This window comes from Ktedonospora formicarum, from assembly GCF_016587355.1.
Classification (GTDB): Bacteria; Chloroflexota; Ktedonobacteria; order Ktedonobacterales; family Ktedonobacteraceae; genus Ktedonobacter; species Ktedonobacter formicarum.
This window is the reverse complement of sequence record NZ_BNJF01000001.1, coordinates 1,035,744-1,093,414: the sequence shown is the minus strand read 5'-3', so window position 1 is coordinate 1,093,414 and position 57,671 is coordinate 1,035,744. Positions and strand designations below refer to the sequence as shown.

Annotated in this window: 47 protein-coding genes and 1 pseudogene (2 of these 48 cut by a window edge); 18 read left to right on the top strand and 30 right to left on the bottom strand. The window is 50.7% G+C overall.

The genetic code is table 11. From position 1 onward, the window contains the following. Positions 1–291 carry the 3' portion of an ABC transporter ATP-binding protein gene (locus tag K3T82_RS04750; RefSeq protein ID WP_220192334.1) on the top strand. The gene continues 417 nt to the left of window position 1, outside the view, so the window shows 291 of its 708 coding nt (coding positions 418–708); its start codon lies beyond the left edge, outside the window; the stop codon is at positions 289–291. A gap of 69 nt (positions 292–360) precedes the next feature. Here K3T82_RS04750 and K3T82_RS04745 read toward each other — a convergent pair whose 3' ends face one another. Then, positions 361–531 (bottom strand): hypothetical protein, encoded by a 171-nt coding sequence (locus K3T82_RS04745; RefSeq protein WP_220192333.1) that lies wholly within the window; start codon positions 529–531, stop codon positions 361–363. Positions 532–601: 70 nt separating this feature from the next. After that, positions 602–1,933 carry a hypothetical protein gene (locus tag K3T82_RS04740; protein ID WP_220192332.1) on the bottom strand — a complete coding sequence of 444 codons (1,332 nt, stop codon included), beginning with the start codon at positions 1,931–1,933 and terminating at the stop codon, positions 602–604. 181 nt (positions 1,934–2,114) lie between these two features. On the opposite strand from K3T82_RS04740, the gene K3T82_RS04735 reads away from it, so the two are divergent. Together K3T82_RS04735 and K3T82_RS04730 are read left to right on the top strand one after the other, a co-directional pair. Next, the gene (locus K3T82_RS04735; protein WP_220192331.1) at positions 2,115–3,782 is read left to right on the top strand and encodes an ATP-binding protein; all 1,668 of its coding nucleotides are present in this window, start codon (positions 2,115–2,117) and stop codon (positions 3,780–3,782) included. A 4-nt stretch (positions 3,783–3,786) separates the two neighbouring features. Then, complete coding sequence (locus tag K3T82_RS04730; protein WP_220192330.1) at positions 3,787–4,491, top strand: response regulator transcription factor; 705 nt, start codon at positions 3,787–3,789, stop codon at positions 4,489–4,491. A gap of 61 nt (positions 4,492–4,552) precedes the next feature. On the opposite strand, the gene K3T82_RS04725 is transcribed toward K3T82_RS04730, so the two are convergent. After that, positions 4,553–6,589, bottom strand: coding sequence for an APC family permease (locus K3T82_RS04725; RefSeq protein WP_220192329.1), 2,037 nt, complete (start codon positions 6,587–6,589; stop codon positions 4,553–4,555). Between the two features lie 580 nt (positions 6,590–7,169). On the opposite strand from K3T82_RS04725, the gene K3T82_RS04720 reads away from it, so the two are divergent. From K3T82_RS04720 to K3T82_RS47515, 7 genes and pseudogenes are all read left to right on the top strand, one after another. Then, positions 7,170–7,601: a response regulator gene (locus tag K3T82_RS04720; protein ID WP_220192328.1), complete on the top strand. Its 432-nt coding sequence runs from the start codon at positions 7,170–7,172 to the stop codon at positions 7,599–7,601. A 195-nt stretch (positions 7,602–7,796) separates the two neighbouring features. Continuing rightward, positions 7,797–7,892 carry a potassium-transporting ATPase subunit F gene (locus K3T82_RS04715; RefSeq protein ID WP_220192327.1) on the top strand — a complete coding sequence of 32 codons (96 nt, stop codon included), beginning with the start codon at positions 7,797–7,799 and terminating at the stop codon, positions 7,890–7,892. Positions 7,893–7,920: 28 nt separating this feature from the next. Continuing rightward, a complete protein-coding gene (gene kdpA, locus K3T82_RS04710; protein WP_220192326.1) occupies positions 7,921–9,654 on the top strand; it encodes a potassium-transporting ATPase subunit KdpA in 1,734 nt (577 codons plus the stop codon). Between the two features lie 6 nt (positions 9,655–9,660). After that, positions 9,661–11,799, top strand: coding sequence for a potassium-transporting ATPase subunit KdpB (gene kdpB, locus K3T82_RS04705; RefSeq protein WP_220195062.1), 2,139 nt, complete (start codon positions 9,661–9,663; stop codon positions 11,797–11,799). A gap of 35 nt (positions 11,800–11,834) precedes the next feature. Beyond that, complete coding sequence (gene kdpC, locus K3T82_RS04700) at positions 11,835–12,419, top strand: potassium-transporting ATPase subunit KdpC (RefSeq protein ID WP_420799290.1); 585 nt, start codon at positions 11,835–11,837, stop codon at positions 12,417–12,419. A 20-nt stretch (positions 12,420–12,439) separates the two neighbouring features. Beyond that, positions 12,440–13,149, top strand: a pseudogene (locus K3T82_RS47520) (histidine kinase); the annotation flags it as partial. 84 nt (positions 13,150–13,233) lie between these two features. Continuing rightward, positions 13,234–13,728, top strand: a complete 495-nt coding sequence (locus K3T82_RS47515; protein ID WP_236031010.1) for a universal stress protein — start codon at positions 13,234–13,236, stop codon at positions 13,726–13,728. 68 nt (positions 13,729–13,796) lie between these two features. Here the strand turns inward: K3T82_RS47515 and K3T82_RS04690 are convergent, their stop codons facing one another. Further along, a complete protein-coding gene (locus K3T82_RS04690) occupies positions 13,797–14,582 on the bottom strand; it encodes a superoxide dismutase (RefSeq protein ID WP_420799253.1) in 786 nt (261 codons plus the stop codon). 288 nt (positions 14,583–14,870) lie between these two features. On the opposite strand from K3T82_RS04690, the gene K3T82_RS04685 reads away from it, so the two are divergent. Further along, complete coding sequence (locus K3T82_RS04685) at positions 14,871–15,260, top strand: group III truncated hemoglobin (protein WP_220192324.1); 390 nt, start codon at positions 14,871–14,873, stop codon at positions 15,258–15,260. A gap of 106 nt (positions 15,261–15,366) precedes the next feature. Here the strand turns inward: K3T82_RS04685 and K3T82_RS04680 are convergent, their stop codons facing one another. The 8 genes from K3T82_RS04680 to lepB all read right to left on the bottom strand — a co-directional run bounded on the left by K3T82_RS04680 (position 15,367) and on the right by lepB (position 22,904). Next, positions 15,367–16,377 carry an aldo/keto reductase gene (locus K3T82_RS04680; RefSeq protein ID WP_236031008.1) on the bottom strand — a complete coding sequence of 337 codons (1,011 nt, stop codon included), beginning with the start codon at positions 16,375–16,377 and terminating at the stop codon, positions 15,367–15,369. 216 nt (positions 16,378–16,593) lie between these two features. Then, positions 16,594–17,085, bottom strand: coding sequence for a hypothetical protein (locus tag K3T82_RS04675; RefSeq protein ID WP_220192323.1), 492 nt, complete (start codon positions 17,083–17,085; stop codon positions 16,594–16,596). Further along, positions 17,067–17,819, bottom strand: coding sequence for a glycoside hydrolase 5 family protein (locus K3T82_RS04670; protein ID WP_220192322.1), 753 nt, complete (start codon positions 17,817–17,819; stop codon positions 17,067–17,069). Before K3T82_RS04670 ends, K3T82_RS04675 begins: the two co-directional genes overlap by 19 nt. A gap of 177 nt (positions 17,820–17,996) precedes the next feature. After that, on the bottom strand, positions 17,997–19,742 hold the full coding sequence (locus K3T82_RS04665) for a DHA2 family efflux MFS transporter permease subunit (RefSeq protein WP_220192321.1): 1,746 nt from the start codon (positions 19,740–19,742) through the stop codon (positions 17,997–17,999). A 100-nt stretch (positions 19,743–19,842) separates the two neighbouring features. Next, the gene (locus tag K3T82_RS04660) at positions 19,843–20,430 is read right to left on the bottom strand and encodes a PadR family transcriptional regulator (protein ID WP_220192320.1); all 588 of its coding nucleotides are present in this window, start codon (positions 20,428–20,430) and stop codon (positions 19,843–19,845) included. Between the two features lie 234 nt (positions 20,431–20,664). Next, the gene (locus tag K3T82_RS04655) at positions 20,665–21,147 is read right to left on the bottom strand and encodes a heme-degrading domain-containing protein (RefSeq protein ID WP_220192319.1); all 483 of its coding nucleotides are present in this window, start codon (positions 21,145–21,147) and stop codon (positions 20,665–20,667) included. A gap of 21 nt (positions 21,148–21,168) precedes the next feature. Further along, entirely contained in the window at positions 21,169–22,272 is a 1,104-nt protein-coding gene (locus K3T82_RS04650; protein WP_220192318.1) for a Gfo/Idh/MocA family oxidoreductase, read from the bottom strand. A gap of 110 nt (positions 22,273–22,382) precedes the next feature. After that, positions 22,383–22,904, bottom strand: a complete 522-nt coding sequence (gene lepB, locus K3T82_RS04645; protein ID WP_220192317.1) for a signal peptidase I — start codon at positions 22,902–22,904, stop codon at positions 22,383–22,385. 338 nt (positions 22,905–23,242) lie between these two features. On the opposite strand from lepB, the gene K3T82_RS04640 reads away from it, so the two are divergent. Then, complete coding sequence (locus tag K3T82_RS04640) at positions 23,243–23,938, top strand: dienelactone hydrolase family protein (protein ID WP_236031006.1); 696 nt, start codon at positions 23,243–23,245, stop codon at positions 23,936–23,938. Positions 23,939–23,981: 43 nt separating this feature from the next. After that, positions 23,982–24,866: an N-acetyl-1-D-myo-inositol-2-amino-2-deoxy-alpha-D-glucopyranoside deacetylase gene (gene mshB, locus K3T82_RS04635; RefSeq protein WP_220192316.1), complete on the top strand. Its 885-nt coding sequence runs from the start codon at positions 23,982–23,984 to the stop codon at positions 24,864–24,866. 60 nt (positions 24,867–24,926) lie between these two features. On the opposite strand, the gene K3T82_RS04630 is transcribed toward mshB, so the two are convergent. Further along, positions 24,927–25,448 (bottom strand): pentapeptide repeat-containing protein, encoded by a 522-nt coding sequence (locus K3T82_RS04630; protein WP_220192315.1) that lies wholly within the window; start codon positions 25,446–25,448, stop codon positions 24,927–24,929. Positions 25,449–25,461: 13 nt separating this feature from the next. Next, on the bottom strand, positions 25,462–25,881 hold the full coding sequence (locus tag K3T82_RS04625; protein WP_220192314.1) for a hypothetical protein: 420 nt from the start codon (positions 25,879–25,881) through the stop codon (positions 25,462–25,464). 682 nt (positions 25,882–26,563) lie between these two features. On the opposite strand from K3T82_RS04625, the gene K3T82_RS04620 reads away from it, so the two are divergent. After that, positions 26,564–28,306, top strand: a complete 1,743-nt coding sequence (locus K3T82_RS04620) for a peptide ABC transporter substrate-binding protein (protein WP_220192313.1) — start codon at positions 26,564–26,566, stop codon at positions 28,304–28,306. 234 nt (positions 28,307–28,540) lie between these two features. After that, the gene (locus tag K3T82_RS04615; RefSeq protein WP_220192312.1) at positions 28,541–29,020 is read left to right on the top strand and encodes an MGMT family protein; all 480 of its coding nucleotides are present in this window, start codon (positions 28,541–28,543) and stop codon (positions 29,018–29,020) included. A gap of 94 nt (positions 29,021–29,114) precedes the next feature. Here K3T82_RS04615 and K3T82_RS04610 read toward each other — a convergent pair whose 3' ends face one another. Next, positions 29,115–29,768 carry a nitroreductase family protein gene (locus tag K3T82_RS04610; RefSeq protein WP_220192311.1) on the bottom strand — a complete coding sequence of 218 codons (654 nt, stop codon included), beginning with the start codon at positions 29,766–29,768 and terminating at the stop codon, positions 29,115–29,117. Between the two features lie 383 nt (positions 29,769–30,151). Here K3T82_RS04610 and K3T82_RS04605 point away from each other — a divergent pair, with 383 nt between their 5' ends. Further along, a complete protein-coding gene (locus tag K3T82_RS04605) occupies positions 30,152–31,027 on the top strand; it encodes a 3-keto-alpha-glucoside-1,2-lyase-like domain-containing protein (RefSeq protein WP_220192310.1) in 876 nt (291 codons plus the stop codon). A 100-nt stretch (positions 31,028–31,127) separates the two neighbouring features. Here the strand turns inward: K3T82_RS04605 and K3T82_RS04600 are convergent, their stop codons facing one another. The 4 genes from K3T82_RS04600 to K3T82_RS04585 form a co-directional block, all read right to left on the bottom strand. Beyond that, positions 31,128–32,381 (bottom strand): NAD(P)/FAD-dependent oxidoreductase, encoded by a 1,254-nt coding sequence (locus K3T82_RS04600; RefSeq protein WP_220192309.1) that lies wholly within the window; start codon positions 32,379–32,381, stop codon positions 31,128–31,130. Positions 32,382–32,409: 28 nt separating this feature from the next. After that, a complete protein-coding gene (locus K3T82_RS04595; protein WP_220192308.1) occupies positions 32,410–33,009 on the bottom strand; it encodes a GNAT family N-acetyltransferase in 600 nt (199 codons plus the stop codon). Positions 33,010–33,127: 118 nt separating this feature from the next. Continuing rightward, positions 33,128–34,420 (bottom strand): cytosine deaminase, encoded by a 1,293-nt coding sequence (locus K3T82_RS04590; RefSeq protein WP_220192307.1) that lies wholly within the window; start codon positions 34,418–34,420, stop codon positions 33,128–33,130. A 193-nt stretch (positions 34,421–34,613) separates the two neighbouring features. After that, positions 34,614–36,002: a purine-cytosine permease family protein gene (locus K3T82_RS04585; RefSeq protein WP_220192306.1), complete on the bottom strand. Its 1,389-nt coding sequence runs from the start codon at positions 36,000–36,002 to the stop codon at positions 34,614–34,616. 394 nt (positions 36,003–36,396) lie between these two features. On the opposite strand from K3T82_RS04585, the gene K3T82_RS04580 reads away from it, so the two are divergent. Then, positions 36,397–37,887, top strand: coding sequence for a hypothetical protein (locus tag K3T82_RS04580; protein ID WP_220192305.1), 1,491 nt, complete (start codon positions 36,397–36,399; stop codon positions 37,885–37,887). A gap of 325 nt (positions 37,888–38,212) precedes the next feature. Here the strand turns inward: K3T82_RS04580 and K3T82_RS04575 are convergent, their stop codons facing one another. From K3T82_RS04575 to K3T82_RS04525, 11 genes are all read right to left on the bottom strand, one after another. Beyond that, a complete protein-coding gene (locus K3T82_RS04575) occupies positions 38,213–38,749 on the bottom strand; it encodes a response regulator transcription factor (protein WP_220192304.1) in 537 nt (178 codons plus the stop codon). Positions 38,750–39,222: 473 nt separating this feature from the next. Further along, a complete protein-coding gene (locus K3T82_RS04570) occupies positions 39,223–40,677 on the bottom strand; it encodes a hypothetical protein (protein WP_220192303.1) in 1,455 nt (484 codons plus the stop codon). A gap of 8 nt (positions 40,678–40,685) precedes the next feature. Beyond that, a complete protein-coding gene (locus tag K3T82_RS04565; RefSeq protein WP_220192302.1) occupies positions 40,686–43,382 on the bottom strand; it encodes a VirB4 family type IV secretion system protein in 2,697 nt (898 codons plus the stop codon). Positions 43,383–43,400: 18 nt separating this feature from the next. Further along, the gene (locus tag K3T82_RS04560; protein ID WP_220192301.1) at positions 43,401–43,793 is read right to left on the bottom strand and encodes a PrgI family mobile element protein; all 393 of its coding nucleotides are present in this window, start codon (positions 43,791–43,793) and stop codon (positions 43,401–43,403) included. A 24-nt stretch (positions 43,794–43,817) separates the two neighbouring features. Next, a complete protein-coding gene (locus K3T82_RS04555) occupies positions 43,818–43,964 on the bottom strand; it encodes a hypothetical protein (RefSeq protein WP_220192300.1) in 147 nt (48 codons plus the stop codon). Positions 43,965–44,355: 391 nt separating this feature from the next. Continuing rightward, entirely contained in the window at positions 44,356–45,672 is a 1,317-nt protein-coding gene (locus K3T82_RS04550) for a CHAP domain-containing protein (RefSeq protein ID WP_220192299.1), read from the bottom strand. A gap of 21 nt (positions 45,673–45,693) precedes the next feature. Then, a complete protein-coding gene (locus tag K3T82_RS04545) occupies positions 45,694–47,625 on the bottom strand; it encodes a hypothetical protein (RefSeq protein WP_220192298.1) in 1,932 nt (643 codons plus the stop codon). A gap of 14 nt (positions 47,626–47,639) precedes the next feature. Next, entirely contained in the window at positions 47,640–49,598 is a 1,959-nt protein-coding gene (locus tag K3T82_RS04540; protein ID WP_220192297.1) for a hypothetical protein, read from the bottom strand. 14 nt (positions 49,599–49,612) lie between these two features. After that, a complete protein-coding gene (locus K3T82_RS04535; protein ID WP_220192296.1) occupies positions 49,613–51,535 on the bottom strand; it encodes a hypothetical protein in 1,923 nt (640 codons plus the stop codon). A gap of 15 nt (positions 51,536–51,550) precedes the next feature. Next, the gene (locus K3T82_RS04530; protein WP_220192295.1) at positions 51,551–53,593 is read right to left on the bottom strand and encodes a hypothetical protein; all 2,043 of its coding nucleotides are present in this window, start codon (positions 53,591–53,593) and stop codon (positions 51,551–51,553) included. Positions 53,594–53,660: 67 nt separating this feature from the next. Continuing rightward, a complete protein-coding gene (locus K3T82_RS04525) occupies positions 53,661–55,187 on the bottom strand; it encodes a hypothetical protein (RefSeq protein ID WP_220192294.1) in 1,527 nt (508 codons plus the stop codon). Positions 55,188–55,531: 344 nt separating this feature from the next. Here K3T82_RS04525 and K3T82_RS04520 point away from each other — a divergent pair, with 344 nt between their 5' ends. Then, positions 55,532–57,671, top strand: partial view of an ATP-binding protein gene (locus K3T82_RS04520; RefSeq protein ID WP_220192293.1) — the 5' portion only. 1,217 nt of this gene lie beyond the right edge of the window; 2,140 of the gene's 3,357 nt are visible here — the first part of the coding sequence; its start codon is at positions 55,532–55,534; its stop codon lies beyond the right edge, outside the window.

Here is a 57,671-nt window from a genome sequence, read left to right as displayed (position 1 = left end):
CAACAAATGCTGGCGATGGCGCGCGCTTTGATGTCGCATCCTCGTATGATTTGCATGGATGAGCCATCGATGGGGCTCTCACCTATTATGGTCGAGACGGTCTTCAATACCGTTGTCCGTATTCGTAAAGAAGGTGTGACGGTCTTCCTGGTGGAGCAGAATGCCTCAATGGCATTGAAGCTTGCCGACCGTGGTTATGTGTTGCAGACTGGCAAGATCGTGTTGAGTGATACTGCCAGCAACCTGCTAACAAACGACCTGGTACGTCAGGCGTATCTGGGCGGTGCCTAGAACGCGAGGCGGGTGAAGTGGAAATGCCGGGGGCATCAGCTCCCGGCATTCTTTTTATGCTTCTGGAGATTAGTGGCGCGCGTCGAGCTTGCGATTCAGTTCTTCGATGCGTGCTTGAATCTCTTCCAGGGTGCGTACACCAAGCTCTTCCATCTCTTCGCGTAAGCTTTCGAGGTGTTCGAGTAGCTCCATATCATCATATTCTTCTTCGATGCTGTGATCGTGCGATTGCTTCGTCATGGTCTCTCCTTTGAAATTCTTATAGTCCGAATGGCGGGTTTGAGAAACTGTTCGGGAACCTTTCCTCTTTTTAGAATAGGAACGAGGTGTTAGGGTCCTGGTAGGTCCAACCTGGCTGGCTTATCTTTCCGCAATCAATCAGAGTTGGCGTACTTTGAGATGTGCCATCCGTGTTGAGCGCCACTGTGTATAGTCCTTCGCCCGACGTTAGCGCTTTTCCTTGCCAGTAGAGGCGTTGCTGGGTCAGGAAGATCACGTGGGTGCTATCCGGAGACCAGGGGCTATTGGCTAGAGGTTGTAGAAGCGCTTTGCTATCGGCGGGTAAAGAGAATGCCAAGTGCTGTTGCGGTGAGCCAGATGTCTTGCTAAGTAAGATGCTAACCCGCTGGTGCGCTATATCGACAAGCTTCAAGTTTTGAGTTCCATTGAGGAGCAACAGATGCCCATCAGGAGACCAGGAAGGGGCACTATCAATATCTGCTTGAAAAGTGAAAGTCTGCCCTGTCTTAAGTGTGTAAATCGCGAAGCTTTCGTTGGTAGTGTATAAAATAGCATTGCCATCAGGGCTCCAGGCGAACTGAGTGCAGGCACAGGTCAACAGAGGTTTCTCACTGCCCTGTAGTGTACGCTGGATAAGCTGCACCTGTTGCGTCTTCTGAGATGTGAGCTCTACCGCGTAGAGAAGGGTTGCATCCTGGTGTCCAGGCTGCCAGAGTACACGTTCCAGCGCGGCAGGCAAGGGGTGACCTGTGAGTGGTTGATGTGAGAGAAAGCGTTGATTGGTGCCAGTAATGCTTGCTGTGAAGAGTCCCTCAGGCGAGTTCCCCGCGACGATGTCATTTGTATAGCCAAAAGAAGGTAGCGAGTAGCTGGCGGGGAAGGTTTTCGCGGCGATGCCGCCGGGCTGGTCGTTTTGCGTTATCCACCATGAGGCATCACCGGGCTGGGGAGCTGCTGGTAGCGCTGTCTGGCGTATAAGCAGGCGATTCCCAGTAGCATTCCAGATGGGATTACTATTGCGTGCGTTAGGGTTTGAGAAGGCAACCTCAATGGGAGTCCCTCCATCGACTCCTATCGTGCTGACGGCACTGGGAATATCCCCAATTAATCCGCTTGGTAGCTGCCCTGAGATGCGGTGGGCATCAGCCGAACGCGCAAAATCTGAGTCCATCGTGCGAAATGCCACGATCTGATGATTTGGTGACCAGGTATATCCTACGACTGGGATAGCTTGCTTCACGATAGCGAGCTTGTTTGCGCCATCGGGATCAGCAGTCCAGAGTTGTCCATCTTTTATATAGCCAAGGATCTTTGTCCCATCATGTCCTGCCTGACAGGCGGTAAGAAGTAAGCTGGCTATGAGTAGTAGGAGTACCAGTAACGCCAGGCGTTGTCGTTTCATGCTTGCAGTATATGCGTCTGCTCGCAGATGGTCAAGAGTCGATCTAAAAGTGGTCTAGAAAGGGTTCCGTGCGGGATCTTTTCTAGACCACTTTTGTAAGAGTTCCTCTCTTTTTCTCAAAGTGTGATATGCTCTTGATTGGTAGCTTATCGCACTAATATGCTTGATGCAGATTGTAACTATGAAAGTAGTAGAACAACTTCTGTTCCTAAAAGCAAATAAAGGACAGAAGGCCCAACTTTATATTCTTGATTTATGTATCGGGACACTTTGTGCCTTGATCGCGACCGCTCTCATCTTCCTGTTGAGGCTCTATCCAGCGATTCCAAACGTCTCGTTCATTTACCTGCTGCTTGTGCTCATTCTGGCGAGCACCAGAGGATTGTACGCCGCGATAGTTGCGTCGTTAGCAGCCTTTCTCTCCTTCGACTATTTTCTTGTGCCCCCACTCTACACGTTTACCGTGGGCAAGTCGGAGGAGTGGTTAGCGTTGCTCATTTTTCTCATTACCGCGGTTTTCACAGGGCAACTGGCGGCTGCCTTGAGACAGCGAGCAGAGCAGGCGACACTACGTGAGAGCGAGACACGCGCTTTGTACGAACTGGTACGTACGACGACAAATGAGGATGGAATCGAACGCCAGCTCCAGATTGTTGCTCAATCAGTTGTGCGAGAGTTCGCTTCAGGGGGGGTACTGGATTGTACGTTACTCTTGCCAGATGAGAGAGGGCAACTGAGGGTGCTGGCTGATGGTAAGCAGACAGAAGGAGGGCCCATCCAGCTCTCACCTGATGAGCAGGCTACGGCGGCAACTGCCATGCGTGAGGGGAAGGTCATTGATTTGTATAGTGATGTGTTAGCCACAGCACGCAATTTGTCTCGCTATTGGTATCGCCGTGGGATGGGTGCCGTGCGCAGTGGGCATGAGTATGTTCGTATGCTACCCTTGATGGTAGGACAGCGTTGCGTTGGCGTTGTGCGCCTGGCGATGGAGGAGGACCCACAGCAATTTATACTTGGTATGCGCGGTGAGCGCCTTACGCAAAGGGCTGCCTACTTCTGGACTTTTATGGATCAGGCCGCGTCGGTTATTGAACGGGCACGCTTGCGGAGTGAGAGCATGGAGGTAGAGCTCTTGCGTCGCACTGACGCTTTGCGTTCTGCTCTCCTCTCTTCAGTCTCACACGATTTGCGTACCCCTCTCGCCTCTATCAAAGCCGCTGCCAGTAGCTTGCTGCAAGAAGATGTTGTGTGGAGCGAGGAGGAGCGAATGGGGTTCGCTCAGGCCATCGAGCGGCAAGCTGACCGCCTGAATCGCCTGGTAGGGAATATACTGGATATGTCGCGTATTGAAGGGGGAGCACTTAAGCCAGAGAAGGAATGGTATCCCCTTGATGAGCTTATTCATGATGTTATTAGCCATATGCAGACTATTTTGCAGGGGCGTGAGGTGCGTACTTCGCTTCCAGAGCATCTACCACCAGTCCAACTAGATTACCTCCAAATGGATCAGGTTATTACAAATCTGTTGGAGAATGCGGTCCGTTATACCCCGGCGGGCTCACCGTTAGAAGTAAGTGTTGAGGTTGTGGAGCATAATGTCCTGGTCAGTATTGGTGACTATGGCCCAGGTATCCCGGTGGATGATCTGGAACGTATCTTTGACAAATTTTACCGTGTATTAGGGACCAGGCGAACCAGTAGCAGTACCATGGGTACAGGTCTGGGACTGGCAGTCTGTCGCGGACTTGTAGAGGCACATGGTGGGCACATCTGGGCCGAGAATCGGCAGGGGGGAGGCGCGCTCTTTCGCTTTACCTTGCCAGTAACAGCCATGGGAGAGGAATGATACTATGCATAAAAGCGGGGCACGCATTCTGGTAGTAGATGATGAAATCGAAATTGTACGTGCGTTGCAGCGAAGCCTGACGGCCCATGACTTTGAAGTATACACGGCTTCTAATGGAGAAGAGGCGCTTGATGGGGTTGCCCGCCATCGCCCAGATCTAGTTCTGCTAGACCTTGGCTTACCGGGGATGAGTGGCCTCGAGGTGTGCAAGAAAATTCGTGAGCAGTCCAATCTGCCGATAATCGTTCTCTCGGTCAAAGATACCGAGCGTGATAAGGTGCAGGCGCTCGACCTGGGCGCTGACGACTACGTCTCCAAACCCTTCGGTATGAACGAAGTGTTAGCGCGGGTACGGGTCTCACTGCGGCACACAGCCCAGGTAAAGGTCGGAACCGAACCGGTTTTTCAGGCAGGCCCATTGCGTGTTGATTTTTCGCAGCGCCTCGTTCAGGTGGATGGGCGTGACATCAAGCTCACACCGACCGAATATGATTTGCTCAAGGCTCTGATAAGCAACTCTGGTAAGATCATGACGCGCCAGATGTTGCTTGCGCAGGTATGGGGAACAGGATATGGAGCGGAGGCGCATTATCTTCATGTATATATTGGACAGTTGCGTCGTAAAATCGAGCCTGACCCGGCCCAACCACGCTTCATTCTCACTATATCTGGTGTTGGTTATCGCTTTAACAGCGAAGAGCCTGAATAACAGAAAAGGAGTAGTCCGAGCACCGTTCGGACTACTCCTTTTCTCAAAGAAAAGAAAGGGCTTACCAGCGCTTGAGAAGGTGTGCCACCTTGCCTTCAGGTGTGACCTCGTAGCGAATGCGATCCGGATTGATATCCTTGAGTCGCTCATTATTATCCGCCGCGACAATGGTGTCGTGTGGATGGAGCATCTGCCAGACGCGAGTTGCCACTTCTGGTCCACCCTGTATATAGATATATTTACGGGTGGGAAGCTTGGCTTTGAGTGCCGCACTTTCCGCTTTTCCAAAGCTGCTTCGTGCCTGCTCGTCCTCAAGGTAGGGATCAACGATTTCCATCATCCGTGGTACCTGAGTTCTAGGTTTGTGGTCGCTTAGATAGAGGAAGACGACCGGGCGATGCTGATCATTGTTATTAATTGCCGAATGGATGACTGCTTCATTCTCTTCATCGCCGGGCTTGAGAACCGCCAGGATTGAATTAGGCATCCGCTCTTCCACACGCGTCACCACAACTGGCACCACGACGCGGCCTGTAACCTTACTTGATCGTGTATGGTAGATATAAGCAATCGCCATACCCACAATTGTGATACTTCCACCAAAGAGCGTGGCGTCGCGTTTAAAGATCAGGTTTGTAACCCAGGCAATCGTAACGAGAAGGGTCGTAAGGATGCCCAGAACATAATCGATCTTAAACCACCAGCCACGGGTCTCCTTCTGCACTTCTTGCAACTGCTTTGCGGTCCCGTTGCTGGTGGGGGCTTGTATATTGTTTACAGGCTCCACATGTGAGAGCTGCAAGTCATGGGTCGAGGTAATGTCTGCTGCGCCTATCTGGTTGCTACCATTGCTCTGTGTAGCGCTTACAGCCAGATTAGCTTGGCGTTTACGGGCGGCGATGGCCTTGCGCCAGTCGCGTGTGCGTACGACATCGAGCCCCAGACAGGTCAGCGTAAACGCACCTAGCAGTCCAAAGGCGTACATATCTCCAAGCAGATTGATATTGCCGTTGACTGCGATCAGGATGGCAACCGGAATGAAAGTTGCGAGTGCGATAGAGAAGTGAGGTGTGCCGCGTAGCTTGTTGCGGCTAAGAATTACCTCGGGCAAGAAACCCATGCGCGAGAGAGCCATAAAGACGTGGTACGCGCCAATGATTGCTGTATTACTTGCGAAGACCAGGAGGGCACTGGCGCTGATAGCGACCTCAATTTGTAGAGCCAGATTACCCCAGTTGCCTGCCAATAGTGAAATGATCTGTCCTGAGGTCGCGTCATTAGCGACATATTGTGGTAATAGCAGCGTTGAGAAGAGTGTGAGCAGGGGGCTGGTCAAGCCAATTGTAATGACGACCAGGAAGAGAGCCTGTCCCGCGACCTTCTTATGTGGGCGCTTCATTACAGGCGAGAGCTGGGAGATGCTTTCCAAACCAGAGAAGGCCAGAAAGGCGTTTGCGAAGCCAGTCAATAGTGCAAGCCCTGTCAAGCTCTGATTAGCGAACATCTTCGGAAAGAGCTCAAGAAACTGCCCAAAAGAAATATGGGAGAAGACTGTAACCAGGATCGCGATATCGCTTACAAAGGCGATGATCGCCCCAACCAGACTTACTTTTGCGCTTTCGCTAATGCCTACCCAGTTGAGCATGCCCAGGAGTATGACGACCGCGACGGTGACCCACAGGATATAGGGCGTAAGCGAGGGAATGACGACATTGAGATATTGGATACCTGACAGACTACTGATTGAAGCGGTAAGGAAGTAGTCGACCAGGATGAACATGCCCCCCAGCGCCCCAAACCAGGGATTTAGTGCCTGTGCGCCTACGGTAACGACACCACCACCCTGGGGATAGCGATGGGTGACCTCTGCGTATTTGAGGGTGAGCAATACGAAGACGGTCATCGTCAGGAAGACAAAGAAGCCTGCCAATCCTTGAACAGATTTATAGAGAATACCAGGCGTGTAGTAGACCGAGGTGCCGATGTCCGCGAAGACCACTGCCCAACAGAGCAGTGGGCCGAGCATGTTTTTTGTGTTGTGCTCATCACCCTCATGGGCTACATGAGATGTTGCTGAAGCCACAGATTCCTGTGCCATGTCAAACTGTCATCCTTATTAAAGAGAATGATATAGGGAGTTGCCTCCCGATGTGAAACCAATCAGACGAATGAAAGGCTTGTTGCTTGAAAGCATTCGTCTATGTAAGGCTCTCACGCATCTATACAGTGTAACATATTATGCTGGCGCGTTACAAAAGTTCTCACCACGCTCAACAAGCCATTCAGTACGGCTGATTGATTGTTTTTCTCCTAAGAATTTTAGGACCACTGCAACTTGCATGACGCTGTAAGTTTTTCCTCTGTGTAGTATAGACGCTGAATAGAGATCGCAATCCAATACTCATAAAAGTGTAGAGATTTCCTCTCTTTTGGAGCTACGAATAGCTGCAGCGAGTTTGTCCACTCATCCAAATCTTTAGCAAATCTTGAGATCGCTCTATTTTCTCTTGACTCTCTTTTGAGTAAATACGGGCTAGTATATAAGCAGAAAACGCTGAGGTGCTAGGAAACCGACAGAGGTAAAAACTCTGCCATGTCCCCTTCCTGTTTTGAAGATCGCATTTGATCACTAGGAAGAACGCTCGGTGAGGGAAATGCAAGCCAAAAGGGATATTGAGATGCCGCAAGCACACATTTTACTAGTGGAGGACGATGCTGTTCTGCGAGGGTTGATCGCGCGCAATCTGAAAATTCGCGATCATCTGGTACAGTGTGCCTGTTCTGCCGAAGAAGCATTAGATCGCTTGCGTGAGGGAGCATTCGATCTCATCTTGCTTGATATTAATCTCCCCGAGCAAACTGGATGGGATGTGTTGAGAGTAGCTCGTCAGGAACATCTGATCGAGCCTCTCGAAGATGAAGCTGATAAGCAGGTGAAAAAGCTACCAGTTGTTATTCTGTCCGCTGTGCGGATAAGTCCTCGACGCCTGGCGGAATTTCAGCCATTGGCATATCTTCCCAAGCCGTTTCCAATGGATGCACTCGTGCGATTGGCTGCCAACGCGGCTCAAAGGCATGTCGATGGTTCACTTCTGGGGCGTCGTCAGTAAGAAGTAAGGTCTTATAAGAAAACCACCCGTTAACGTGGCTAGCGTCAGCGCGTCTGGGTTTTCCGAGAAGGAGTAAGCGAGGAACACAATGCCTGATATTGTGATTGACCTGATAGTTGTTGTGGCAACAGTGGCCTTTTTTCTGCTGTGCATCGGCTTTACCGCCGCTTGTGATCGCTTATAAGGGAGGTCGCAATGAATTCACCTGTTGAGTATATTCTGGTTGGAATTGTATCGCTAGCGCTGATTGTCTATCTTGGAATAGCTCTGCTCGCGCCTGAGAAGTTTTAATGTTTGTCTATATTGAGGTGTAATATCTATGCCTGTGACGATGAATGCGATCTTGCAGGTGCTTGTCTATGTTGTCCTTTTGTTGCTGATTACGAAGCCAATGGGACTTTACATGATGAAGGTCTTCGCTGGCGAGCGTACATGGCTCTCGCCTGTGTTAGTGCCTGTCGAGCGCCTTTTTTACAAACTCTGCGGTGTTCGCGCTGATGAAGAGCAAAAGTGGACTGGCTATACTATCTCGATGCTGCTCTTCAGTGCTGCCGGGCTGCTACTCCTGTACTTACAGCAAAGGACGCAGCAGTGGCTGCCACTCAACCCTCAAGGGATGACGGCGGTTGCTCCAAATTTGGCCTTTAATACTGCTGCTAGCTTTACGAGTAACACAAACTGGCAGGCCTACGGTGGTGAGACCACAATGAGCTATCTGACGCAGATGGCTGGCCTGGCCTTTCATAACTTTGCTTCGGCCGCAACAGGTATTGTGCTAGCCGTGGCTTTTGTTCGAGCCCTGACGCGCCGAAGTATGCAACATCTAGGTAATTTCTGGGTTGATTTGACGCGCTGTGTACTCTATGTCTTGCTGCCTATCAGCATTGTCGGAGCCCTGGTTCTGGTTTCGCAGGGTGTGGTCCAGAACTTTAATAGCTACACAGAGATAACGACGCTGGAAGGCGTCAAACAGGTGATAGCCCAGGGACCTGTTGCCTCCCAAGAGTTTATCAAAGAGTTTGGGACTAACGGTGGCGGGTTCTTTAACGCTAACTCTGCTCATCCCTTTGAGAACCCTAATGTGCTGACCAACATGATTGAGATGCTGGCTATCTTTGCTATTCCTGCTGGTCTGGTCTACATGTTTGGACGTATGGCTGGCAACACAAAGCAAGGGTGGTCAATCTGGGGCGCGATGGCAGCCCTCTTCCTGTTAGGCGTGGCCGTAGCCCTGCCAATGGAGCAGATAGGCAATCCACAGTTGACTAGTGCTGGCGCGGACCAGACCATTACCAACTACCAGGTTGGTGGAAATATGGAGGGCAAAGAGGTTCGCTTCGGAATTACACAATCATCTCTCTTTGCAGTCATTACGACGGATGCCTCCTGTGGCGCAGTCAATGGTTTCCTGGATAGCTTTACGCCGCTAGGCGGCATGATCCCACTAGGGAATATCGCACTGGGCGAGATTGTCTTTGGTGGTGTCGGTTCAGGTCTGTACGGTATGCTCATCTTCGCCATTCTAGCCGTCTTCATTGCGGGTCTTATGGTTGGTCGTACCCCTGAATACCTGGGTAAGAAAATTGAGCAAAAAGAGATGAAGATGGCTGCACTGGCGATCCTGATTCTCCCTGCTACGATTCTGGGCTTTGCGGCTATTGCCAGCGTACTACCAGTCGGTACGGCCTCAATTCTGAACCCTGGTCCACATGGACTTTCGGAGATACTGTATGCCTATACCTCTGGTACTGGTAACAACGGCTCTGCCTTTGGTGGTCTCTCGGTCAATACTGGCTTCTATAACTGGACCATTGGTTTTGCGATGCTTATTGGACGCTTCCTCTTTGTGGTGCCGGTGATGGCTTTGGCTGGCTCGCTGGTCAAGAAGAAGGTGGTTCCTGTGAATGCCGGAACATTTCCAACGACTGGACCGTTATTCGCAAGCTTGCTGGTAGGTGTGATCTTGATTGTAGGCGCTCTGACCTACTTCCCCGCCTATGCGTTGGGACCAATCGTTGAGCATCTTCAGATGCTGGCAGGCAAGGTGTTTTAATCCATGATGAATATTGATACAGATACCAAAGAGCACACAGAGGCACTTGAAACGAAGCAGTGGAAGGCACGGCGCAAAAGCTCGAACTCCATCTTCAATGGTCCGATCCTCAGCCGCGCGCTGATCGACTCATTGAAGAAGCTGGATCCGCGCTGGCAGCTCAAGAACCCGGTGATGTTCGTTGTCGAAGTCGGTAGCGTTATCACAACCATAGAATGGCTTCGCCTGCTTATCCAGGGACCCGTCAGTGAGATGTGGTTTACCCTGGGGGTGACGATCTGGCTCTGGTTTACAGTTATCTTTGCCAACTTCGCTGAAGCCGTGGCGGAGGGACGTGGTAAGGCTCAGGCCGATGCCCTACGTCGTACACGAACCAGTACTCTGGCTAAGCGGCTCAAGACGGGTAAGCGAGAGGCTGGCTTTGTCGAGGTGCAGGCCCCTGACCTGCGTAAGGGTGACCTGGTGCTGGTCGAGGCGGGCGATATCATCCCTGGCGATGGCGATGTTGTCGAGGGGGTGGCCTCGGTTGACGAGTCGGCGATTACTGGCGAGTCTGCGCCGGTCATTCGCGAGAGTGGTGGTGACCGCAGCGCAGTCACTGGCGGAACGCGCGTCCTCTCCGACTGGATTGTGGTACGCATCAGCGCCAACCCTGGCGAATCTTTCCTGGATCGTATGATTGCCCTCGTTGAGGGAGCTTCGCGCCAGAAGACACCTAACGAAATTGCGCTGAATATTCTGCTGGCTAGCCTGACCATCATCTTTATGCTGGCTGTAGTGACACTGGAACCCTTCGCCATCTATTCTGGTAGCCCGGTCGCGATTACAACGCTGATCGCCTTGCTGGTCTGTCTGATTCCAACCACGATTGGCGGTCTGCTCTCGGCGATTGGTATTGCTGGCATGGACCGTATGGTTCAGCGCAATGTGCTCGCCATGAGCGGGCGCGCGGTCGAGGCCGCGGGTGATGTTGATGTACTCTTGCTGGACAAGACGGGCACAATTACTCTGGGTAACCGCATGGCGAGTCGTTTCGTGCCCCTTGCTGGGATCAATGAGCGCGAACTGGCTGAAGCGGCCTTGCTCTCAAGCCTGGCGGACGAGACGCCCGAGGGTCGCTCAATCGTCAAGCTTGCGGAAGAGCGTTATGCCCTGGGTGAGATGAATAGCGTTGGTGCAACTTTTATTCCTTTCTCTGCCCAGACGCGTATGAGTGGTGTCGACCTGCCCTTGCCGGGCGGACGGATGCGCTCGGTTCGCAAGGGCGCGGGTGATGCTCTGAATCGTTATGCCGCTGAGAATGGTGGCGCTATCAGCGATGAGTTGACCAAGCTTGTTGAGGATATCGCGCGTGCTGGTAGCACTCCTCTAGTGGTTGCCGATAATGGCGGCCTCAATGGAAGCGCGCGCCTGCTAGGTGTCATCGAGTTGAAGGATATTGTCAAGGGCGGAATGCGTGAGCGCTTTGAGCAAATGCGCAAGATGGGTATTCGCACCGTGATGATCACGGGTGATAATCCTCTGACCGCTGCCGCCATCGCCAAAGAGGCAGGCGTCGATGATTTCCTGGCTCAGGCAACACCTGAAACCAAGATGAAGTTGATTCGCGATCAGCAGGCCGGAGGTCGCCTGGTTGCAATGACTGGTGATGGTACGAATGATGCTCCCGCTCTGGCTCAGGCCGATGTGGGTGTGGCTATGAACACGGGCACTCAGGCAGCCAAAGAAGCTGCGAACATGGTTGACCTGGATTCGAACCCAACCAAGCTGATCGAGGTTGTTGAGGTTGGCAAGCAGTTGCTGATGACGCGTGGTGCGCTGACTACTTTTAGTATCGCGAACGACGTTGCGAAGTACTTCGCTATCATTCCGGCTATGTTCTCGGTGGCATTTCCAGTGCTTAATACGCTCAATATTATGCAATTGGCAACACCACATAGCGCGATTCTTTCGGCGGTTATCTTCAATGCGATTATCATTGTACTGCTGATCCCGCTGGCTCTGCGTGGTGTGAAGTATCAGCCACTAGGCGCAGGTCCACTGTTAAGACGTAACCTGCTCATCTACGGTCTTGGCGGCTTGATCGCACCGTTCATTGGTATCAAAATTATTGATGTCATCTTAGTGTTGTTGCATCTCGCGTAGTTGCGTGTGAAGGAATACTGGACATGGCTCTCGCAATGAAGAATTACGTTCGCCCGGCAGTTGTAATTACACTACTGTTGACAATCGTGACCGGGCTTCTCTACCCTGGTCTGGTAACTGGCCTGGCGCAGTTAATCTTCCCCTATCAGGCCAATGGTAGTTTGCATACGATGAATGGACAGGTCATTGGTTCAGATCTGATTGGTCAATACTGGACCTCGCCCAATTACTTTCATGGACGCCCTTCTGCTACTCTGTCTTCGACGGATAGCACCAAGAGCGAGCCATACAACGCCGCAAATTCGTCGGCCTCCAACCTGGGGCCAACGAATAAGAACCTGACAGACGCAGTAAATGAGCGTGTAAAGGAGCTTCAAAAGGAGAATCCTGGGGTACCGGTGCCTGTGGATCTGGTAACAGCTTCGGGATCTGGCCTTGATCCTGATATCTCGGTCGCGGCTGCCCTCTTTCAGGTTCCACGCATCGCCAGGGAGCGTGGTATGAGCCAGGATCAGGTACGCCAGCTCGTGATGGCGCACGTGCAGGGACGCTTCCTTGGCTTCCTGGGCGAGGAACACATCAATGTGCTGGACCTCAATCTGGCTCTTGATGGTAAGTAGCAGGTTAGTAAGGGGCTGTGATGAGTCTATCAACGGCTGACAACTCACATCGAGAGGATGAGCGCCCTGATCCAGAGGCCATCCTACAACGCTACAAACTACGCGATAGTGACGTAGGGGTACCTACCCCTGCGTCACTAGACGATGCCAGTGACCCACAGATGAGCCGTGGTCGTCTGCGGGTCTACCTGGGAGCGTCAGCTGGTGTAGGCAAGACCTATGCCATGCTCAACGAGGGGTGTAGACGCAAGGAGCGCGGTACCGATGTCGTCATTGGGTTTGTCGAAACGCATGGACGAGCGCAAACCAAGTCTCAGATAGGCGAACTGGAAATCATACCGCGTCAGCGTATACCATATCGAGGTGTGGTGCTGGAGGAAATGGACATAGACGCGGTTCTGGCCCGTCATCCACAGGTCGCGCTTGTTGATGAACTCGCGCATACCAATGCCGCTGGATCTCGGCACCGCAAACGCTACAAGGATGTGCGAGAGCTTCTGGACGCGGGAATCGATGTGATCACAACGTTGAATGTTCAGCATCTAGAGAGTTTGAACGATCTGGTTGCGAGCATCACGGGGATACGGGTACGCGAGACGCTACCAGACTCGGTGCTGGATCAGGCTGATGAGGTGGAACTTGTCGATATCGCGCCTCGCGCCCTGCGCCAACGTATGCAGCATGGCAACATCTATCCCCCGAGCGCATAGAGCCTGCGCTCAAGAATTTTTTTCGCGAGGGGAATTTAACTGCCCTACGTGAGATTGCCTTACGCTTAACAGCGAACAAGACCGAATCCCAACTCCAGGAGTATATGACGGCCCATGCCATTAACGAGACATGGACCACCAGCGAGTGTGTTCTGGTGGGATTTGATCATCGGGCTCAGAGCCGCTCAATTATTCGCGATGCCTGGCGATTGGCGCATGGTTTACATGCCAACTTGATCGCGGTCTCGATTGAGTTAGAAGGCTATGCTGCTGTGCGCCGCCGTCTGCTAGGTTTCCTTAAGTATGGGGTTGGTATGAAGGCTCATTTCCTGGATGCACAGCGCCGTCTGGAAGAGCATGCGCTCCTGGCTGAAGATCTGGGAGCCGAGGTGGTGCGCCTCAAGAGCACAGATATTGCCTCGGCTCTCGTTCAGGTTGCGCACGAAAAGCACGCAACGCAACTGGTGATTGGACAGCCAACACATACGCGTTTAGAGGAGTTCTTGTCGGGTTCAGTTGTAAATCGTTTGCTCCGCCTGCGCGCAAACGCTGATATCCATGTTGTTCCTCTCTCGCGTGAACAGGAGCGTGAAGATTGATCGTTCAGGGGAACAGGTGAGAGAGTGTTATAACTGCCGAAATCACTCCCTCATCTGTAAAAGCCCCTTTATTGAGCTTTCTTAGCCTGCTCATAGCGCTTCCCGATCTCGTCCCAGTTTAGCGTGTTCCACCACGCGTTGAGATAATCGGGGCGACGGTTCTGGTAGGTGAGATAGTAGGCGTGCTCCCAGACATCGTTTCCCATGACCGGGTAGAGCCCAGTTAGAATCGGACTATCCTGGTTGGGGGTTGAGGTTATTTGTAGCTTGCCATTCTTGTCGCTTGCTAGCCAGACCCACCCTGATCCAAAGACTTTGCTACCAGTTGTGTTGAACTTCTCTTTGAAATTGGCGGTTGATCCAAATGTGCTATTAATCGCCTGAGCCAGTTCGCCTTTTGGCTCCCCGCCTCCCTTTGGCTTCATGATTTGCCAGAACATGCTATGGTTGGCATGTCCGCCACCGTTGTTGCGTACCGTTGTGCGTATGTTTTCGGGCAATTCATCGAGACGGCGCAACACTTCATTGATTGGCTGAGAGGCCAATGAGTTTCCCTTTAGGGCCTCATTCAGGTTCTTGACGTAAGTGGCGTGATGCTTATCATGGTGTAAGTGCATTGTCTGCGCGCTGATATAGGGTTCTAGCGCATTATAAGCATAACCTAATGGCGGGAGTTGAAAGCCTTCCCCCACATCAATCTGCTCTGAGTCGGTGGGTTCGTCGCGCTCGCTCGATCCGGTCGCCGTGGAGTTGCTACATGATGATAGCACGGCACCTCCGGCAACGACGGTTGCCTGGGTCATGAAATCGCGGCGACTGAACGCCTGAAACTTTTCAAAAATAGGAATCCTCACTTCTATTTCTCCTCCTAAAATACATGTATTGTTCCCTCCCCCTATATGAATAGTATAATCATCCATCCGCGTGTAGTGCGCCAAACGATGATAGGGGAGTTGTCAAACTGCTCGATGAGTTACCTTATCCCCCCTCTTATCCTATCCTAGTCACTCGTGGATGACGATAGTTGTGCGAGCTTTGAGTACAACGTATATCTGCAACCAGAGAGAGCCTGAACGTGATACACTGATCTACAAGTAACTCCGTGTATTCGCATCTGTAAATGGAAATAGAGATAAGCTCATATGGAACAGAAGAGAGATATTGAGGGCCGGGAGGATGTTGAATTCCTGGTCAGCACTTTTTATCATAAAGCCACGCGTGATGAACTCATCGGTCATTTCTTTACTGAGGTGGCGGCGATCAATCTGGAAGAGCACCTCCCAGTCATGTATGATTTCTGGGAGAACATCCTCTTTCAAACCGGGAGATATCACGGCGGCATGATGTATAAGCATATCTTGCTGAACGCAAAAGAGCACATGCTACCGCACCACTTTGAGCGCTGGTTTGCTCTTTTCACACAGACCGTCGATGACCACTTCGTCGGCCCAAGGGCTGACGAGGCGAAACGACGCGCGCAGATGGTCATTCAGACGATGCCTCTGAAACTAGGTGGGACTCTCTTCCCCTGACATGGCCTCGCCAGGGATAGGATTTAAGGGAAACAAGCGGCGGTTTGGCTCGTTTAAGCCAAACCGCCGCTTGTTTCCCTTGATAACCGCGTTGGGTAGAATCTACTCAGGCGAAGAGTGGTGCAATCTCATCAATGGCCTTGAGTTCGTCGTCGCTGAATGCCAGATTCTGTAGTGATGCTACATTCTCTTCGATCTGCTTGACGTTTGAAGCTCCAATCAGGACACTGGTGACGGCGGGATGGCGCAGGTTCCAGGCCAGAGCCATCTGAGAGAGCGTCTGACCGCGCTCCTGCGCGATCTTGTTCAGGCGCTGAATCTGCTCAAGCTTTTTGGAGCTGATGACATCGGCGTTGCTCTCTTTGCCCCACCATTCAGCGGCGCGTGAGCCCTTTGGAATGTCGACACCCAGGTATTTGGTGCTGAGCATGCCCTGATCCAGGGGACTGTAAGTAATGACACCACTGCCCGCGCGCTGGGTATGGTCGAACAGATCATACTCAGGCTTTCGTCCGAGCAGATTGTAGCGCGGTTGGTGGATGGTAATGGGACTCAGACCCAGGCGTTTCGTGATCTCAACGGCTTCCTCAAATTGCGCGCCTGAGAAGTTGCTTACACCGACGTAGAGGGCCTTACCCTGTTTGACAATCAGGTCCAGAGCCGCCATTGTCTCTTCAAGAGGGGTCTCAGGATCGGGGCGGTGCGCGTAGAAGATATCGACATATTCCAGCCCCAAGCGTTTGAGCGATTGATCCAGGCTGGCGACAAGGTACTTCTTAGAGAGACCATCTCCATAGGGACCCGGCCACATGTAAAAGCCAGCCTTCGTTGAGATAATGAGCTCATCGCGTGGCATATCGCGCACGATTTTGCCGACGATTTTCTCAGCATTGCCTGGAGGGCGTCCGTAGTTATTGGCAATATCGAAATGCGTGATACCTAGATCGAATGCGCGATATAAGCAGGCGCGGGCGACATCTTCTCCACGATAGCCGCCAAAGGTTTCCCAGGCTCCAAGAGAAATAGCTGGCAGGCGCAGCCCAGAGCGTCCACTGCGTCTGTATTGCATCTGTTCGTAGCGGTCCTGAGCAAAGGTCGTTGCTTGTGTCTCTGACATAGAGGATCTTCTTCCTAGTACTACAATAGCCACACATTCCGCTGCGGTGGCACCGGGGGCTACATTTTTTCCCTATTATTAGTATGTCACAGAATTTCGATCTATCGAAATGTAGATGAATTTGGGATTGTTTTTGTGAATGCAATCCATACTTTTCTATGCTATCTCGTTGTTATCGTGATAATAACGAGATAGGGGCATCGTACAATGTGTTGGTTAGATTTTTCCGCTCTTCTCACGGAAGAGGAGCGCGAAACTCTCCCGCGAGTCCTGATACCACGCATCGGCGTCGAGCGTCAGAGGCGCGATATCGCGTTTAGGGAGGTCTCCAGTGGCGACTCGTTCAGCGAAGGCGCGCATAGCTTCGCCCGAGGGCTTCACGGTGCCATCGTAGCGTGTCAGGCCAAAGAATCGCTCATGGACGCAGGTATCAAAGGGTGGTTTATTCCAGAGTGAGGGATGGTAGTCACAGAACATCCAGCCGAAAGCGCCAAGCGCTCCACAACGTGCCAACTTCTCCAGAACTTCGCGATAATATCGTCCTCCCGCCTCATCATCAGCAAAGTATTGGTTTTGGAGCGTGCCATCGTTGCGGTAGAGTGTCTGAAACTCAGAGATATCACCCTTTTCCGAACTGGCATAACCAAATTCCTCAAATAGTACGCGCTTTCCACCCAGCGCCTCAGTCGCTAGTGCGAGTAGCGGCACCACATCGCTGTTGAGGGGGCATTGCTGGCAGTCAAATCGTAGTAGATGCTGTAGCCATGCATGGAAAGGAAATCGTTGGAGGGTGCAAGCTGATCTGGCCTAAAGCCGCTATAGCCACAAATTGTTGGCGCATGCATGCCAGCGCTGATAGGTTTACGCGAATACTTGCGTACCTCTGTCGCGACAAAGGCGTTCCACTTCGCGCCGTCAGCGTAGGTTTTGGGGGTATAGAAGAGATCTGGTTCGTTAGAGAAATTCCAGGAATAGATTGCTGGATGGTCACCGTAGCGTCCGCACACTTTCGCGATCAAGAGGCGTTCAGCCGCTAACATCAAGGGATCGGTATAGGGATCGCGGCCCTCGCGTAGGGTAACTTCCCCATCCGCGATACAGCGCATTGGCAAGGCGCGCCCCATGTCCCTATCGAGCAGAGCCCATTTGGGCCACCAGTTAACGCCCGACATATGTCCAGTGAAGAAGGTAGGCATGACTTGAATGCCTACCTCTTGCGCGACTTCCAATACTGTCCCCAGGTTGCGAAGTGTCTGATCATCGATGTGGTTCGCGGCAGGTTGGAAATCCTCCCAGAAGAGAAAGATTCGCGCAACCTGGAGTTTCAGCGCCGCTATTTGGGCGAACTCTTCTTCAACCTCACTGCGGTCGAAATCTTTCCACCAGTACATCGCCTTCTTGCGAGGCCAGTAATTGACACCCAACAGAAACGATTCAGCCATAAAAAAACCTTCCATTAGTATGCGTTATTCATGTGGTATGGGCTGGAGTTGCTCATGAAAGCGTGGGCGAGGAACCGGCATCGGTGGTGGTTCCGGCTCACTTTATTATATGACGCACAAGCTAGATCAACCAGGGAAGGCTGCTGAGAAGATCTAGGCTCGGCAAGGGATGGCCCCCTAGTGAGGAGAGGCCACAACGACTGGTTGCTCACCCGCGTTCTGCGAGGCTGGCTTGCGTTTCTCGATAGCTGTGAGGAGCGAGACAATAGTGCCAATGGCTCCAATGATGGCTGCAATCAGCCAGGTGGTACGGAAGGTATCGATGGCCCCCGTTTTGAATTGGTGTGAGATGCGCTCATTGAGGGACTTAAGCTCTGGTTTAAGCGCCTGTCCAGCCGGACCTGGAATCTGATCAGCCAGTTTGGTGAGATCGAACGAGTTCTGGTTTGAGGCAGTTGAGGCTTCTCCAGTGCTTGCATCGGTACTATTGGCACTCTTCTCTAGCCCGGTGACAATGCCATCGCGCAACTGGGCGGGTAATTTATTATCCTGACGTACGATCTGGATCGACTCCTGCCTGGCCTGATCGATATTGACTGTGATCTGGTTGGTAAAGACTGCAATCAGGATGGCGATACCGAGCGCGAAGCCTATCTGACGGAAGGTATTGAAAATGCCGCTTCCAACGCCTAGCTTTGCGCGTGGTACGTCTGTCAAGGCGAAACTGGGGAAATTCTGGAAGCAGAGCCCGATGCCAACACCCAGGAAGGCCAGACGCCATGCCATATCGAGATACGAAGTGTCAACATTCGTGAAGTAGATCAAGATAAAGCCAATCGTGAGCATGCCCAGGCCAATCGCGCCCATCACACGTTGATTGAGAAAGCGGCTAAAGGCTCCCGAAATCGCCGAGATGACAAAAGATGTGAGCGGGATGGGGAGTATAGCATAAGCCGCGCTCAGCTGATCATAGCCCTGAGCGTTGATGTAGTAGAGCACTGTCATAAGGAATGCGCCCTGGGCCGCGATCCCAAAAAGGAACATCGAAATGTTTGAGGTTGTAAAGCTACGAATCTTAAACAGGCTAAAATCGACAATAGGGTCATGCTGCTTTGTTTCCACAACAATAAACAGAATGAAGCAGATGACCATTGCGCCGAAGAGACCCAGGATGGTTGGTGAGGTCCACCCCCAGGCATTCCCTTGCATGATTGCCAGCACCAGGCTGAACATGGAGAGGCTCAAAGTAAGGAGCCCCCATATGTCGATACCTTTGCTCGCTTGAGGCTGACGTGTCTCAGGTACGAAGAGCGCGACCAGAATCAGCCCAATAATACAGAATGGGATATTCACAAAAAAGATAGCTCGCCAATCAAAGTTCTCGACCAAGAAGCCTCCCAGCACTGGTCCAATGGCAGTCGCGATGCCCGAAGATGCTCCCCATAGGCCGATGGCGCCCCCCCGCTTCTGAGGCGGAAAGACTGAGATGATAATAGCCAGGCTGATGGGATTTAAGGCCGCGGCTCCTATGGCCTGGAATGCGCGCGCAGCAATAAGAATCTCAATAGAGGGAGCGACCGCGCAAAGAAGTGAGCCTAGACTGAAAATAACCATTCCACTCATAAAAGCCAGTTTGCGTCCAAACTGGTCCGCGAATCGTCCCACACTGACCAGTAGGACCGCGAAAACCAGGCTATAAGCGTTGAGCACCCAGGTGGCGGTTGTCAGGTCCGTATTGAGTTTGGTAACGATATCTGAGAGCGCTATGTTGACGATAGTAACGTCGAGAAGGGACATAAAAAAACCGAACATAAGCGCGATCAGGACGAGCCAGGGATTGGCGATCTTGCCATTGTGCAATGTAAATGTAGGATGCTCGCCAGCCTGAGAGGGCTGGCTGGCAGGGTTCTGTGCCGATGACATGTATTTACTCCTTACATGTTGTAATTGTCTAGATAGGTATCCAAGCCCGATAAAATTGCCCTGTGTCGATATGGTATGCGCCGCTTGTGACGGAGAAAATTTAGTTCTCCGCTCCTTTCTCCATTGCATCTGTATCCGCCAGTTCCCGATCTTTGAGGTGTTGGGCCCAGGAATATTCTAGTTGCCATTGAGTAATGACGTGCTCAACAGTTTCGAAGACATCTCGTTGGTACACTGGTGTCCATTTTGCCCCATAGCTGTGGTGGTTTTGGGTCATATCCTCCATTTCGTTTTGCAGGTGCAGAATATGTGTCTGACAATAATTCAAGAAATGTTCTATCAGATAGAGACGTTCTGCCTGTGTAATATAGGAGAAGAAGCTCGCTTTTTGGAGAAAAATTCTCTGGTATTCTCCTGGGTTGGAACTGATATCCATCATCAGTGAGCGAAAGCGTTTTCGCCCTGATTCTGTGATGCAATAAGCACGAAAAGGGCGGTTACTTTGTTCCGCCTGTACTGACGCATCTATTGCTATCAATTCATTTTGCTCCAATTTTGTGAGTAGTGGATACAGACGCCCATTGCTGAACCTGGCATAAGGACCAATCATGTCATTAATGATTTTAGCGATGAGGTAGCCATGAGCAGGGGCGGCATAAAGATGCCCAAGTATCAGGAGTTCGTACATAGTTCACCCTCCCTTTCATTAAGATGTCTCTGTAACAGGTCTTCAAGATAGGTCTATGTGACATATTGTATATAAAGCACAGGAAAGTGTCAATGATCAACTTGAATGCGGAGTGCATGCATAAGATGGTTGATACCTGAAAGAAAACAAAGGACCACACACTACACTTGTGTGTGGTCCTTTATGGGAGTATCCTGGTGGTTCTAGATTTTTACCTTTGCGCGAAGATAGCAATTAGTCTTCGCGTTTGAGGAATGTCCGTATGGTGGTTGTTACCAGTTCGTGATCCTCGGCTTGTGGGAGCCCGGAGACGGTAATGGTACCAACTACCCCTACCCCTCGGATGAACAGGGGGAAAGCTCCCCCATGAGCGGCATATTCACTTTCTGCGAGCAGATATTTCTCTTCCATACGTTTGTTCTGGCTTCTGAGATAGATTCCCATATAGAAGGAGCTATGACCGAAGCGATTGACAACCCGATTCTTGCGCAGAATCCATTCATTGTTGTCGTTAGCGGTGCCTTCCATTGCGAAGTGGAAAAGTTGCTGCCCATTGCGCGTAATATCGATAGCGACACTCTTGCCTTTTTCTTTTGCGGCTTTATGCAGAGCTAAACCCAACTCCAGGGCGGTTTCGTTGCTAAAGCTGATGAATTGTAGCTCATTCTCTTGCTGCAACAATTCATGTAGCAGTGTTTCGTAGTTTGATCCTACCATTGTCTCTACCTCGCTAGATGTCTAGTGTATTGGGAAATCTATAAGGCGTCGCTCTTGCGAGCTCTTGTGAGCCGCTTCGATAACACGTAGTACTTCAATTACTTCATATGGATCGACTGGCGGGGTTCTACCATTGCGTAAAGCATCTCGAAGTTGGGCGTAGAACTGTGGATAGTTACCAGCTTCGGTCTCTATCTGCCCATCGAAGTTGATGCCCCCTATCGATGTCGCGAGCCTTCCCCAGCGCTCGCGAGGTTCCGCGCCCCAGATTGTTTGATTTTCAGGTGTCTTGCCATCTTTTAGCGCATCTTCCTGGGGGTCGAGGCCCCATTTCTCATAGGTGCCGCGTAGACCACGTACGAGAAAGCGAGGGCCGGATATGCGCGCGACCTGGCTGACCCATAGATGGGCCTGTATGCCAGTTGGAAAATGCAGCGCGACAAAGCTATCATCATCTGTCTGCGCGTGCTCACGTCGTTTAGATATCTCGGCGTAGATACGTTCTGGCTTGCCAAAGAGTAAGAGAACCTGATCAATAAGATGACTTCCCAGATCAAAGAGCTGACCGGGGGCATCCTCTGGATTTGCAGATTCTTTCCAGCTACCAATTCTGGGTTGTGGGCGATAGCGCTCGAAGCGTGATTCAAAGCGTGTGATTGGACCCAGCACCTCGGCATGTAATAGTTTGCGGATTGTAAGGAAGTCGCTATCCCAACGCCGATTTTGAAAGACCGTGAGCAGCTTTCCAGTTTCTCGGCTGGTTGCGATTAAGCGTTCAGCGTCTGTGACTGTGGCTGCCAGCGGCTTATCAATGACGACGTTGAGTCCTGCATGCAAGGCTGCCAACCCTAGAGGTACATGAGCCCTGTTTGCGGTCGCAACAACCACAAGATCGTATTCGTGAGCATCATGCCATAGCTCCTGGGGTTGTGAGTAGATGATAGCCTGAGGATAGCGAGCCCTCACTTGCTGCTGTCGCTCGGGATTACTGGTAACGACAGCAGCGAGGCGTAAACCAGGTGTCGTTGTGATTAATGGCGCGTGAAAGACGGAGCCTGCCAGCCCAAAGCCGATAAGGGCAACCCGTATTGGCTCAGCTGTATGGGCAGAAGTAGACGAAGACATATATACCCCCTTCTCTAAAGCATAATAGAATCTGCTCTCTCTATTATTGCCACCCGGTATGAACCTTGTAAAGGAAGTTGTATATGTTTGTTCGGTTGCTTGAAGCGTGATTAGAGCCCGCGTATCTTCCCTAAAGGCCAGTAGATAAACGCTGCTTTCCCAACGATATAATCGCGTGGCACGAAGCCCCAGTAACGGGAATCATTGCTCTGTGGTCGATTATCGCCTAATACAAAATATTGCCCTGACGGTACCTTCCAGCTTTTGGCAAAGGGATTGGCGGACATTGTGACGTAGGCGCTTTCGTTCAAGAGTTTGTCATTGACCCAGACATTTTTATTGTCAATGCGGACAGTGTCACCTGGCAGGCCAATAATGCGTTCAATATAGTCCGTGTGTGTATCTTGGGGATAGTGAAAGACAATGACATCCCCTCTCTCTGGCGCTTTATTGAAGGTATAAGCTATTTTGTTGACCAGGACATATTCGCTCTGGTGCAGGCTTGGCTCCATATTGCGATCACTGACAGAATAGCTTTGTGTCACAAAGCGAATGAGCAGGAATATCAGCAGGGTAAGTACTGCAATTTCAACGATCTCGCGTGCAAGGTGAGACTTTGGTCGTTTTCCCATAGATCCTTCTAGTTGATCCTCTCTTAATGCATCGTTATTGATGTAGAGGTGGTATGTTGATAACGATGTGCTTCGAAAAATTATAGCCCTTTTTCCTCTCATCTGTGGATTTTCAATGCTCTATATAGCCCCTTTGCGCTATCAAGACCAGTGATCTCAATACCAGGACAATGAATCGTTGGGGACGCCACCACTCTCAGATATGTTTCATATCGAGATTATGGTCGACAATCCCCACTTCTGTGTCGCACAATATCTTTAGTGATATTCCAATGTGGGTGGAGCGACAAGCTGCCTTTATGCGTAAATAGATTTGCATGGCTTTTTCATGGAGGAAAATGATGGTACAAGGGTTAACGATTGCGTTTCCCTCTGGTGAGCGGGAGGTGCTGGGATACCTGGCACGCCCTGAGGGGGATGGGCCATTTCCGAGTGTAATCATCATTCATGAGATCTATGGGCTGACTGACAACATCAAAAATATCGCGCACCGTTTTGCTGAAGAGGGATATGCTGCCCTGGCTGTTGACCTCTTCTCGGGACGCAATAGAACTGTCTGTATGTTTCGTTTTATGGGTCAGATGATCTTCAAATCGCAGAACAACGAAAGTTTGCATGACCTTCAGTCCTCGCTAACTTTCTTAGAGACACGCCCGGAGGTTGATAAGGAGCGTATAGGGGCAATTGGCTTCTGTATGGGCGGTGGATTTGCTATCGCCTGGGCCTGTAATGACGAGCGGTTGAAGGTTGTTGCCCCTTTCTATGGTATGAATCCACGTCCACTAGAGTCCGTGAAGCGTAGCTGTCCAGTTGTTGGTTCTTACCCTGAGAATGACTTTACTGCCTCTCAGGGGCGTAAGCTAGAGCAGAAGCTAAAGGAATATACCATATCTCACGATATCAAGATATATCCAGAAGCAAAGCATTCATTCTTTAATGAGCAAGGGCAGGCATACCAGGCAGAGGCATCTCAGGATGCCTGGCAACGGGTTCTGACCTTTTTCTCTACTCACATTGGTGAAGAAACGGCATAAATGTTAACCCATGTAGTAATTTGACAAAGGATATAAAGTATTTATGACACAGACACCACAAACACCCCTTACCTTTATGGCTGTTCATGCCCATCCCGACGATGAAGTTTTTGGAACAGGTGGCATTCTGGCCCTGCTTGCGTCTCGCGGTGTGCACACGGTTCTTGTGACCTCTACCATGGGTGAGGAAGGGGAGATCGTTGATCCTACATTAGATGAAGCAGCCAAGCAAGCCATGTTCCCGCGCCTGGCAGAAGTGCGGCGCCAGGAACTTCAGGGGGCGGTGGAGGCCCTCAACATTCAGGAATTACGCTTGCTGGGGTATCGCGATTCAGGTATGGCAGGGACTCCCTCCAACAATCACCCAGAGTCTTTCCATCGAGCGGTCTTTGACGAGGCCCTACGTCGCCTTGTAGCCCTGATACGTGAACTTAAGCCTCAGGTGCTTGTTACCTATGATGCCTTTGGCAGCTATGGGCATCCTGACCACCTACAAGCGCATCGCCTGACTGTTGCGGCCTTTGACGCGGCGGCAGACCCACGTTGTTATCCGGACATTCCTGGAGCTTGGCAGCCTCTCAAACTCTATTACACTGCGGCATCGCGTTCAAGAATGCAGCAGATGGTGAAGCAGATGCGGGAACAGGGGATAGCCGGTCCCTGGGATAACCCTAACATGAATATGGATCATATGGGAACCCCGGATGAACTCCTCTCGACGTGCGTAGATGTGCGCCCTCATATCGAGCAGAAGTTACAGGCTTTACGTGCTCACCGGACGCAGATCGCGCCTGATCACTTCTTTTTGACATTGCCACCTGAGCAGCGTGAACAGGCTCTGGGTTATGAGTATTTCACGCTGGCACGCGATTTTACAAATCGCCGCTCGGGCCTCTACGAGCAAGATGTGTTCGCAGGCATTCTATAGAAGTCTTATAGCCATGGCCCTTCATGGGAGAGCAAGAACTCTCCCATGAAGGGCCAGATACTATCTACCTACATCTGGATTGATAGCGGCGTGGTGGTAGAAGTAGGCATTGAGCAGGTGCGCACCCTCCCAGTGTGCTTTGCTTAATTCCACATCATTAAGGAGAGCATCACGAAAAACCGTCCCGCGAAAGACAGCGTTTTCCAGGTCCGCTCCAGCGAGCATCGCTCCGCGCAGATCAGCATCACATACATTGGCGCTGTTTAAGATAGCGTTACGTAGGTCGGCATCACTCAAAATGGCTGTGTTAAGGCTTGCGCGATGAAAATCTACGCAGTTGAGTCGAGCGTGCTGAAAATTGACACCCTGGCAGTCTGCTTCAATGAAGAGTGCCTCCTCAAGATTCGCCTCGCTCAGGTCCGCGTCACGCATGTAGACACCGCTAAAGTCAACATGTGGTAAAGACCATCCACTTAAGTTTGCGCCAGCTAGATTAGGTCGTATTTCATGATGTAATTGACGCCAGAGATTCCAGGCGTCAACGCCCTGGTTGAGCATTTCGAGGTGATTTGGATGTGCCATAGACATTCTCTCTTTAGATGGACGTCCCTAGCGGAATATTGGGATTATAGGAATCAACGTGAACATTCAAAATAGTTGTAGGCACACAGCAGGGATGATGCATGAGAGCATTATAGGCACCCTGGCGCAGAAGGATATCTCGCGCTTCGTGTGCTCGCTCTGGTGGCCTGACAACCACGGCAATACGATTCCGCTTCACGATTTCCTTCATATAGTACGAAACTACCTCTTCGCTTTCGTGGGATCCATGGAGGGCCTCTAGAAGCTCCTGTGAAGAAATGGCGTTGATGGTGAGTTCGCTACCAATGTATACTTTGACGCTACAACAGGTACAATCGTGAAATTGTGCCATACATAGTTGCTCCACAGCCGTTGTGGCCCTATGTAGATCAGTAAAAATACCGATGATGATGGGAACGCATGTGTGTTCCATAGGTGCCTCCCCTGCCTGTGGGCGGTTTGCATATCGTTAGTCAGTCGTGCTTTACTGTTGGCAATATACGAAAGGGACGCGCTACATTGAACACACGTCTGCCCTTACAGTATATGGAAAAATATCATAGAGCCTGTCAGGCCGGTAATTCAGCAGATGAAAAAAATGCATAAAAGATGTGATAAGAAGATGTGAATATATAGGAATCTCACCCTACAATCGATTTTACACCCAATGTCCAAAAGAATGCTCTCCACTCCTGATTTTTCCCCTTTTGACATATTGATGACATCTAGTTCCTCTTGCTTTAACTGTGCATCATAAGCCGAATAATAGAGATAGAAAGAAACTGTTTAGAATAGCTTACCATTGTATGTGGCTCGTAAAGGGATGAGATAGGGAGAATGTTGTATCACTCCAATATGTCAGCAGATCGTAGAAATCATTGTCGCATTTATGTATTGTAGTGCCGAACTGATCTATTTTATAATCGCAATAATTCATATACATAGTCACAGTCGAATACTTTATCCCCATAAATAGGTGAATACAACCGAAATTGCCCACTCACTCAAGACGAATGCATGGCTTGTTTTAAGGAGTGCATTCGTCTTGTTATATCGACGAAGCACCGGGACACCCGTCATTGGGGAGGTACCGTATCCTCAGAGGAGAAAGCCACATGCACGCAAACCTGTCACGTGTACGCCATTGCGTCCCCCTTATTTTATGTGCGCTTGCCCTTTTACTGACAGCCTGTGGAGGAAATCAGGGATCGACCAGTACCACCAAGGCTAGTGAGGACAAGCAAGTATTTCAACACGCCATTAGCGGAATAAGCGATGTAGCTACGCTTGATCCTGCACTGGCTACTGATGGTTCTTCCACCTCGGCGATTAATATGCTTTTCACTGGTCTGGTACAGTTGAATGATAAGCTTGAAGTCTATGGTCAATTAGCTCAATCGTGGGAGCAATCCGGCGATGGTCTGACCTGGACCTTTAAGCTTAAGCCAAATCAGACCTTTAGCGATGGCACCCCTCTGACCTCGCAGGATGTGATCTGGAGTATTGACCGTGCTTTCGATCCCGCGATCAAATCTTCAAGCGTCTCTTTTTACTTGAGCCTTATCAAGGATGGTGATAAGCGGAGCAGCGGTAAAGTTGCGACCCTAATCAATGATAGCCTCTTTGCTCCTGATGCCTCAACGGTCAAGATTGTAATTACCAAGAAGGCTCCCTATTTCCTTCAGGCTCTGACATATCCAAGCTCCTGGGTTGTTGAGAAGAAGTTGATCGAGAAGTATGGCAACCAGAAGTTCCTGGATCATCTGGGTGAAGGTGGTGGTGCCGGACCCTGGATTGTTCAGAGTTATACGCATGGGAAAGAGATTGTTTTTGCCCCGAATCCACATTATAACGGCGCCAAGCCTCAGCTCAAAAAGGTTATCTTTAGTTTTTACAAGGATGCTCCTACAACCTTTAAGGCTTACCAGGTAGGGCAGACTGATGACTCTCCAGTACCAACGGCTAATATGAATCAGGCCAAAGGTTTTGAGCAACAGCAGCTACATATTAATCCAGCTTTGACTATCTCTTACTATACAATGAACTATCTGGTCAAGCCGTTTGACAATATCAAGGTGCGGCAAGCGTTCGCTTTGGCCCTTAATAAGGATCAGATCGCGCATAATGTGCGCAAGGATACGGTGGTTGCGACCAACCATATCATCCCGAAAGGGCAACCGGGCTATTATGAGAATCTTACCGGACCCGCTGGTATCACCAGCACACAAGGTGATCAGGCCAAGGCTAAGCAGCTCTTTGCTGAAGGCTTGAAGGAAGAAGGGATGACCCTTGCCTCCCTGCCAAAAATTTCCTTTACCGTCGCCACTAGCGGTTCACCTGATACGAAGAATGAGTACCAGGTGGTGCAACAAATGTGGAAGAACGTGTTGGGTGTAGATGTGCTGATTAATGATCTGGACTCCAACCAGCGTAATCAGCTTGTTGGTACTGTGCAGGGCAATCCCAACGGCCTGATAATGTGGGCCAGTGGTTGGGGCGCTGACTATCCAGATCCACAGGACTGGCTGGATATGTTCGTGGACAACACGAACGGAGGCAACCAGTTTAACTACGCTCACAACTCGTCTAGCAATGTGAAGGATCAGCAGCAGACGCAGGCGTTGATTGAGCAGGCTGATACGACTTCTGATGGGGCAGCGCGTATGCAGCTCTACAATCAGGCAGAGCAGCGCCTGGTCAACGATGTGGCCTGGATTCCGATGAGTCAGACCAACACGTTGCTTGCACGTAAGCCGTGTGTCGTAGGGATTGTAGATAATGCTCAAGGCATTACGCCGCCTGAGGATTGGGGCAATATCTATATCTCAACCAATTCTTTGTGCGCGAAGACCGCGTAAGTCGTTCATGATACTTCAGGTGTTTCCTATCTGAGCATCTCTCGCTCCAAAAGGCTCAAAAGAATGTTGCATGCAACATTCTTTTGAGCCTTTTCTCTTAATTAGGAGGCGGTCTTATCTGGTGGAGCTCTTAGAAGCAATCTTTATTTGAGCGTTTTTACTGCTAGCGCTTGCGTTCTTGCGAGCATGTAGAGTAAGATGCGCATATTGTTAACTATACTTGAGGAGGTGAATATGCAACAGGAATCATCCTCTACACCAAAGCCAGTCGCTATTATCAAAGCACAGGTCTTTGCTCTGGTGAATGCCTGCCCCGCAGGTCGTGTCACGACGTATGGCTGGATTGGCAAGGCTCTTGGATATCCTCGAGGCGCGCGTATGATTGGTTGGATCATGAATGATGCGCATGGAGATGTTCCTGCTCAACGGGTGGTGAACAGTAAAGGTGAGCTAAGCGGAAGCTGGGCTTTTGGGCAGAAGGGGCGTATGCGCCAGCTATTGGAGGCTGAAGGCGTAGAGCTGTTATCCGAAGAGCGTGTAGATATCAAGCGGTATGGCTGGGACCCCTCTCGCGATCTAGATCCAAATGAATTGCGGCATATCATTGAGACTACCAGTCCAGATATGAGCGGGTCGAGTAAGCGCTTGCTGTTCTTACTACAGAACGATCCGGCCTCGCCTCTGCGAGAAGAGTTGCGTGGGACAGAAGAGTGACCATTGTTGTTCAGATGCTTCAGCATCACCAGGCAAGTTGGTTCCATCTCAGTTTGAGATGGAACCAACTTGTTGTTACGCTTTTTTCTAGATATTACCATTGCTCCAGATGGAGGATAGTATCCAACGGTTCTCTCGGGGCGGGCTTGAAATCGGTCCCTAGCGTATAGGCAACTGGAACAAGGGCCGCCTGTGTATATTTCTCGTAGGGAATGCCTAGCACCTGAGCGGCTTCTTCCTCATACACAAGATGAAGCGTCGTCCAGGCAGCACCTAATCCACGCGCGCGGGCTGCCAGCATAAAGCTCCAGGTCGCTGGAAGGATCGAACCCCAGGCGCTCGCCTGTAATTCAACAGGTTTGCCTTCGAAACGCCCTCTAAAGCAGGGAATGAGAAATACAGGGACCTCATGCATGTGCTCTGCCAGATAGTCCGCTGAATTGCCGACGCGCTCTTGTGTGTGCTCGCGTGCTGGATTATTGGCGAAGAGCTTGTTTGCCGCGCCTTTATTCTGGCGATAGGCATTGTAGCTGGTGCGATAGAGATCTGCTAGCTTCTGTCGCTTCTCGGGATCTGTCACAACGACAAAATGCCATTGTTGCAGATTGCTCCCTGTGGGCGCTTGAATCGCGATTTCCAGGCACTCACGGATGACTTCGAGTTCGACTGGGCGAGAGAGATCTAGTCGTTTGCGGACGGAACGTGTAGTGGTTAGCAATTGATCAAGCGAGAGGTCGAGTTGTGGCATACTATGCATCCTTTCAGATGAAGATGGTTCTTCTCTAGCTATGGAACATGATACAATACCATGGCAATTGCTTGCTTGTACTAAAAGGTGAACTGTTGGGTGATCGTGTGCTATCCTTAAAGTGCGAAAGCCTAAGCGTAAGAGCTTCGTTTCAGACCAAATTAAGAAACAAAACGCCTTGCGATTCGTCTATATATATGCTATCCCCAATATAGAGTTGTGATAATCTTCTACGAACCCCAACTCTCACTGAGGGATTTCCATTGGGACATTGCTAGCATTAACATACTCAGGTCTTCGTAAAAGGAAGATGTGGTGCCAGGGCATGGGACTGCTATACTCCTCCCTTACCAGAAAGCAAAGGGTGGATATGAGCGAGATTGATGGAAAAGGAGAAGAGCGGCAATCTGCGCAAGCATGCCGTACAAAGTAAGAGAAACATGATTGGCGAAGATACGCAGCAAATAGATACACCGCCTCAGGGGAAACGTCACAGGCTTATTTTTAGCATTATAGGAGTGTGCCTGCTGCTGTTACTCGTGGGGGGAAGTATCTATTTCTTTCCGCCAGGAAGGGCGAGCAACGAAATCCCCGATAAAAAGACGACTCCATCACCTTCTCAGGCGCAATTGACTGCGACCGCGACTGCATTAAGTGGGCCTCAGCCATTGTTTGAAGATGATTTCAGCGATGCGAAAACCTATAAAGGTTGGTTTACAGGTTCTACTGATGACTATAAACGCAGTATTGGTCCTCAGGGATTAAGCTTGACTGCACTCAATCATAAGTTCCTTATCGAAAGCTTGCCCCCTAGCAGCACGTTTGATGATTTTCTAATGACCACTGAGTTTACTTTTCAGCAGGGCGATGCGAATGATAGCCTGGGCATCTATCTGCGTGGCGATGGCAATCTCGATCATGACTACCGTATCGATATTCATGGTGACAACACCTATAGCGTGAGTAAGGAGTCGTGGGACGATCAGAGCCGTAGCCAGCAAATTACTTATTTCATACAACGCAAGCAGAGTTCCGCACTACATCCCATGGGGCAGAAAAACATCGTGGATATTTTGATGCAGGGCACTACCTTGATGTTAACCATCAATGGAATTCAGGTTGAGACGTTTGATGATAGTGACTATAGCAAGGGGCAGATTGCTTTCTTTGTCAGCAATGGAGTGACTTCCTCACAGAGCAGCGCTCTTTTTAATAAGATTGTCGTGAATCCAGTTGAATCTCTCAAAAACGCACCCTGACCTTTCCACCCCGATGAAGATCTTACAGTGCGAATGCGCTCCGAAAGGGGCTAGTGATGTTGGTAGGCAATCTACCAGCATTACTAGCCCCTTTATCCATTCATACCTGAAGAGTGGCTCGTGTCAGGCTGAGAGGGGCGAGGGTGGGATCAGCCCGTCCTCGCTCAATTGTTGCCGCGAGTAGTTGTCCAACGCGCATTCCAAAGGGCATGCCGTGCCCATTAAACCCTCCTGCTGCCCATACGCCCGGCATATTGGGAACCTCATCAACAATGGGAATATAGTCGCGGGTGAACGCCATAATTCCGCCCCAACGATGTTTGATGCGCAGGTGAGATAGATCGGGGAAGAGTGTGGGTATGACCCCTTCAAGCGCTTGTTGTACCTCCATTGAGGTTATCTGTTCGCGAATGTTAACGTCACGGTCTGGCGCGGCGGCGCGACATCCTCCAATGACGATAGAACCATCTAGCGTCTGTTGCCAGTATTCTTCTGTCTGGGTATAGGCGGCGAAGATTCCGGCATCGAAGATACGCTCTGTGATGGGTTCATAGGCGATCATTTGCCCTCGAATGGGCGTAATCGCCGTTCTGAAAGAGGGCAAGAGATCACCCATCCAGGCATTCGTCGCGACAATAACATGCCGTGCGTGGATAACGCCTCCTGTAGTTTGTAGCGTGATTTTCTGCCCTTGAGGCGTGATGTGCGTGACGGTGCCCTGATGCAGACAAGCGCCGTGTTGCTGGGCAGCGCGTGCTAACTCATGTACCAGGCGCGCGGAGTGTACCAGCCCTCCTTGAGGCCAGAGAACGCCTCCTGTAATCTGTGGCCCCAGGCGTGTGCAAATATGCTCTTGCACCTCCTGGCGTGTCAAAAGATGGGTTATGACTTCGCTCTCCTCTTTGGCTGAGGCTGCATTCTTCAGCGTATCCATTTGCGCTTCTGAGAGAGCCAAGCCGATATGCCCTGTCTCGCGATATTGGCAATCGAGTTGCTCTTCCTGAATCACCTGACGGAGCAGCGATCGGTTCTCCAGCGTCATGTTCAGGATTGCGCGTGCGGCCTGGGCTCCATGGCGCTTGATCGCGGAGGGGTACCCCTCTGCCAGGCCGATTGCTACAATACCCCCATTGCGGCCTGTCGCGCCAGATGCCAGATACGAGCGCTCCAATAAGAGAGGGCTGTGTCCAGCTTTCGCGAGCCAATAGCTGGTAGCGACCCCTACAATGCCGCCACCTACAACAACAATATCGGCTTCGTGAGGAAGTTGTGTCTCTAGAAGCGGTCCCTGTGCTGTCTGTTGCCAGTAAGATTTGGATGTTGTGGCGTGGTGTATGTGCGGCGTGTGTTGCAAGATGGTCGCCTCCTTTGGTGCCTTGAGACTAGGCGTTGACGTTGTAACGTTGCATCATGCCTTGCAGGCGTTCTTTGACGCTCGGCCATTCGCTTTCGATGATACTGTAGTAAACTGAGTGGCGTAGGTATCCATCTGGCATAATTTTGTGGTTGCGTAATACCCCTTCGCGAGATGCACCTATGCGCTCTATCGCGCGTTGGGATTGCTCATTACGGCTGTCCGTCTTAAGCTGGACACGGATCGCGCCTAGCCCCTCAAAGGCGTGGCGTAGGAGGAGATACTTACACTCAGTATTGACTCCTGTGCGCTGAACTTTTGGTGATAGCCAGGTCCAACCTATCTCCAACCCACGGTGCTGCTGGCTGATATCCAGGTAGCGGGTTGAGCCAATGGCCTGCCCTGTCTGCAACAGGATGATAGCGAAAGGCAATTCTATACCCTTCTCACGCGCCTGATGCGCTGTATCGATCCAGCTTGCCATAGCCTCTGGCGAGCTACCTGGACTATCTGGCATGTATCGCCAGATTGTAGTGTCCCCTGCTGCGTAGAGATCGGCGGCATGTGCTTGCTGAAGTGGTTCAAGCCTGACGATATTCCCCTGAAGGGTGATAGGTGTAATCTGCATAAATGGTGTGCGTCCTTTTCTTGAGGTGCTTCTCTCTTTATTCTAGGGATGCTATCGCTTTAACGCAAGCACCAATTGCTAGCCCTTTGAGCAAGCCAATTTTATTGCGCTGGCCGCATCACATCGTAATGCGGCGGAACGTGACCTCGGTTTCTTGCTCCTGTTCGCGCTTGACATAGCTGCGCCCTGGCTCGCTTCGCGCGACTTCCACACCTGCCTTGAAGACATGCAGGCGAGCAGGGAGCAGGCGCAGCGTCTCAAAGGCTGATGGCGCGTCTAGCACCAGGAAATCAGCGGGTTTTCCCTGCTCAATGCCGTAGCGATCTTGAATGCGGAGCGCCTTTGCGGCATTGCTGGTGATAAGATCTAGCACATCGGCGATCTCATCATAGCCGCTCATGTGACAGAGGAAGAGCGCGAGCTGAGCCGCCGCCAGCATGTCGCCACGACCCAGAGGAAACCAGGGGTCCATGATCGAGTCGTGTCCTAGGGCCACGTTAACGCCATTGGCGAGCAGTTCCTTAACGCGAGTAATGCCCCGTCGTTTGGGATACGTATCAAAGCGCCCTTGGAGGACGACATTGTCAAAGGGATTTGCGATCACGTTCATTTGGGCTTTCTTGAGGAGGCCCATCAGTTTAAAAGCGTAGGCGTTGTCATAGGAATGCATGGCTGTACAATGGCTGGCTGTTACGCGCCCTTGCCAGCCCTGTTTGAGGGTGTCAGCCGCCATGACTTCGGTGAAGCGTGAAAGTGGATCATCGGTTTCATCGCAATGGCAATCAATATCGCGATCAAATTCTTGTGCTAGAGCAAAGACGTAGTGGACATCTTCCACGCCCATATCCCGTGTCCACTCATGATGAGGGATACCGCCCACTACATCACAGCCCATTTCCAGCGCCTTGCGCATCAAACCAGGACCATCAGGAGAGGAATAGATGCCGTCCTGGGGGAAGGCCACCAGTTGCAGGTGGCAGATATCGCGTACCTCCTCACGCACCTCTAGTAAGGCGCGCAAGGCTGTGAGATTTGGATCACAGACATCGACATGGCTGCGAATGTGTAGGGTCCCTTGTGCGACCTCCCAGCGTATTTCTTCCAGGGCCCGCTGCTTGACCTCTTCTACCGTCAGGTTCTGTTTGCGCTCACCCCAAATCTGGATGCCCTCAAGCAAGGTTCCTGAAGTATTATAACGTGGCTGACCTACAGTCAAGACCGCGTCAAGATGTACATGCGCATCAATAAAGGGTGGTGTGACAAGGCGTCCTTCGGCCTTGATCACGCGCTTGGCTTGGGTTGGGTCCAGATCTGGCGCGATGCGCGTGAAGACTCCATCCTTGACAGCTATATCAACGGTATCTGCGTGCCTATGCAAGCGCGCCTGACGAATGAGTAGATCATATTGCATGGATTGCCACTGTCCTTTTCGTAGATGTTGTAATGGAAGCGCTCCTCACGCTACACTGTAAAAAGTATAGCATGCAAGTAACTGTTCAATATTCCTTTATATTATGTAGGCTCAGAGCTTTACATATAAACAAGGGGAATAGTCATCTCTGATGACTATTCCCCTTGTTGAGAACCTTTACCAGGGGTAAAATTTAGCGTTGTGTCTGGCGAAGCTCGATAGGGCGCAGGATCAGGTACGCGATACAGGCGAAGACTACACCTAGCTCGAAACCGATATCCATATAGCCACCCAGGAGCTGCGCGATAGGACCAGTGAAGAGAAGCTGTGAGGCTCCCAGATATACACCAACCAGACCCAGCGCCATCGAAACCAGTGCTGCCCAGCCTACTGGAAGCTTGCTTCGCGTATTCCAATCCTCGACATTATATTTCCCCTTGCGGAAGACGCGATCCTCCAGGAAGAGGATGATGCCCCAGGGGCCTAGCCAGTAGGCGATCAACAGCAGGAAATTCTCCAGGGTGGAATTGAAATTTGATGCAGCGGGGACCGCGATCAGGATGTAGATAACAGCGCCGATCAGCGTCCAGACAGCCCGGTTGATCTTCTGGAAAGACTTACCGAGGACCTGGATGGTCAAACCAAGGCTATAGTCATTGGGGATATTGTTAGCGACGACGCTTAGAGCCAGCAGGGCCAGTAGAAGCGTTCCAAAGCCACCCAGGGGCTGCAATACGGCGGCCAGTAGATCACCACCACCTTTGCCTCCATACACCGTAGCGGTACTCAGACTTAGCCCCAGCGTCTCTAACAGGATACAGGGGATGGTGACACCCAGGAAGGTGAGCCAGAAGACGCGCGACGCCGGTGTCTCCTCTGGCTGATTGACGTTGTAGTCCGCCGCGTATGAACTCCAGCCAGTGGCAAAGCCGTAGATAGCGCCTCCAAAGGAGACCAGCCCCGAGATCCAGGCTGCGCTCACGACAGGCGTGGGCACAATCGCCATGTGAGGACCACCAATGACTGCCAGGAGCGCGAAGATCAGCGCCATAGGAATCCAGGCGAAGCGCTCATAACGATGGACATATTTATATCCGTAGATGCTTACAACAGTTGTGAGCACCGCGATGATGATGATACCTAGCCAGCGTGGTACAGCGCCGTTACTGAGTGCCTCTACCAGTTGTCCACCGACAATAACGTTGACTGCTGACCAGCCGATGCAGGCTGCGACGTTGAAGAGTGACATGACGATGCTGCCAACCCAGCCGAAGGAGAAACGCGAGATGGTCATCTGGCGCAGACCCAGCTTGGGTCCCATTGTGGAGAAAAAGGCCACGGGCAGAACGCCCAGGATATTAAAAATAACAATGATAGCGAGACCATCCCAGAAGCCGAGCTTAAATACGGGGACCGCCAGCCCGCCCAATGCCACGGTAGAAATAACCAGGTTTGCCGAGAGCCACATCGTAAAATTGTCAAAAATACGCACATGTGCTCGCGCTTGCGGTGAGACACGTTCAATGCCATGCGTCTCGATGGACTTGTCTAGATCAGAAACCAGTACAGTATCTGTCGACATGCAAGAAACCCTTTCGTTGGATGCTCCACCTACTTCTATCGAAAACCTGAGCAATAGTGCTGGCTGCCAGAATGGCAGCATCGGTTTTCGGATAAGTCCTTAATCCCCTGAAAAAGATACAAAAATACGCCATAAGCAAAGGCTTACAGCGCTGTATGCCAAAGGGAATACTTCAACTCTGCCATAGTATACTACAAAAAAAAGATTCCTGGTGGCAAATGAGGCTCGAAATTGGGAGATAGAGCAAAAACGAAGACGTAAAGATGGAGGAATCACATAACAAATGAGGCCGAGGCCCCGGGCATGCCGTTCCTGAACAGGAACGACACGCCCGGAAGACCTCGACACAGGGTCCACACATATGCCCAGAAACACCCCTTGGGGGTGCGGCTGTGTGACCTCAGTCGGCCTTGGACTGGGTGGACTGCTCTTGCGCCGGGGCATCCTTCCCCGACGACATGAGCACCATCGAGATGAGCCCGACGATGCCGCCCACGAACTCCAGGGCTGCGAGCAGAGCGCCGCTCTGCGCGACCGGGAAGGCCGTGGAGTTCGTGTACGCCTCCCAGTGGTGGGCATACACCTTCGCCGCCATTTGGGCAAGGTACACGCTCATGAAGGTGCCGAAGACATTGAGGGCCAGGATCTGGCCCAACGACGTCAGCAGACCCCACAGCGGTCCCATCTTCTGCCACCCGCGGCGGTGCAGAAGAGCCGCCCATGGACGACGGTCGGTGACAGCCCACCATCCGAGGTATCCCAGTCCCAGCCGGGACACCTGCCCACCGAGGCGGGCGGCGATGGTCATCAGCCCCGCCATGATCGTCCCGACACATGTCCGGAAGATCAGGAGGTCGTCGACCTCCCCAATCGGAGTACTGAGGCGAACGGTAACCATCCACGACCAGATCGCTCCGACCAGAGCCAGGGCGAGGAGAGCCAGTCCCGTGCTTGCCCAGAACCAGTCCTGGGCTTGGGGGAACAGGGGATGGTGGTCAGCTCCTCGGCGCTTCATCATCTTCTCCATGCGCTTCGCCAGGGCGGCCTGCTCGTCGCCGCGTCCGATGAAGGACCGGACGACGAGGAACCCGAGGACCAGGATGCACTGCTGGGCGAGGGCTACACCCTTGCCTGCAGTGGATGTGGTCAGCGTTACCAGGTAGCTGATCAGGAGGCCAGTGATGGTCAGGCGCACTGCCTGCCGAGCAGGGGTGTCGTACCAGATCGCCACTTCGCGGATGCGGCGTCCCAGCACGTAGGTGCTGGCGAGGACGAAGGGGCCTGCCATGAGCGACGGCCCGATTGCGGCGAAGACCTTGAGTCCCAGCCACCATGTGTGGCTGTCGTACCTGGGCTTGACCCCGAGGCCGAGAACGAACACGGCTGTGCTGATGCAGAGAACCACTGCCAGCACCGTGGCCGCGATGCTCAGCAGCAGACGCTGCTTCTTGAGCATCCTCTTGCTGAGGTCGATGCCTCGGTTGCGCAGTCGCTGCTCCTTTGCGCCTCGCCGCGCGTACGAAGTCGGCCGCTTGAAGCTGAACGCGAGCTCGGGGGTGTACTTCTGCCACGGCCGCGCGATGCGGCACGTGGCCCTCCAGTAGTGCTCCTGCATGGTGCGCTTTTTGTGGCGCACCACCATGAATACCCCCACCTTCAGGGTACCCACCTTGAACCATCCGCCTTCTGTCCGCCTTACGGTTCGGATGATTCGAACCGCCCTGAACTTGAACGAGAAGAATTTCTTGGCCCCTCCTTGGGAGACCTCGACTTCTCGCTTGAAGCGCATGGCACCGAGCCGAGCCGTGAAGCCCTGCTCAGACTTGCCGATTGCAAGGATGCCGCGCTGCGACATCTTTGCAATTGTGATCCCGATCACGACTAGGACGATTGCCACAAACGGCATGGTCTTGAACACCCACATCACTGCCACCTGCTCCTTAGGCTGGTTCCTGGATTATGTCTTGGACTCTATATTCATTTGTTAAGGTGTTGCTTGTTAACACGCTTCAACGTGTGGTTGTGCACGCGTCTTTGCATGCTTGCTCCGGCTGCACTTGTGATGCCCCTAGAGCGTGAGGAAAGCGTTCCCCACCCAGCTACTTAGCCGTTTACCGCTATTTTCACCTCCGTAACGGTCGGACTCGCGCGAGTCAAAACTTCCACGCAAGCGGATGGGTGATGCTTAGTAATTAAATATATTACCCTATTTACAGCAATAAATCAATGTTAGCTCGCTTTTTTAGGGGACACTGTAGTAATGGTGATAGCCTCTCTGATTTGCCTGGCATGTTTATGGTAAGAAGAGAGGGAGGGAGGGGGCTTTGTACTGGCAAGTTCAGTACAAAGCCCCCTCCTTCTAAAGAGCGTCGTGAGCGCAAAAAAAACGCTATCTCGATGATTTTAGGCGGCTTCGGGAGGAGCACATAGCCATAGTTGTTAACACAGTAGATATATATGCCGGTTCCCCTGATCTTGCTTCTAATCCTATCAATATGTTTGTCCATCATCATGCGAACCTTGGTATCCATGGCATAGTTATAGGCCATCATCGCCAGATTGGTATAGGTTACCGGATGTCCATGTCTCAGAGAAAGAAGCAAACGGTACTCTGTCGAGGTTAGAATAACCGTTATATTGCCAATTGTAACCGCACGCCGTTCCAGGTCCCATTTCATATCCTGAACTTGCACTGTCCTGTGTTCATCGATCTCAATTGGATGAAAGAAGCGGTTAGAAACTGTCATAGCTTGGTTTCTCCTTCCAGTATTGCTTAATGTCTTATGCGAAAACCAACGCCGTTAATGGCGGCTCGCGGCGTTGATGTTCGTTGCAACAGCCGTGCTCAGATTTTCGGATAAGGAGTGATCCGTGTTTTATAGAAGGACAACCTGTCTACCTTCATTACAGACAGCATATCCTAAAGCAGGAGGTCCCCATATATCGGATACGGTGAACCAAATAATAGAAACATATTTATGATGCCTGGATGGTCGATAATTCTTTCCATCGGGAGCATTGGTGCGTAGACGTATAATACCCTACTGTTCACTTCTCGCGCTTTGAACTACTTCACAATTTGAGCCCAATTTTTGAGATAATTGTCTAAGATTGCTGTTCAAACTCTTTCACAGCAATGGAAGAGGCTCAGAAAAGTTCTAAGCAAAACTTTTCTGAGCCTCTTCCATTGCAACAGAACCCAGGTCGCATTTCTGAAAAGCTACTTCTTTTCGTCGTTGCGTTTCTTCTCGTTTGATTGCTGGCTCTCTTGAAGAACCTTCTTCAAGACATTATCATGATGGAATACATCTGGGATTGGCCCCTCGAAGGGATTGCCAAAGACAAAGGGCGACTCTTCTTCCTCTTCTGATAATGACGAGTCACTAGTTGACTCCTCTTCAATAGTGCTCTCTTCCTGGAAGAGGTCGATGAGATCGCTCTGTACGTCAAATGGATTATTAGCCGTGTGTTGTGGTGCCCGCGTTGGTTGAATGGGCTCTTTATCTGTTGGCTGGTTCATGGCAACCTCGAGGGCTGCCTCTCCCAGTACCGAGCCACTCTCCACCTTCTCAGGCTCGGGTGTGGCCTGGTAGAAGCCCAGTTCGCGCAAGACTTTTGCTTGCTGTTGTGCATCACCCGGCTGGAAGGGTTTTTTCTGCAAGTTATTGCCAGCGACGATCTGACGCTTGCCTGTCTCCTCATCCACATCGAATGGAGTCTCGATTGCTTCCTCGTCTGGTGCCGCTTCCACATCCTGAATGACAGTCAGTGTTGTCTCCTCATCCAACTCTGGTAGCGTCGCAAGCTCTTGTTTGGGAAGAGTGAGTGCCTGCAACTGCATCGTTGGCTGATGGGTATTCTCTGAATCTTCGAAGGGGTTGTCAGGGAACTGGTCAGGTGTTTCCTGGCTCCCTATCTGAGGAGTGGGTATGGAGCTGTCAATCGGTAAAATAGGTGTAGTCAGCGGCATCTCCGGTGAGGATGTATGAGCCTGTCCTTGTATTGGCGGCGTTTGCATAGCCGGAGCTACTAGTGGGGGCTGGGTTCCAGAGTTGCCTCTCGGTAGCTGTAGATGTTGCACAGGTTGTTGGGTCTTGAATGCCTGCTGTGCCTGCGCTGGGTGCCAGTGTGGTTGAACTGGCTGTTGCGCCGCCGGATAGGGCATTGGGACAGGCGGCTGTTGATGCGCTTGTATAGGTTGTTGTACACCAGAACCCGGAAATGGTTGTTGAGACTGAGCCTGAAGGTATGGTTGATGTTGTGCATAAACCTGTGGCTGGTTAGGAGCATTGTAGACAGCCTGAGGGGGTGCGATATGCACCCCCTGATGATATGGCGTGAGTGGTGCAACGGCTTGCTGCTGGTTGCTACCGATGAATGCTTTCAATTCGCGGAAAGCTAGCCAGAGGCAGAGCCCCCAGGCTACGAGCAGCAGGATTGACTGTAAGGCTAGTACAAACACAGGTAGCAAGAGCGCAGTCTGTTGTTGAGACCACAGAGTCTCCCATTGTGTATAGACATGGAACAGGTAGACCCACGTTGTTGGAGGCCATCCTTCGAGGAAGCCGATGAGCACCATTACCCCAACGATTGGTAGGAAGCGAAAGAGTAGTCGTTGCTGGCGTGAAGCACCCCCCCTCTCTGTGGTATTAGTTGTGGTCTGCGAAGCCTGCATGCGTTTCCTCAATTCCTTTGATTCTGATCAGGTTTTGGGGCAATCGTCCCTTGTACTGTGCGTCCATTGGAAGCGGGGCGCCCCTTCTTCGCGGTACCGTTTCCCATGGCGTTGAGTTGCTGATAATATTCAAGTTCTTCAATTGTTTCGTCAACTACCGAAGTTGCAGGTGTACCTAGAGTTGTGTTTGCCATCTCCGCTTCTTTGGGAGAGGCTACGACCTCCATTGGCGTCCAGTTTTTGGTTGTGAAGAGTCCCTCACCACGCCTGGCTGCGAGCAAGAAGTTGCGTTGTCCAGGGCTCAGCCGGAAGGTGCGCACGACTGATTCCACTGTTGAGGAGTCTTGCTTCATCAGGAATTTCATGGTCGCCATTGCCAGGATGGTTCTTCCCTCTTCAGATCCCAGGAAGTCATCCGAGTTCTGAGTGGTACACCAGAGACCACCACCGTATTTACGGATTCTTCTGGCGAACTCTGCTAGGAACTTCGCGCCCTGCTGGAACTGCATCAAGAGCCAGGCTTCGTCGATGAGAATAATGGTGTGACGCTGATTTCCCAGTCCCTCACGAGCCTGGCGCATCTTTGTCCAGAGGAACTCCGTGATAAGGAAGAGTCCGACAGGCTTGAGGGTATCATTGAGCTCACGAATGTTGAAGTCGACGAAGCGATTATCGAGTACAACGCGAGTGCGGCTTGGGAAGAGATGCAGATAGCGCTCCAGTCGCTCATGTAGCCCAAAGGTATCCTCACCAACACCAAAGCGATGGTCTCCACGCGAAGCACTGGACATAATCACGAAGAACTCTTGCATATTGGGTGGTGTGCGATGATGCGTCGACGAGTCCATCGTAATGCCACGGTTCTCGTAGGTCTTGATCAAGCACCTATAGAGGAACGCTTTCTCCTTCTGCGTCAGCGCGCCGCCATCGGAAAGTAGCAGCTCAAACAGGGTGATCAGGTTGAGCAATTTCTCGCGGAAGAAATTACTGTTCTCATCGTCTTGTTCATCCTGGTTCGCGTTTGCCGGGCGCTCGGCCTTATACAGATCGAACGGATTGAGCTGTAGGGATTCAGATGAGAGGCGCACATACTGCCCATTGACACGATTACACAGATTGTTATATTCCGCTTCTGGGTCAACAACATAGACATTGGAGGTTGGTAACAAGCGACAGGAGACTGTCTTGAGGAAGAAGCTCTTGCCTGCTCCTGATTTCGCGAAGACAACGAGGTTCGCGTTCTCCAGTTCCTTGCTGTTGAAGGGGTCGAGAATGATCAAACTGCCACTTGGGTGAACCCCGAACATGACACCAGTATCCATGCTGATATCGCTACCAGTAAAGGGATAGAAGGTCGCGGCTGAGCCTGTACCAAAGAGGCGTGCTCGACCTAGCTGATTATCTCCATCTGGTAGGCAACTTAACAGACCTGCATGATGCTGCCAGTGTGCGGGTAGGGCGCGGAAATCAAGACTACGGATCGCGGACATCAAGCGGTTATTACGCTCACTTAGCTCCTGGCGGGTCCGCCCACGTACCTGCACGAAAAGCGACATACTGAAGATGCGCTCATCGCCGCGTGCCAGCTTCTCGCGCAGAGCCTCAATATCACTCAGGGCGATGGCATCGTTTGGATCGGCGGCTTTACCCTGGCGCTGAGAGGCCATGATGGAGCCACGGAACTCTGTTGCCTTCTTACCCAGGCGAGCCGTCACCTGCTGAGGGGAGAGAGGAGAGATATGGATGCTAAAGTCGACATGTGGTTCGTCAACCTGAATGATCGAGTCGAGCCAGCCAGGGTAGACGCTACGAGGGTAATTCACAAAGGTTAGGGTACGTGTGTATTCATGCCCCAGTTCGCCAGCAATACGCACATACCAGGGGAAGACCTCAATGCTGCTGGGAGCGATGAGCTCTGGAATACTCACAAAATCAGGCGTCTTCTGTTTTTTTTCTGGCTGTTTTTTCTCTTTCCCAGCTTTCTTTTTGCCTCTCGTTAACTCCTCTTCCCCCATGGTATCTTCCTCCAGGGAATAGGAGCGAGAATTGGACTTCTCACGCGTTGACACCATTAGATTATTCGCGCCATGCAACAGATTATCACTTATAGGAAACTGGCGCGCCTCTTCTGAGAGCAGGCTACTTTGATAGAGATCAATGATTTCTTTCTCTTGCAGCCGATGGCCTGTCAAACCGAGGCGCTCTAGCTGGCGTATCAATTCATCTGTGCGTAGGCGGAGTTGGGTCTGCGCGTTGATCAGTGCCTCGGCCCGATTTCTATTCAAAGTCGCATCTGCCGGCACGATAATATAAAAGACGCGCTTGACTAGTGCTCGTTTGGAAGCGAGTTGCTGTACAAATTGCGCATGATCTCGCGAAACCTCCGCGAGATCCCCCTGAATACTTTTGAGGCTGTTTAGGTAGTCATCAAGCCGGTGAGGAAGGTTTTTAATAAGGATTTGGAGCGGATAGGAGAGACCATTGAGGAAAGATTTAAAGCCTTCGATCAAGGCGTCCTGGTCATCCTCAGCCATCAGCGCGAAATTGACCGTATTCACTTTGATGATCGAGCGATACTCATAGACCTTGCGTCCGAAGTTCAGGCACGCGACCTCGCCCGCGACCTCACGCAACCTGACAAATGTCTTGATGACATTCCCCGTTCCGTTTATCATCTGGCTGGGAGTCTGGGGAGCTGTTAACATGGATACGCACTCCTTATCCTACTCGAGAAGATTGTCGTCTTCACCTGATTTTACTCTCGTCTTTTGCTGAGTTACTATGCTTCTGTTACTATCTTCAGGTTCGCTTTCAGATGACTTATAAATATACAGTCTTGGCATACTAACATATAGGAACCAGCACATAACCCATTCCTCGATGGGCCTTTCCGCGATAGGAAACAGTGCTACAATGAAGGCTATAATTGTAGGGATAACAGCGATGATGATGCTAGTGACAGACCACCACTGGGCTGATATAAAGTCCTGGATATTACCCCAAAGGGAATATCCAGCGACAATGCCACAGACGATGATCAAAAGCTCGCGTCCTGTACGCCCAAATATAACCTTCGGTTGTTCATTGAGGAATGTTGGAATCTCCTCTTTCTGCATTGAAAAACTCCAGGATAGATTGATCTACGGGAGTGTCACCCCAAATGCGGTTGCAAGTAGCTTGGACAGCGTGGTTCCCAAAAGCATGATGACCAACCCGACGACCGCAGCGGTCAGGGCCATATTGGACATCGCGACGCGGCGGTCACTACCAAAGGACACCATACGCATGATACCAGCCACTGCAATACCGATGAGAAAGATCGTGACTCCGAGTGTTCGGATGAGTCCTTCGATACTGGTCGCAAAACCAAGGATTTGCGCGTAAGCATTTTTACCGCCACCATTGGGGGGCGCTGGGGGGCAAAGTGCCGTAGGGATGAGGCTACATCATTGAATACTGGGATGATTCCATGCACTTGATTGAGCACAATATGGGGGTCAACCATGAGCTGGGTGATATGCAGTAACATCATAGCTGTTTTGATTCCTTCCTCTTCTATGAAGTGTATAACCATGCGCTTACATCATAATGCATGGATCGCAATTCGTCTATGAAGTACGTAACAAATTACTATTCTTCCTTACTCTCCTGCCTGCTACGCAATGTGTCGCACTAATCCTATGGCATGTATTTACGGTATGCTCCACCAGTATAAGTAGTCCAAGGGCTGAAAGAGGTACCTTTGTTACTAATCTTATAGGCTTCTTTAAACGAGCAGAGAGGATCGAAGGCGCATTCATCTTTGACTTCAAAATGCCAGTAATTATTTATTTGCATGATGCCTCTATCTAATGTACGGCCCTTTTTGTGGACGTGCCACTGAGGGTACCAATCATGCCAATCTTTGTTCAACAAACAGTTCTTAGGATTAAGGCTACTCTCGGCATGTGCGATGGCGATGATGACGTCGAGTCCGTGCCCCGAGAATCCTGCTTGTGCTGCTAGTTGGCGGGCTTGCGATTCCGGCATGGCGCGTGCTTTTTCGTCGCACTTTGCATCTCCCGATGGTGTGTATGGAGTGGTGGAGAAGGGGTCACCCCACTTTTTGCTCCAATCATCTTTGTGAATAAAGCCCAGGAGGGTATATTCCGAACTCCAGTTTATGGTTGCGAAACCATTGGATTTGAGAGGCCATTTGAGCAGATTGACATCACCATTACCCATATGGATATTTGTATTGCCAGGCGCATTGCCTTGTGCCAGATAGACCGTGCCATCTTTCCCTCCACTGGGAGGTGTCACTCCGACGACGAGCATGATATGTCCATAGACGCCGTGATCCATAACTGCAAGGTCGCCAATGGAGGGCATACCCGAGCCATTGTTGATGTACTTCCATCCGGCGTTTTCATATATTGAATGATTAGCTCTCCAGTAATCTATTGCATTGCCTTTTGCTGGGAGTGCATTTCCTGAGAGTCCAAAGACCGTACTTATGAACATGGCGCATTGGAAGCCGTTTCCACAAGTAAGCTGGACCACACTACAGTCTAGAAAATTTGTGGCGAGGATACCACCATCGGTTTTACCTACTGGTAGTGCTTCGGGGCATATGCGCCCTCCACATATCTTACGCCAGTATTGGATGACAATTTGCATAATGGGATTGTTATAATCATAATTATTGTTATGGCCTTTGTAATCCGTAAGATTATGTTCTATTGCGAGAGCTACAAGGACCGGATTACCCGACTTGATCATTGACATATCATCGCCGGTGAGGGTGGTGAGATCCCCTACAACCGTATCTGAGGCATAATAGGTGGGTGCTCCATTCTGAAACCACCAGCTACCAATACTGCCTAGCAGTAAGGTTCCTACGCTTATTATGCCTAGCATTTGTAGTCCAAGAGCTGAGACCAGACCACCAACACCACTTAGAAAGCCGCCTCCCAGGCTCGCGCCAGCCGCTCCCTTCCCCATAAAACTACTCATTGGTTCCCTCCTTCTTGCTATTTAGCGTGCCACCGCGGCGACGGCTGAGGCCCCGGTAAGGACGGTTTGTGTGACCATTTGGAATTGTGTGACCTGCATGGCGACCGTGGTACTGACCGCTTGCGCCATCATTTGCCCGGCTTCAGACATGGTATTCATAGGAGCGCTTCCTAGTAGAGATGGAATGCGGATAACGAACCAGAGGCAGGCGATATGCATCATGTCCGCAAGCGTTTCTTCTTTGAGATGTCCGATGATGTGCTGTGGATCGCCTCCCACAAAAGCCAGCACATTGCCAAGGAGAACCTGGGTCACGATGGCGGCGATAACCATCAGGAACTGTACCATGGAAGTGGTGATAAATCCTTGGAGCCATAAGCGTGCCACAGGTTGTCCTACTCGCCCAGGGAGCGCCCAGCAGGCGATTCCTAGAGGAGCGGTGATGATATAGAGGTTGATGAAGAAGAGGCGGATAATCATCTGCCCCAACAGCATAAGGGCCATCAACTTGATAATCATCTTGAGCCCATGCCCTAGCTCTGCGAGGTTTTTGAAGAGATCCTGAAAATCCAGGTCATTGGGAACAAGCTGAAAGTTGCTCCCGGTCGCGTCGTTTTCGCATGTGTATACTATGGCATCGCCTACTTTATCAGGCTCATCTTCGGGACCAGAGGGACGATCACCACCAAAGAGAAGAAAGTTTATTTGTAGCGATAAATCTCTTTGGGTGGTTACCAGAGAATCTGGCGTGTGGTCCATAATATATTGCTTCTCGACATCATCGATTTCGGCGGTGAACTTCTTCCAGTCTTCATACCATTTATAAGGATTGGTTTTTATTGTTGCCACATCTTCTTGCATGGTTGAAGCCATCGCCTTGAGGTCTGTTACCTTATCAGCTGGAATGTTGCTTTTCCCGTCTTCTACCTGGCGGGTCATGTAGTTCGTGCGAGCTTCGAGATAATTGCGAATGGGATTGCTTGCGGGATCACCGCCACCGAATACCCGATAGCGGCGACCATTGTCAAAATTGATTTCCTTGAATGTACAGAACATATCCTCAGCGAATTGTTTCCTATCCTTGCTGGTCGAACTGCCATTCTCATCAGGATTATCGGGTCCAGGCCACTTATCCGCGACCTGAAGGGGGGTCAGACCAGGATCCTTTTCAAACTGTTCCTCGTCCCCTTTTAACGCGCTGGGGAAGAAGAGGCGGAGGGTGTAGTCTTTATAGTCTCCCGCACCAAACCCCGATTTGGTCCGATGAATATCTGGGTTTTCCTGTGCGTATGAATAAATGTAGTTGGTCATGGTATTGTTGAGACCAACAATAGCCATTGCAAAGGTCAAACTCAGATGAGCCGCGATAATGGCGACCAGTACCCCAGGCAACTCTTCTACCGCGCGTGAGTAGCGGAAGACGCCTCCTGTCAAAATGAGTTTGACGCCATTGAGCATGATGACAACCACAAGAAATGCATCCACGATCCCCAATATAAAGCCCCAGAGCGAGCGAATATTCGCGTTTTCGATAGTAATATCCGTCGGGGTATTGAAAAAGAGCGCATTCTCTTTGGCAATAGGATTCTGGATCTTGGGATCTTTCTTGGTATAGGTGCCATTGTTGTTGCCTCCTTCGAGGCAATCTTTTATCGCCTGATCTGTTGTGTTTTCCTGCTGACATTCTTCAGGGGTCGCGCTGTGAGCCTGGCTTATAATCTTCTCAAGTGGAACGGCGATAGCTCCCAGTCCTGTGTAGGTATTCGTCAATTCTGTGTGTTGTGCGATTGTGGTCATAGTGGAGTTCGCCACCTGGAGCAAGGGTTGCCACTGGGTTACCAAGACCACGACCTGGAAGAATAGCACAATCAGCAACAGGTCCAGGTGGTGCCACCAGCGTCGTTGTTTGGGCTGTTTTCTAGCGAGGAGCGTGTTTGGTATGAACTTGATCATTCTCTACTCCTCCTTTAGCGTGCCACCGCGGCGACGGCTGAGGCCCCGGTAAGGACGGTTTGTGTAACCATTTGGAATTGTGTGACCTGCATGGCGACCGTGGTACTGACCGCTTGCGCCATCATTTGCCCGGCTTCAGACATGGTATTCATAGGAGCGCTTCCTAGTAGAGATGGAATGCGGATAACGAACCAGAGGCAGGCGATATGCATCATGTCCGCAAGCGTTTCTTCTTTGAGATGTCCGATGATGTGCTGTGGATCGCCTCCCACAAAAGCCAGCACATTGCCAAGGAGAACCTGGGTCACGATGGCGGCGATAACCATCAGGAACTGTACCATGGAAGTGGTGATAAATCCTTGGAGCCATAAGCGTGCCACAGGTTGCCCTACTCGCCCAGGGAGCGCCCAGCAGGCGATTCCTAGAGGAGCGGTGATGATATAGAGGTTGATGAAGAAGAGGCGGATAATCATCTGCCCCAACAGCATAAGGGCCATCAACTTGATAATCATCTTGAGCCCGTGCCCTAGCTCCGCGAGGTTTTTGAAGAGATCCTGAAAATCCAGGTCATTGGGAACAAGCTGAAAGTTGCTCCCGGTCGCGTCGTTTTCGCAGTTATAGATTACGACATCACCACCACCTGCCCCAGTTCCACCAACTGGTTGTGCTGTACCAACACCATTAAACATGGTACTTGCTGCACTTATAAATCTGTCAGACGTGTCTCTATAGCCTCTGGCACTTTCGAATTGTCCTGTCGGGAAAAAGTTTTGATCATTTTCGTATTTGGTCATCTCATCGAAATATTTTGAAAGGTCTTCCCACCATTTTTGAGGATTTGCATCGAAATTATCAATATCACTTTTTATAGTTGTTGGCATCTCTTTCAGATGATTAATTCTTCTCTGGGCTTCCTCTCCTTTGTCCATCCTATAGTCTTGGACTTGCTTGATAATATTTTCGGAGCGATCTTTGACATTCCTATAGATCTCAGAACCTTTGTAGTCTCCCCCATCAAAGAGCGCTATCCTGTCTTGATTATCAAAATTGATTTTTTTCAATGTGCAGAACATATCTTTGTTAAATTGTTTTACATCTTCGCTTGTAGTGCCTTTGTCATTCGGGGCCGCGTTGTCTGGGGCACGCCATTTTTGGGCCGCTTCTTGCCAGGTCACATCAGTTTGTTTTTCGAACTCTTCCTTACGGCTCGCATCCATAGTTGGGAAGAAGAGGCGGAGGGTGTAGTCTTTATAGTCTCCCGCACCAAACCCTGATTTGGTCCGATGAATATCTGGGTTTTCCTGCGCGTATGAATAAATGTAGTTGGTCATGGTATTGTTGAGACCGACAATAGCCATTGCAAAGGTCAAACTCAGATGAGCCGCGATAATGGCGACCAGTACCCCAGGCAACTCTTCTACCGCGCGTGAGTAGCGGAAGACGCCTCCTGTCAAAATGAGTTTGACGCCATTGAGCATGATGACAACCACAAGAAATGCATCCACGATCCCCAATATAAAGCCCCAGAGCGAGCGAATATTCGCGTTTTCGATAGTAATATCCGTCGGGGTATTGAAAAAGAGCGCATTCTCTTTGGCAATAGGATTCTGGATCTTGGGATCTTTCTTGGTATAGGTGCCATTGTTGTTGCCTCCTTCGAGGCAATCTTTTATCGCCTGATCTGTTGTGTTTTTCTGCTGACATTCTTCAGGGGTCGCGCTGTGAGCCTGGCTTATGATCTTCCCAAGTGGAACGGCGATAGCTCCCAGTCCTGTGTAGGTATTCGTCAATTCTGTGTGTTGTGCGATTGTGGCCATAGTGGAGTTCGCCACTTGGAGCAAAGGTTGCCACTGGGTTACCAAGACCACGACCTGGAAGAATAGCACAATCAGCAACAGGTCCAGGTGGTGCCACCAGCGTCGTTGTTTGGGCTGCTTTCTAGCGAGGAGCGTGTTTGGTATGAACTTGATCATTCTCTACTCCTCCTTTAGCGTCCCAAAGACGCGGTGCCAATTGAACCAGCGCTTAGCCCAACCTGGCTTACGAGTTGGATCTGCATAATTTGCATGGCTATAGTCATACCAACCGCCTGGCCCATTGCCTGGCCAGCATCCGTCATCGTACGCAGCGGGGCGCTTTGTAGGAGCGACGGAATGCGGAAAACGAAATACAGGCAGGCTATGCGTATAAGATCAGAGAGTGTTTTATTATCTAGATTGCCTGCTATATGGTTAGGATCTCCACCGGCGGTAAAAGAAAGGATCTCTCCTAGCAAAATTTGTGTGACAATGAGTGCTATTGCCATGACAAATTGCACCAGGACAATAGAGATAAAGCCTTTGAGCCACATCTGCACCACAGGTTGACCCACCTTACCTGGCAATGCTCCACAGGCAATACCGAGTGGGGCAAGGACTGTATAGAGATTGATAAAGAAGAGGCGGATAATCATCTGCCCCAGAAGCATAACCGCCATTACTTTGGCGACTGCTCCCAATCCACTGCTCAACGTTTGCAAATCCTTGAAAAGATCAGTGAAATTGATGTCATCAGGGACCAATTGGAATGAATCGCCAGTGGCATCAGGTTGACATTTATAGACGATGACATCGCCCGCCAGATCATTGCCATTGGTAGAGTTTCCTCCTCCCGCGCCGTTAAATAGTTGGCTCGCGGCACTAATGGCCTTGTCCGTATCGTCTTTATAACTTCCAGCACTATCAGCCGAGATAAGATACTTATTCTCGTATCCGGTCATTTCTGTACTAAAATCTTCTAAATCTTGATACCATTTCACATCGTTTTTAGACAGATTACTTAGATCTTCTTCAATCTTGTGCGGCATATCCTGTAATTTTTTCAAGACATCCTGCGGCATCTTTCTGTCATCTTTATTGCGGATGATATTCTCAGAACGTCCTTTTATGCTTTGGTAAAGATACCCATCGTGGATATTGGCGCTGGTGCCAAAGAGATACTCTCTATCAGACACATCAAAGTTGACTTTTTCCGAGGTGCAAACCATATCTTTATTAAACTTCGTGATGTCTAAATCCGTGGTTCCTTTGTTTCCTGTATAACCATACCCTGCCTTAGGGCCGGGCCATTGATCTTTGGCATCATAAGGATTGGGGATAGGTATTAATTTTTCATAGTATGTCTCTTTATCTTTGTTCGCGATGATATATGGGAAGAAAACACGTAATGTCAGTTCCTTGGTATCCTTACCGGAAGCGAACCCTGAATGTGAGCGATGAATGCCGGGTGTCTCCTGAGCAAAGTTATAGATATAGGTCGTCATAGAATTGTTAGTGCCAATGATGAGGGTGATAAAAAGCAGGCTACTGTGGGCGACAATAATCGCCAGGAGCACCCCGGGCAACTCTTCGATAACACGTGAATAGGTAAAGACGCTTCCTGTCAAGATGATCCTGATACCATTCAACATCAGAAGGATGACGAGAAATGCGTCTACGATCCCCATGACGAATCCCCACATTGTGAGTACATTGGAGTTACTGACAGTAATGTCAAGGGGCGTAAAGAAGAAGAGCGAGCTGCCCTTAGAAATTGGATTCTGGATCTTCGCCTTGTCGTTTGTGTAGGTGCCTCCCGAGTTGTTGCCTTCCATGCATTTCTGCAAATCGGTTTCCGAAAGATTCGGATCTGAGCAATCGGCTTGAGCGATGATTTTCGTCAGGGGAATGACTATGGTATTCAGTCCTGTATAGCTAGCAGCCAGAGAGGACTGATGCGTTATGGTTGTTATGGATGACAGTGCGGTTCGCAAAAGCGGCAATGGCCTGGTGGCAAACACAAGGAGATTGAGTACTATCACAATGATGATGAGATCCAGGTAATGCCACCAGCGTCGTTTCTTCTGTTGTTTCCAGCGTCCAACTTTGAACATAACTTCTTGTTTCCCTTAACGAGCGATTGCGCTAACAGCGATTGAACCGACACTTATTGCCGCCTGTACTTCCATCTGGAACTGCGCGACCTGCATGCTTATGGTTGTTCCTACAGTCTGTGCCATCATCTGCCCAGCCGCGGCCATTGTTTGCATGGGAGCGGTGTTGAAGAGTGTTGGTATGCGCATGACGAACCAGAGGCACGCTATATAAATGATATTGGTAAGCGATTTATTATCGAGGCCACCTGCGACATTTTGAGGATCGCCTCCGGCAGTGAAACTAAGGACACCTCCCAGGAGCGTTTGTATACCAATCAAAGCAGCCACCATGAGAAATTGTACAAAGACCGTTGAGAGAAAGCCTTGCAACCAGAGCCGGGTGACGGGCTGACCTACTTTTCCAGGAAGCGCTGAGCAGCCAATCCCTAGCGGAGCGGTGACGATATAGAGATTGATAAAAAAGATACGCACAATCATCTGGACCAGCAACATAAGGGCCATGATTTTTCTCATCATGGGTAAAGCGTCGGTCAGACTCTGTAGATTTTTGAATAGATCCGTGAAATTCAGATCATCTGGGACGAGCTGAAAGGTATTGCCAGTCGCATCAGCAGAGCATTTGTATATGATGGCGTCGCCAGGCATGTCAGAGCCATTGGGGGACATGCCTCTTCCCTCGCCATTAAACAAAAGGCTAGAGGCACTGATAATAGCGTTGGTTTCATCTCTATAGGTAGTTAAATCCAGGGTAGTGGGCAGAAAATTGTTCTTTTCGAAGTTACCCATATCTGTATCAAACTGTGTAAAGTCTTCATACCATTTCAGTGCATCCTGCCCAAACCCTGTAGGGCTAATGTCATCCTTGATTGTTTGCGCCATACTTTGCAGGTAGTTCAAGTCATCTTGCGTAAACTTATGGTCATCTCTTGTCTCATCTTTATGGCGTATGAGATTCTCTGAACGGAGCTTAACGCTCATATAGATGTTGGAGGTTTCGGGGCTGGTGCCAAAGATCTTGTCTCTCTCCGAGATGTCGAAGCTACTCTTTTCCCAGGTACAAACCAGATCCTTATTTTTGAATTGATTATTCATATCTTCACTTGTAGTGCCTTTCCCATTGGGGGCACCATTGTCAGGGGCGGGCCATAGTTTCGCGGCATCGGCGGGGCTGGGCGCCTTAGTGGTTTCGTAGTATTGCTCTTTATCCTTTCCTGTCTCGGTAAAAAACACGCGCAACGTAAGTTCTTTTTCGTTATTGCCTGAGCCAAAACCAGAGGCGTCGCGCTTAATGACAGGGTTCTCTTCGGCGAATGTATAGATATACTTGGTCATCGAATTGCCCAATCCGATGGCGGAGACCATGAAGAGCAAGCTAATATGAGCTACGATGATAGCCAGTAGGGCGCCTGGGAGATCTTCAATGGCGCGCGCATAGCGGAAGACGCTTCCCGACAAGATCACACGTAGCCCTTGCATTAGCAGGGCCACCACAAGAAAAGCATCAACAATAGCGAGCATTGCGCTCCAGAGCAAGTTTACTTGCGTATTGGCAATCGTAATCTCAAAGGGAGAGAAGAAGAATAAAGAGCTTCCCTTAGCTATGGGATTCTGGATTTTTGGATCATCTTTCTGGTAGGTATCCCGACCTGTGACTCCGTCCATGCACTCTTGAAATTGCATAGGAGGAATATTGCGGCAGGCCTCAGGAAGATCTTTACAGTTGACATCGTTGCCGCATTTCTGCAGGACATCCTGTATGCATTTGGTAAACTCGCTGCCCTCTTTTGCTCCACAAGGGTCATTGGCTGCCGACTGATTATCATGTGTGAACAGATTCTCCAACGGTGCCGCTATGCTCGCCAAGCCGCTCATACTGTTGCCAGAGCTATGCTGTGGTTGTGGCGCTTGCGTTGGTGATGGATTGAGCGATGCAAGTAATAGGATACTGGTTAGCACAATCGCGATAAGGAGCGCGATTGGCATGTCCAGAAAGTGCCACCATTTTTTCTTTGTTCGCTCTCGCTTTAGAGCCGATCCTTGACCTGACATTTTCATAGTAATGCTGCATTTCCTTTGCAATAACTTAATGTTTTTACTGTGTCAAAACTGAAAATGCGGTCTGTTAACGGAAGAATGAAAGCGCGCTTCCTGCCCCTTGCACAACCATTTGCGCCTCTGCCATCTGGATAGCCATAGTGGTATTCACGACCTGAGCCATAGACTGCCCAGCCTGTACCATCGTACGCATTGGCGCGGTACCTAGTAGGCCTGGAACACGGACAAGAAACCAGAGGAAGCAGATGCACATCAGGTTTGTCAATGTGATAACATCCAGCCCGCCAGGGCCTTTTGTCATGTCGTGGTCCGTTGTGGCTGGGGTCAAGACGAAGTGGAGAATGGCTGCAACCATGACTTGAATGACAATTAATGCGACCACCATGACAAACTGTACTAAGACAGTTGAAATGAAGCCTTTCAACCATAGGCCAGTGATTGATTGCCCCGTTTTTCCTGGCAAGGCCCAGCATCCTATTCCTAGTGGTGCTGTGATAATATAGAGATTAATAAAGAAGAGGCGGATAATCATCTGCGCCATTAACATCAGGGCCATGATTTTCAGGAGTACCCCTAACGCGTTGCCTAAATCTTGCAAGTTATCAAAGAATCCCGTGAAATTTAGATTGTCTTGCATCAACTGAGATCGTACAAGGACATCGATAGGCATGTCCTTGCAGCGGTAAACACCCGTAATATGCCCATGCCAGAGATCAGATGTAAAGTATTCTTTCCAGCCGCTTTTATGGCAATATTTATCTTTGACTTTCTGTGGTAGGTTATCGTAGACAGGAGCGTTGCCCCAGGTATCAAATGGGATAGCACCAATTCCAACCATCACATCAACATGATATGGATCGTTTCCCTCACTCTTGGGGATGCCATTGGTATAATCATTAGTTGAGCGGAAAAGTGTATCACTGGCCCAGGTATAAGTGTCGCCAATCAGAATGTTGTTGAGTCCTAGAAGTGTCGAGATAAAGAGCAGACTCACATGTGCTACTACAATAGCCAGAAGGACGTTGGGGAGACTTTCAATGGCTTTATCGAAACGGAAGGCTATGCCTGCGAGCATAAGCCTGATACCATTGATCATGATGAGTAGCACGATGAAGGCATCTACCAAAATCAGGACGCCACCCCATAATGCGATTATCTGAGGATTGTCAACCGTATACTTGTAGGGCGTGTAGAAAAAGATAGCTGTGCCGTCCGCTATTGGATTCAGAATGATTGGACCTGTGTCCTTATCGCCACCTTTGTAATCATTGCCATCATCGTTAAAGACACCTTCCAGGCATTTTCCTTCAAACCTTTGAGGATCAGTACACATCCCGGCGCTGGGGGGATCAAGCTTGTTTTGTGTCTGCTGAGGTATCTGCGGAGCTGCTAGCGAAGTTGTTTCTGTCTTGCTAGTGCTCGATGAAGAGGCTGTAGTCACGCTTGTTGAAGATGAATGCACAAGAAGCATCAGCAGAATTGTGACCTGTAGAATACCAAATACAATTATGAGGTCAAGATATCGTAGCCAGCGGCGCTTCTTTTTCGACTCCGGCTGTTGACGCGAAATCCATTTAGCTAATATCTTCTTCATAACGCAACCTGATCCTATTGCAGCGCTGTTTGTCCTACGCGACAAATTAAATAGAAGTTTGTAAATATACTGGCAGTTCAGTACCCTTACACTTAAGTTCTAATAAGACTAGATCCTGGTGGTTATTTATTTTGGAGTGTATGACCACCTTGAGCTCTTGCGTAAAAGATACTACTATGGTAGATAAAAATAGCAAGGACCGATAGGGATAAATAGGGACAGAAAGTCTTCCCTATTTACACCTATGAAAAACAATCCTTGTATGCTATTCTAGCAAAGATGTGTATACAGGGCGCTTAAATCCTCTAGCGGTAGGACCTATTTCTCTTTGAAAGGTGGATATCATGGTACCTGGTTTTGATGTAGAGTCGTTGAATAAGCTGGGGAAACTGATCGCGGGGCTGGAAAGATACCATCTGGAGGGAGCCGCGCCCGAGACCTTTGATCCCGTCGACCTCTTTGATGAAGAGGGGCAAACTTTCTTCCATGTGCGAGGGCTGGCAGATTTCTGGAGCCAGAAGCAAGAGGCGAATTTCGCGCATCATGTTGTGGATATCGTAATTGGTGCGCATCATTTGCGTCAAGCTGACCTAACCTTTCTCCTGGTAGGTACAGGCGCGAAAATTTCCATCTATATCTCGCTTGGTCCAGAGAAGACGACACGTAGCATTTTAGAGGGTGTTTTCCCTGGTATTAAGCTGGAGCCAGTGGTAACAAGTGAGCTCAATTCCATGCTGCGCTTGCGTTTCAGAAGCCAGGGCATCATGACGGGTATCCCCAGCCGCAAAGCTTTTGATCCCAATCAACCTTCAACTAGCCAGGATCAGGAAAGCCTGAATACTGCCCACAAAGTGAATGGGTCCAAGGACCAGAACCAATTAGAACGCGTCATTCGTGGGATGCATGGTGCGTCCTGGGCCTATCTGGTGCAGGCACATCCTCGCCCACGTCAGAAGGTCGTCGAGGAGCGTATGCGCACCGTCGATCTGCTGACGCAGATTACAACTCGCTCCCATGTCCAGTGGTCATCTACAAAGCAAGAGAGTCAGCAGTTTACCTCCATCGATTCGGGTGGACAGACAAAGAGCTTCAGCGGCGATATGGTTAACTATCGCGCTCAGTACTTGAAGCGCCTGCTTGAGCGGGAGCTTGAGCGCCTGGACCAGGCGGCGGCGGCGGGCCAGTGGATTGTGCATACCTACTTTGGCGCGAGCAATGTTGATGATACCCAGCGCCTGGCATCGCTCCTGCTGGGGACACTGGCTGGTACCGATTCACGCCCTGAACCGCTACGGGTCTCGCTTTGTGAGAAGTATGGAACACCTCACGAAGAGTATCATACCTTCCTGAGTTCACAGGAGGTCGCGACCCTGATTCAGCTTCCACGCGAAGAGGTGCCCGGCTATGCCATTCATGACCATGTACAGTTTGACGTCGATTTTCACGCGTCAGGACAGAATAACCTCCCATTAGGCATGATTCAGCATAATGGTCGCGATTCTCAGGAGACCTTCGATATCTCGCTTGATGCTCTGACTAAGCACGCGGTTGTTATTGGAGTCACTGGTAGCGGTAAGACGACCACAGTCATGAATTTGCTTGACAAGGCGGTGGAGGCGCGCAAGCCTTTTCTGGTCATCGAACCAGCCAAGACCGAGTATCGTGCGCTCCGCAATGCTTTCGGAGACCGCGCGAACATTCGCATTTACACATTAGGTAGCGAGATGGCGGCCCCTTTCCGCCTCAATCCCTTTGAGTTTGAGGTGACCGATGAGCCTGGTAGTGGCGCTTTGATGACGCATATCGACTTCTTGAAGGCGGTCTTTAGTGCGGCCTTCCCGATGTACGCGCCTCTGCCACAGGTGTTAGAGACCTCAATCTACGAGATCTACGAGGATAAGGGCTGGGATGTGACCAGTGGTACCAACCGCCGCCTTCCCAAATGGTCGGAGCGGAACAAGTACCCAATCTTCCCCACCCTGGCTGATCTCGACCGTAAGGCACAGATTGTCGCGGATCGCCTTCAATACAATCCCGAGGCGGACGCGCATATCAAAGCCTCGCTTAAAGCGCGTATTGGCTCGCTACGTATTGGTGCCAAAGGTCTGATGCTGGATACCACGCGTGGCATCCCTATGGCTGAACTGCTGGCGCGCCCAACAATTCTGGAACTTGAACATATCGGTAACGATGATGAGAAGACCTTTATCATGGGTCTCCTGCTCTCGCGCCTGTACGAATATCGTAGACTCCAGGCCGACGATCCCAGTAATGGCGGCAATCGTTTGACGGGCCAGGGCTTACGTCATCTGATCGTCTTTGAGGAGGCACATCGCCTGCTCCAGAATACCGGCCCAGTCATGCCATCCAACCCAGACTCGGCCAATCCGCGCGCTCAGGCGGTTGAAGTCTTCACCAACATGCTTTCGGAAATCCGTGCATATGGACAGGGAGTCCTGGTCGCGGAGCAGATACCAAGCAAAC

Excerpts from the sequence above, each read along its gene's own strand:
- K3T82_RS04745 (WP_220192333.1), bottom strand. The coding sequence starts at position 531 with ATGACGAAGCAATCGCACGATCACAGCATCGAAGAAGAATATGATGAT.
- K3T82_RS04740 (WP_220192332.1), bottom strand. The coding sequence starts at position 1,933 with ATGAAACGACAACGCCTGGCGTTACTGGTACTCCTACTACTCATAGCC.
- K3T82_RS04735 (WP_220192331.1), top strand. The coding sequence starts at position 2,115 with ATGAAAGTAGTAGAACAACTTCTGTTCCTAAAAGCAAATAAAGGACAG.
- K3T82_RS04730 (WP_220192330.1), top strand. The coding sequence starts at position 3,787 with ATGCATAAAAGCGGGGCACGCATTCTGGTAGTAGATGATGAAATCGAA.
- K3T82_RS04725 (WP_220192329.1), bottom strand. The coding sequence starts at position 6,589 with ATGGCACAGGAATCTGTGGCTTCAGCAACATCTCATGTAGCCCATGAG.
- K3T82_RS04720 (WP_220192328.1), top strand. The coding sequence starts at position 7,170 with ATGCCGCAAGCACACATTTTACTAGTGGAGGACGATGCTGTTCTGCGA.
- K3T82_RS04715 (WP_220192327.1), top strand. The coding sequence starts at position 7,797 with ATGAATTCACCTGTTGAGTATATTCTGGTTGGAATTGTATCGCTAGCG.
- kdpA (WP_220192326.1), top strand. The coding sequence starts at position 7,921 with ATGCCTGTGACGATGAATGCGATCTTGCAGGTGCTTGTCTATGTTGTC.
- kdpB (WP_220195062.1), top strand. The coding sequence starts at position 9,661 with ATGAATATTGATACAGATACCAAAGAGCACACAGAGGCACTTGAAACG.
- kdpC (WP_420799290.1), top strand. The coding sequence starts at position 11,835 with ATGAAGAATTACGTTCGCCCGGCAGTTGTAATTACACTACTGTTGACA.
- K3T82_RS47515 (WP_236031010.1), top strand. The coding sequence starts at position 13,234 with ATGACGGCCCATGCCATTAACGAGACATGGACCACCAGCGAGTGTGTT.
- K3T82_RS04685 (WP_220192324.1), top strand. The coding sequence starts at position 14,871 with ATGGAACAGAAGAGAGATATTGAGGGCCGGGAGGATGTTGAATTCCTG.
- K3T82_RS04680 (WP_236031008.1), bottom strand. The coding sequence starts at position 16,377 with ATGTCAGAGACACAAGCAACGACCTTTGCTCAGGACCGCTACGAACAG.
- K3T82_RS04670 (WP_220192322.1), bottom strand. The coding sequence starts at position 17,819 with ATGGCTGAATCGTTTCTGTTGGGTGTCAATTACTGGCCTCGCAAGAAG.
- K3T82_RS04665 (WP_220192321.1), bottom strand. The coding sequence starts at position 19,742 with ATGTCATCGGCACAGAACCCTGCCAGCCAGCCCTCTCAGGCTGGCGAG.
- K3T82_RS04660 (WP_220192320.1), bottom strand. The coding sequence starts at position 20,430 with ATGTACGAACTCCTGATACTTGGGCATCTTTATGCCGCCCCTGCTCAT.
- K3T82_RS04655 (WP_220192319.1), bottom strand. The coding sequence starts at position 21,147 with ATGGTAGGATCAAACTACGAAACACTGCTACATGAATTGTTGCAGCAA.
- K3T82_RS04650 (WP_220192318.1), bottom strand. The coding sequence starts at position 22,272 with ATGTCTTCGTCTACTTCTGCCCATACAGCTGAGCCAATACGGGTTGCC.
- lepB (WP_220192317.1), bottom strand. The coding sequence starts at position 22,904 with ATGGGAAAACGACCAAAGTCTCACCTTGCACGCGAGATCGTTGAAATT.
- K3T82_RS04640 (WP_236031006.1), top strand. The coding sequence starts at position 23,243 with ATGATGGTACAAGGGTTAACGATTGCGTTTCCCTCTGGTGAGCGGGAG.
- mshB (WP_220192316.1), top strand. The coding sequence starts at position 23,982 with ATGACACAGACACCACAAACACCCCTTACCTTTATGGCTGTTCATGCC.
- K3T82_RS04630 (WP_220192315.1), bottom strand. The coding sequence starts at position 25,448 with ATGGCACATCCAAATCACCTCGAAATGCTCAACCAGGGCGTTGACGCC.
- K3T82_RS04625 (WP_220192314.1), bottom strand. The coding sequence starts at position 25,881 with ATGGAACACACATGCGTTCCCATCATCATCGGTATTTTTACTGATCTA.
- K3T82_RS04620 (WP_220192313.1), top strand. The coding sequence starts at position 26,564 with ATGCACGCAAACCTGTCACGTGTACGCCATTGCGTCCCCCTTATTTTA.
- K3T82_RS04615 (WP_220192312.1), top strand. The coding sequence starts at position 28,541 with ATGCAACAGGAATCATCCTCTACACCAAAGCCAGTCGCTATTATCAAA.
- K3T82_RS04610 (WP_220192311.1), bottom strand. The coding sequence starts at position 29,768 with ATGCCACAACTCGACCTCTCGCTTGATCAATTGCTAACCACTACACGT.
- K3T82_RS04605 (WP_220192310.1), top strand. The coding sequence starts at position 30,152 with ATGGAAAAGGAGAAGAGCGGCAATCTGCGCAAGCATGCCGTACAAAGT.
- K3T82_RS04595 (WP_220192308.1), bottom strand. The coding sequence starts at position 33,009 with ATGCAGATTACACCTATCACCCTTCAGGGGAATATCGTCAGGCTTGAA.
- K3T82_RS04590 (WP_220192307.1), bottom strand. The coding sequence starts at position 34,420 with ATGCAATATGATCTACTCATTCGTCAGGCGCGCTTGCATAGGCACGCA.
- K3T82_RS04585 (WP_220192306.1), bottom strand. The coding sequence starts at position 36,002 with ATGTCGACAGATACTGTACTGGTTTCTGATCTAGACAAGTCCATCGAG.
- K3T82_RS04575 (WP_220192304.1), bottom strand. The coding sequence starts at position 38,749 with ATGACAGTTTCTAACCGCTTCTTTCATCCAATTGAGATCGATGAACAC.
- K3T82_RS04570 (WP_220192303.1), bottom strand. The coding sequence starts at position 40,677 with ATGCAGGCTTCGCAGACCACAACTAATACCACAGAGAGGGGGGGTGCT.
- K3T82_RS04565 (WP_220192302.1), bottom strand. The coding sequence starts at position 43,382 with ATGTTAACAGCTCCCCAGACTCCCAGCCAGATGATAAACGGAACGGGG.
- K3T82_RS04560 (WP_220192301.1), bottom strand. The coding sequence starts at position 43,793 with ATGCAGAAAGAGGAGATTCCAACATTCCTCAATGAACAACCGAAGGTT.
- K3T82_RS04555 (WP_220192300.1), bottom strand. The coding sequence starts at position 43,964 with ATGCGTATGGTGTCCTTTGGTAGTGACCGCCGCGTCGCGATGTCCAAT.
- K3T82_RS04550 (WP_220192299.1), bottom strand. The coding sequence starts at position 45,672 with ATGAGTAGTTTTATGGGGAAGGGAGCGGCTGGCGCGAGCCTGGGAGGC.
- K3T82_RS04545 (WP_220192298.1), bottom strand. The coding sequence starts at position 47,625 with ATGATCAAGTTCATACCAAACACGCTCCTCGCTAGAAAACAGCCCAAA.
- K3T82_RS04540 (WP_220192297.1), bottom strand. The coding sequence starts at position 49,598 with ATGATCAAGTTCATACCAAACACGCTCCTCGCTAGAAAGCAGCCCAAA.
- K3T82_RS04535 (WP_220192296.1), bottom strand. The coding sequence starts at position 51,535 with ATGTTCAAAGTTGGACGCTGGAAACAACAGAAGAAACGACGCTGGTGG.
- K3T82_RS04530 (WP_220192295.1), bottom strand. The coding sequence starts at position 53,593 with ATGAAAATGTCAGGTCAAGGATCGGCTCTAAAGCGAGAGCGAACAAAG.
- K3T82_RS04525 (WP_220192294.1), bottom strand. The coding sequence starts at position 55,187 with ATGAAGAAGATATTAGCTAAATGGATTTCGCGTCAACAGCCGGAGTCG.